We start from the raw sequence: 57,049 nt of genomic DNA on the forward strand, positions 1-57,049 counted from the left end.
CCGCCGAGCGCAACGAGACCGATCCGGCGACGGGCAGGAAGACCAAGGTCGAGGTCGAGCTGTGCACGGACGCGGGCCAGCTGATCGTGCCGAGCCGGGCGGGCGTCGAGTTCGTCCGGCTGCTGGGCCGGTCCATGCGGTTCCGCCGCACCGCCGAGGACGACCCGGACACCCCGTATCCGGCCCCGGCCCGGGTGCCGCTGCTCGGCCGCTGGCTGACGCACTACGGGGAGCGGGCCCGGGTGCCCGGCTCCTCGCTGCTGCTGGCCGCCACGGATCTGCTGAACCGGCACTGGGCGACCGGGCAGAGCAGTCTGGAGGACCAGCACCTGGGCGCGCTGCTGTCCTGGATCGACCCGCCGGCCGGTTCCTCGGGGGCCGAGGCCGCGCTGCGGGCGGAGCTGGCCCGGGACGCGGAGGGCCAGCTGCTCTGTCCCCCGGCCGGTCCGGCGACCGACCCGGACTTCGACAACCGGCTCCTCGCCCCGGCGATCGAGCGGTACGACCGGGCGCGCACCGCCCTCGCGTCCGCCGAGGACGGGCTCGCCGCGGACGCCCGCCTGGGTGAGCTGAGCGGCGCCGAGCGGGAGATCCGTTCGCTGCTGGCGCGGGTCATGCTGCCGACCTGGGATGCGGTCTGGCGCGGTCTCGACCTGCTGCGGGAGCTGCCCGAGGGGTCCCGGGCCGAGGACCGCTGGACCCGGGACCGCTGGTCGTTCACCGCGCACCGCGACCGGGTGCGCTCGGGCGAGCCGCCGCAGCCGCGCCGCGACGACGCGGTGACGGCAGCACAGAAGCTGGCCTCCCGGGAGACCGCCCAGGCCCAGCTGGAGGCGCAGGAGGCGCTGGACGATCCGCTGGTGCTGGCGGGGCGGCGGCTCGCGGGCGAGGCGTTCGTCGCGACGGTGACGGATGTGGAGATGACGTACACCGAGTCGAAGCGGCCGTCGCCGCGCCCGCTGGTCACCGTCCGCACGGACGAGCGGCCGCATCTGGGCGAGCGGACGAAGGTCTACCGCACGCTGGAGGGCAAGCCGCAGACGGCGGAGTTCGTGCGGGCCGAGGAGGAGACGGGCCAGGACGGCGAAAGCCTGCTGGTGCTGCGGATCCTGGACCGGATGGGCCGGGGCAAGGAGCCCGCGCCCGGTTCGGTGCCGGAGCCCGGGGCGCGGATCTCCTGGACCCTGTTCGAGCACGACCAGCGCGGCGGGCCGAAGCTGCCGGATCCGGACGATACGCCGTGGACCCACGGCGGGCCGCCGGGCGCGGACGCCGCGACGCGCGCGGAGCAACCCGACCCCGTGACCCCGGAGGACCTGCTGTGACCACTGCCATCCGGGAGGACCTTCCGTGAGCACCGTCTTCGATCCGGGCGCGGCGGCGGCCCGTGCGACCGGCGCGATCCTCGACGACACCCTGCACGGCGGCAGCCGGGGGGTCGTCGTGGACTCGCCCCCGGGGGCGGGCAAGTCGACGCTGGTGGTCCGGGCGGCCCTGGAGCTGGCCGCCGCCGGCCATCCGCTGATGGTGATCGCGCAGACGAACGCCCAGGTCGACGACCTGGTCGTACGGCTCGCGGAGAAGGACCCGGAGCTGCCGGTGGGGCGGCTGCACAGCAGCGACTCCGACCCGTACGACAAGGTCCTGGACGGCCTCGCCAACGTCACGAAGTCCGCGAAGGCCGCCGATCTGGCCGGGCTCGACGTGGTGATCTCGACGGCCGCCAAGTGGGCGCACGTGAAGAACGTGGAGCCGTGGGGGCACGCCATCGTCGACGAGGCGTACCAGATGCGTTCGGACGCGCTGCTGGCCGTGGCCGGGCTGTTCGAGCGGGCGCTGTTCGTCGGGGACCCGGGACAGCTGGACCCCTTCTCCATCGTGGGCGCGGACCAGTGGGCGGGGCTGAGCTACGACCCCTCCGCGAGCGCGGTGTCCACGCTGCTCGCGCACAATCCGGAGCTGCCGCAGCACCGGCTCCCGGTCTCCTGGCGGCTCCCGGCGTCGGCGGCGCCGCTGGTGTCGGACGCGTTCTACCCGTACACACCGTTCCGCAGCGGTACGGACCACGGGGACCGGAAGCTCTCCTTCGGGGTGGCGTCGGACGGGTCGGGGCCCGACCGGGTGCTGGACGAGGCGGCGGAGTCCGGCTGGGGGCTGCTGGAGCTGCCCGCCCGGCACACCCCGCGCACCGACCCCGAGGCGGTACGGGCGGTGGCGCTGGTGGTCCGGCGGCTGCTGGACCGGGGCGGCGTCGCCACCAGCGAGCGGGCCGAGGAGCCGGTGCCGGTGACGGCGGACCGGGTGGCGGTCGGCACGGCTCACCGGGACCAGGCGGCGGCGGTGCGGGCGGCGCTCGCGGAGCTGGGCGTCACGGGCGTCGCGGTCGACACGGCGAACCGGCTCCAGGGCCGCGAGTTCGACGTCACGGTGGTCCTGCACCCCCTGTCGGGCCGCCCCGACGCCACGGCCTTCCACCTGGAGACGGGCCGCCTGTGCGTGCTGGCGTCCCGGCACCGGCACGCCTGCGTCGTGGTGTGCCGGGAGGGGGTGGCGGACCTGCTGGACGAGCACCCGTCCACGGAGCCGGTCCAGCTGGGCGTCACGGTGAAGTTCCCCGACGGCTGGGAGGCCAACCACGCGGTGCTCGCCCATCTCGCGGAGCACAAGGTGCGCTGGAAGCCGTAAGAGGTGGCCGGCCGGCGAAGCTCGGGCCCCGGGGCCCCCTTGCGGGGGGTTGGACAATGGAGGGTGGCCGTCCTGGCCGTGCGAGGGAGGAACAGCACATGACAGAGTCCGAGCGGAACGAACGGCAGCGGCTGCGCCCCGCGCCGCTGCTCTTCGAGCCGTCTCAGGCCACGGCGGACCCGGAGCACTTCTTCGACCTGGAGTCGCTGGAGGACCCCCGTGAGCTGCTGGCCCGGGCGACCGAGCTGACGCAGGCCTTCCGCGCGGCGACGGACCGGTCGGTGGAGTTCCAGGCGATGGCGGCGGCGCAGCTCGCCGACCCGCGCCGGTTCGACCGGCTGACCGCCGCGGATGTGGCGGAGCGTGCGGAGTGGACCGAGGACTACGCGAAGAAGATGATCGAGTTCGGCCGCTCGCTGCTGGACTCCCCGGGAGCCTGACGCAGGGGACCGGGCCCGACTCCCCCGGAACTGCGCGTGGGCCTTCGGAACCTGTGAGGCCTCCGGGACCTTTGTGGCCCGTGGGGCGGCCGGGGCAGATGCTGCGCCGTCAGGCCGGGGGTCAGGTCCCGTGGCATATTCCGGCGCGCAAGATACCCCTCCCCCTCCTCGCCTGTCCCGGTTTCCGGCAACTCTCGGAATCAGTTCCGTCACTCCCGGTAGACCTTGCTTCATGAGCGCATGGCTGAAAGACACAACGACCCTGCAGGCCGGTGCCGCCGTCGCGCACCACGGCGTCGACATCTTCGCCTTGCTGCGGGACCAGTCCGGATCCCAGGCCGCACAGGTCACGGCGGCCGGCGCCGCCTGGCTGGCCGGGGCGACGCCCTACCCGCGCAGCACGCTCGCCCAGTGGGAGGAGCGCCCCACGGCCCCCGGAGTGCTGCCCTGCGGTTCCGCCTTCGACGTGGTGAACGTACCGGCACTGTTCGGGCGGCGGATGCTGGAGCGGCTCTGGGCGGAGGGTCCCGGCTCCGGTCCGGTCGCCACGCACCGGGGCCGGATGCTGCTGTTCGCGGCCCCGGGAACGGCCCAGCGGCTGCCCTCGCTGCTCGCCTGGGAGGAGTGGGGAACGGGCGGTTCCGAGGATTCCGGAGAGGCCGGGGACGGACGCGGGCCGGTGCCGCCCCTGCTCTGCCACGGCACCGGGGACGCCGTGACCGTACCGCCGCTGACCTGCGCGTCGTCGGACGGCGGGCCGCGCTGGGTGGTCGCCCCCGACACCCGCAACCCCTGGCTGCCGGGTCCCGATGTGCTGCTCTGGGCATGTGTGCGGGTGAGCCGGTCCGCCTCCTCCCGGGCTGCCGCACCGTCGATTTTTCCTCGGACGGATCAGGGTGCTAATGTCTACGACGTCAGCAGGCGCCGTTAGCTCAGTTGGTTAGAGCAGCTGACTCTTAATCAGCGGGTCCGGGGTTCGAGTCCCTGACGGCGCACAGACGGAAGAAGCCCCTCGCGAAAGCGGGGGGCTTCTTCGTGTGCGCGAACGACCGGGGCCGGGCCGGACGCCGGGGGTTCAGACTCCGGCGGTGATCCGGACGGTCCAGGAGCCGGTCGGGGTGCGGTCGGCGACCTCGACGCGGGTGCCGGCGCCCGGGACGGTGAAGGTCTCGCCGACCCCGAGCGGCGCGTCGGCCAGTGGCGGGTAGACCGAGCGTTCCCAGCAGGCCCCGGTCTCCGGATGGGTGTCGACGACCTCGACGGGTCCCCCGCCGGAGGCCGTGCCGCTGCGGACGCGGTAGATCAGGATGCCCTCGGCACAGGTGTCCCGGTCGTTGCCGGTGGCGCTGCGGGCCTCGATGGCCAGGACGCTGTCGGCGCCGGTACGGACGACGGCGAGCCGGGTCCCGATCGACCCGCCGGGCACCGGGGCGGCGGCGACCGGCTCCAGGGTGAGGTCGGCCGAGCCCCGGACGCAGACGACCTGCCGGCCGCCGAGCCAGCCGAGCTTCCACTTGTGCCAGCCGAACAGGTCCGGGGCGAGGCCGAACTGGCTGCCCATGACGTCCCAGTCGCCGACGTACGTGTCCCAGTCGCCCTTGCCGTCGGTGGGCCGGTGGTAGAGGTCGGCGAGGTCGAAGACGTGCCCGGTCTCGTGGGCGAGGACGTTGCGGTCGGGCGGGTGCTGCTCGAAGACCGTCACGACACGCCGGATGTCGTGGTCGTCGGCGCGCAGCGGCCGGTCGAAGTTGACGACCTTCGTGGCGTCGGAGTCGACGCCGGGTGCGTCCGGGTCGGCCACCAGATAGACGACGTCGTACCGGGAGAAGTCCACCTCCGGGTCGGCGGCGGCGACGGCGTCCCGCAGATAGGCGGTGCGCCGCTCGGCGTTCCAGTCGCGCTCTATGGCGTACCAGGTGGAGTCGCGCGGCATCTGCGTCCAGCTCCGCTGCGGGTGCGCGCGCAGGGTGAACCGGCCGTAGCTGGCGCGCTCGAAGAAGCGGGTGGTGGCCGGGAAGTGGTCGGCGGTGAGTTCCTCGGGGGTGAGCACGGGCTCGGAGTCCGGGAAGGACAGGAAGATCATGACCGCGTCGAGACCCCGGTCGGGGCGCGGATAGGCCGCGTTCCAGGTGTTCAGGCCGAGCGAGTGGTGCGCCTCCGTCCGGGGCAGGGCACAGGCGGCGGCGTCCCCCGTGGCGGCCACTGCGGGGCCCGCGGCGAGGGACATGGCGGCGAGCGCCAGGAGGGAGGTCGCGGCGGCGGCCAGACTGCGCAGGGGCGGCCGCCGATCTCCCCCGGGTCCGCGACGGCACGGCACATCGACCTCCGGGTGGGGAAACACGGTCCATCCCGTCCACCCTGTGCCGCCTCACCACGCCACGCCCTGTTGTGCTGCCCCACACGGGTCAGCGGTCAAAATCACCACCCACACCTTCACGGAACGTCACCGTCGGTCAGTCCGGTCGACCGATGCAACAGATCCGCGCAGAAATGACCAGGTCCGGGCAAAGCGGAATGCCGGCTCCCGATCACTTCCGGCCGCGCGCGGTGGCCCGGACCGGACGGCGAGCTGGAACGGCCGACGCGCCACCCTCTATGCTTCACCACGCTTTCCCGCGTGGAACGGGCCCCTTCACGGGGCCACCACCCGGTGGCCAGTCCGACCCCACCAGTTCACATCGACCTTCACAGCGGGAGCGAGCGGTGAGCGGAACCTCCGAAGGGCCGAGGGCCTCGGCAGGCACGGCCCCGGGCACGCCCGCAGCGCCGGTCACGGAGCGTCATACGGCAGTCCCGGCCGAGAACGGTCCCATCCGGCCCGATTCCGCCCGGACCGATTCCGCCCGGACCGGTCCCGGCGGTGGCGACGCCGGTTTCACCGCTTCCGAGCTGCGCGACTACCGGGCGGCGTTCAACGCCGCCACGCTCCCCATGGGCGTCGTCGACGGCCGGGGCCATGTCGTGCGGGCCAACGAGGCGCTCGGCGGACTGCTGGGGGCCCCGGCGGCGGTCCTCGCCGGGCGGCAGGCGTGCGAACTGCTCGACCTCGCCACCGACGACCGCACGTGGCACGCGTACCGCGAGGTCCTCCTCGGCCGCCGCTCCCGGTTCCGCTGCACGCGCCGCCTCAAGCACCCCGACGGGCGCTCCCTGTGGGCCGAGATCACCGTCGTACCGATGACGGGGGCCTCGGCGGCGGAGTCCGCCCGGGTGCTCCTGACGGTCGCGGACGTCAGCGACCGGCGGGAGCTCCAGGAGCGGCTGCGCCATCTCCAGATGCACGACCCGGTGACCCGGCTCCCCAACCGGACGCTGTTCTTCGAGCGCCTCGCCTCGACCCTGGAGACCCCGCCGTACCAGGACGACTCCCTGCCGCCCCGGCAGCACGCCCGGATCGGCCTCTGCTACCTGGACCTGGACGGCTTCAAGGCGATCAACGACACCCTGGGCCACCGCACCGGGGACCGGCTGCTGGCGGCCGTCGCCGCGCGGCTCACCGACTGCGCCGAGAACGACGCCTCCCGCAACGCCGGGGGCAGCCGGCTGGTGGCGCGCCTGGGCGGCGACGAGTTCGCGATCCTGGTCGAGGACTCGGCCGGCACCCAGGAGCTGACCGACCTGGCCCGCTCCGTCCTCGCCGCGCTCCAGCAGCCGTTCGACCTGGCAGGCCAGCGGCTCTCGGTCTCCGCGTCGATCGGCGTGGTCGAGCGGACCGCCGCGGGCACCTCGCCCACCGGTCTGATGCAGGCCGCCGACACCACGCTGTACTGGGCGAAGGCGGACGGCCGGGCCCGCTGGACCCTGTTCGACCCCGAGCGCAACGCCCACCGTATGACCCGCCAATCCCTCTCCTCGACGCTCCGGCCCGCCGTGGAGCGCGGCGAGTTCACGCTGGAGTACCAGCCGCTGGTCGGGATGGCCGACGGGGTGCTGCGCGGGGTCGAGGCGCTGGTGCGCTGGAACCACCCGCAGTTCGGCGTGCTGCCGCCGAATCGGTTCGTCCAGATCGCCGAGGAGGACGGTTCGATCGTCCAGCTCGGCCGGTGGGTGCTGCGCACCGCGTGCCGGCAGGCGCGGCGCTGGCAGCTGGACCATCCGGACGAGCCGCCGCTGTTCATCAGCGTCAACGTCGCCGTACGGCAGGTCTGGGACTCCGACCTGGTGGCCGACGTGGCGCAGATCCTGGCCGAGACCGGGCTCGCCCCCGGGCTGCTCCAGCTGGAGCTGACCGAGTCGGCGGTGATGGGCTCGGGCGGTCGCCCGCTGAGAGCCCTCCAGGCGCTGAGCGACATGGGTGTCCGGATCGCCATCGACGATTTCGGGACGGGTTATTCGAACCTCGCCTACCTCAGCCGGCTGCCCGTCTCCGTGCTGAAGCTGGACGGGGCGTTCGTGAAGGGCTTCCGGTACGAGGACGGTACGCATCCGAGTCCGGCCGACGAAACGATCGTGGAGGCCATGGTGCAGCTGGCGCACCGCCTGGGCCTGACCGTCACCGCGGAGTGCGTGGAGACGGCCGGGCAGGCGGAGCGGCTGCGGCGGATCGGCTGCGACACCGGTCAGGGCTGGCTGTACTCGCGGGCCGTGGCACCGGAGCAGATCGCGGGGCTGATCGGATCCCGGCCGCTGGAGGGCTGACCGGGACCCCGCACGGTCCACGGAGCGGCCGACAGGCCCCTACGAGCCTGCGGGCAGCCCGTACGCGTCCGCGATCAGGCCGTAGCTGCGCAGCCGCGCGTCCCCGCCGTGCGCGTTGGCGGTGATCATCAGCTCGTCGGCGCCGGTGCGCTTGGCCAGGTCGTCCAGGCCGGTGCGGACCTCGTCGGCGGTGCCGTGGATGACGTTGGCGAGCCAGCCGTCGACGAACTCCCGCTCCATCGGGGAGAAGTCGTGCGCCGCCGCCTCCTCCGGGCTCGGGATCAGCCCGGGGCGGCCGGTGCGCAGCCGGACCATGGACAGGGCCCCGGTGAGCACCTGGCGGCGGGCCTCGCGCTCGTCGTCGGCGGCCAGCGCCGAGACCCCGATCAGGGCGTACGGGGCGTCCAGCACGGCGGAGGGCCGGAAGGACTCGCGGTACAGGTCGAGCGCAGGGATGGTGTTCTGCGCCGAGAAGTGGTGCGCGAAAGCGAAGGGCAGCCCGAGCGTCCCGGCCAGCCGCGCGCTGAAGCCGGAGGAGCCCAGCAGCCAGACGGGCGGCCGGTGCGCGGACTGGACCCCGCCGGGGGACGTCGCCTGGACCGGGCCCGGCACGGCGTGGATCCGGGCGTACGGGTGTCCGTCCGGGAAGTCGTCGTCCAGGAAGCGGATCAGCTCCATGAGCTGCTGCGGAAAGTCATCGGCCCCGTCGTTGAGCCGGTCCGTGCGGCGCAGCGCCGCCGCCGTCGCGCCGTCCGTGCCCGGGGCCCGGCCGAGCCCGAGGTCGATCCGGCCCGGGGCCATCGCCTCCAGGGTGCCGAACTGCTCGGCGATCACCAGCGGGGCGTGGTTGGGCAGCATCACCCCGCCGGAGCCGAGGCGGATGCGCTCGGTGTGGGCGGCGATGTGCGCGAGGATCACGGCCGGGGACGACGAGGCGACCCCGGGCATGGAGTGGTGCTCGGCGACCCAGAAGCGGTGGAAACCGCGGCTCTCGGTGAGCTTCGCGATCTCCACGCTCGTGCGCAGGGCCTGGGTCGCGGTGCGGCCCTGCCCCACGGTGACCAGGTCGAGGACGGACAGCGGAACGGAGGCCGTCCCGGCTGCCGCGCCCCGGATCCCGTCGCCGTCGGCCGCCCGGCCGCTCGCGTCGCCGCTGGTCTCGTCGCGTCGGATGTCGTCCACGTGTCGGCCTCTCCCGGTGCTGCTGTCGTCCGTACGTCTGCGTATCGGAGGAGTACAACAGGAGGCTGGCTCCGCTTTATTCCCGAAGGGCGCGGGCTCGCGCGGGGCACGTTCCCGAAGGGCGCGGGCTCGCACGGGGCACGTTCCCGGCGGGCCCGGGGCCGACGCGGCGCGCTACTCCCGTACCTCGATGCCCTTCGGCTCCAGCTGCCGCAGCACCGGCTCACGGGTGGCGAACAGGGTGCCGAGCATGGGCGCCCAGGTCCGGCGGTCGGTGAGGCGCAGCCCCTCCCAGACGGTGACCTGGTTGGCGGTGAGCACGGGCTTGCCGACCAGTTCCTCCAGCTCGGGGAGGTACGCGGTGGTGTGCAGGGAGGTGTCCGGGACCAGCACCACCTCGGCGTCCGGGTGGTCCGCCTCGCGCACCAGCCGCTTCACCTCGTCCGGGCCCCAGGATCCGGCCTCGGCCGCCGAACCGGCCCCGCCGGACGCTGCGGCCACCACCTCGATGCCCGCCGACGCCAGGAACGCGGCGAAGAGCCCGGTGACGTCGTCCGGGTAGGGCGCGGCGACGGCGACCCGGCGGGCGCCCAGCTCCCGTACCGCGTGGCCGAAGCCGATGGAGGTGCTGGAGGCGGGCAGCCCGGCCGCCCGGGCGAGCGTGGCGATCTGCTCGTGCGCGCCTTCCCAGCCCTGCCCGAAGCTCCCGCCGCTGGAGGCCCAGATCAACGCCTCGGCCCCGGCCAGGCGCAGCTCCTCGACGCCCTCGGCGATCCGGTCGGGGTCGCCCTGCTCGCGCAGGGCGTCGGCGCGGTAGACGTCCTCGCCGGTCTCGGTGGAGAACAGCGGCAGCCGGATGTCGGTGTCGAGCAGGATCTCGGTCCGTGGGAAGTCGTCCTCGGCGGCGTGGCCCGGGTAGAGAAGTCCTACGGTCGTCATGTCCACCCTTTCCTGTGCGTCGACGGCTCGCCGCGCGGCGGGCGGGTCCCCTCGCCGGGTCGCGGCGGGCGGGCCCCTCTCGGAATCCCGGCCGGGGCCCGTCACGGGGCGGCCCCGGGGCCGCCGCGGCCCTCCGGACGCTCCGGCGGCCGTGACCGCGCGACCGGTCACTCTTGCCCCGACTTGTTCCCAGTATTCCCCCGGGCGGCCGCCGGGGCGCGCGGCCGGGCGTCGTTGACGCGGCGGTGAGCTGCTGCGAGCGTGGGCGGTCGATCTTGTCCGTTCCGTCTTGTCCGTTCCGCCGCGGAGGGCCGACCACCCATGCCGGATCCCGTCCTGCTCGTCCTCGACGCCGACCCCTCCCCGCGGCTCGGCCGGCTGACCGGCCGGGTGGATGTGCGCCACGCGGACGCCGCCACGCTCGCCGAGCGGCTGCCGGCCGCCGATGTGCTGCTGGTGTGGGACTTCGCGTCGGACGCCGTACGGAACGCCTGGCCGGGTCCGGGGCGCCGGCCGCGCTGGGTGCACACGGCGAGCGCGGGCGTGGACCGGCTGCTCTGCCCGGAGCTGGTCGCCTCCGACACCGTGCTGACCAACGCGCGGGGGATCTTCGAGCGGCCGGTCGCGGAGTACGTGGCGGGGCTGGTGCTGGCGATGGCCAAGGACCTCCCCGGCACCCTGGAGCTGCAACGGGAGCGGCACTGGCACCACCGCGAGGGGCAGCGGGTGGCCGGTTCCCGGGCGGTGGTCGTCGGCGCGGGCCCCATCGGCCGGGAGATCACCCGGCTGCTGCACGGCCTCGGGGTCACCGTGGCCCTGGTGGGGCGGACCGCCCGGCGCACCATCCACGGGGCGGCGGATCTGGACCGGCTGGCGGCGCGGGCGGACTGGGTGATCGCGGCGGCCCCGCTGACCGCGACGACGCGCGGGATGTTCGACGCCCGCTTCTTCGGGCTGCTCCAGCCGTCGGCGCGCTTCATCAACGTGGGGCGCGGGGCGAGCGTGGTCCAGGCCGACCTGGTGGACGCGTTGAACCGCCGCTGGTTCGCGGGCGCGGCGCTCGATGTGTTCGAGGACGAACCGCTGGGCCCGGACAGCCCGTTGTGGGACGTACCGGGGCTGCTGGTCTCACCGCACCTGAGCGGGGACACGGTGGGGTGGCGCGACCGGCTGGGCGAGCAGTTCGTCGCGCTGTACGAACGCTGGGCGCGCGGCGAGCCGTTGCCCAACGTCGTCGACAAGGAACGCGGTTACGTCCCCTCCGCCGACCTCTCCCCCGGCCTCGCCGGACTCAACGGGCCCGGTGAACCCGGCGACCGGGTCACCGGGTGAGCGGCGCGGCCCGGACGACGAACGCCTCGATGGACTCCCTGGCCGCGGCGTCCAACGCGTCGTGCTCGGCCTGGTCCTGGGCGGTCGAGACGTCCCGCGTGCGCCGGTAGGCCTCCTCCGCGGCGCCGACCACCTCCGGGTCGTCGGTGAGCAGTTTGACCCGGTAGAGCACCTGCCGGGTGGCGGTGCGCAGCCGGTGGGCCTCGTCGCGCGCCTCGGTGAACTCCTCGGCCGCCCGGCCCCGCGCCATGCGGTACCAGCGGCCCGCCTGCCCGTGCCGGTACTCCTCCGCCGCGGCGGCGAACGCGCTGTAGGTGGCCGTGCGTTCCTGCCGGAGCGCCTCGGACCGGGAGAACCTCTCCGTGCGCGCGGCGGTGAGGCGTTGGAAGAGGTGCGTGACCGCGGCTCCCAGGAGCGTTCCCCCGACCGCGACGACGCTTGTCCATATGGCGACCATGGCACCAGCTGATCACAGAAGTGGCGGACGCGGAGTCATGAATCCTCCGCCGCGGGGAACACGCCCCGCGCATCTCCGGTCGCACTCCGCCTTCTCCGGGCACGGGAAGGTCTCCTTCCGGCCACTGTTGGGTTACATGCATCCGGCTACCCGCATAGACGTACGGGAGCGGGCAGGCGCTCACCCTGTCCGGACTGTTCGACCTCCAGGAGATTGCGAACCATGGCTGAATTCCCGAACCTGTCCCGCCGGGGTTTCCTCAACGGAACGGCGGCCGTGGGCGGCCTCCTGGTCGTTCCCGGCCTCCTCACCGCGTGCAGCAAGACCGACTCCGGCTCCGCGACCGGCGAGGGCGCCCTGGAGAAGCTCCGTAAGCAGGGCTTCGTGCGGGTGGCGTACGCCAACGAGGCCCCGTACGGCTACCTGGAGGGCGAGGAGCTCAAGGGCGAGGCCCCGACGCTGCACCGGGAGATCTTCCAGGCCCTCGGGGTGGACGAGCTCAAGCCGACGCTCTCCGAGTGGGACGGGCTGATCCCGGGGCTCCAGGCCGGGAAGTACGACGTGGTCAGCGCGGGCATGGCCATCACCCCGGAGCGCTGCGGCAACGCGATCTTCTCCGAGCCGGAGTTCATCTCGCCGACCGCGCTGATGGTGCGGAAGGGCAACCCGAAGAAGCTCACCGACCTGGACTCCGCGAAGGAGGCGGGGGTCACCATCGGTGTGATGTCGGGTGCGGTGGAGGGCAGTTACGCCAAGGGCGCTGGCATCCCCGAGGGCAAGATCAAGACGCTGCAGAAGCCGCAGGACGGGGCCGACGCGGTCAAGGGCGGCCGGATCGACGCCTTCCTGCTCACCGGCATCTCGCTGCGCTGGCTGGCGAAGACCAACCCGGACACCGAGGTCACCGAGGCGTTCGTGCCGAAGCTGGACGGCAAGGAGCAGTTCTCCCCCGGCGGCGCGGTGTTCCGCAAGGGCAACGAGGACCTGCGGGACTCCTTCAACCGCGAACTGAAGAAGATCGTCTCCGACCGCTCGCGCTATGTGCAGCTGCTGGAGCCGTACGGGTTCGGGGAGACGGAGATCCCGCCCGCGGACCTGAGGACGGCGGACCTGTGCAAGGGCTGACGGGGCGGGCGGGGGCGCACGCATGAATGACTTCTTCTCCCTCCTCGTCGAGGAACTCCCCCGCGTCCGGTCCGGTCTGTGGGTGACGCTCCAGGCCACGGTCCTGGGCGCGCTGCTGGCCGGAGTGCTGGCGTTCGCGCTCGGGCTGATGGCGGGCAGCAGGCTGCTCCTGGCCCGCGGGTTCTCCCGGGTGGTCGTGGAGTTCTTCCGGGGCACCTCCCTCTACGTCCAGCTGTTCTGGTTCTACTACGCGATGCCGATGCTGACCGGCTACGAAATGGAGCCACTGGCCTGCGGGGTGGTCGCGTTCGGCCTCAACTTCGGTGCGTACGGCGCCGAAGTGGTGCGGGGCGCCGTCAACTCCGTACCGCGTGGTCAGTACGAGGCGGCGATCGCCCTCAACCTGAGCCCGACCAGACGGCTGTGGAAGGTGATCCTGCCCCAGGCATGGGTGCAGATGATCCCGAGCTTCACCAACCTGCTGATCCAGTTGCTGAAGGCGACCCCGCTGCTGTGGCTGCTCTCGGCCGCCGATCTGATGACGGTGGTGCAGCAGCTGCGCGACCGTACCGGTGAGACGGTGACCGCCTATCTGACCCTGCTGGCCGTCTACTTCGTACTGGCGTACGCCCTGACGATGCTGATGAATCTGCTGGAGCGGAGCGCCAAGCGGCGGCTCGGCCTGGACACCGGCGCGAAGAGCCTGTTCAAGAGCCGCAGCGCGTCCAGGACCGCCGTGGGAGGTGCCCGGTGAACGGCTTCGACTGGAACGCCGTCGGGGAGTCCCTGCCCGCCCTGCTGAACGGGTTCAAGATCACCCTGCTCGCGACCGTGCTGGGCACACTGGTGGCGGCCGTGCTGGGGCTCGCCGTCGCGATGGCCGGACGCGCTCCCAGCAGGTTCGTGACGGTCCCGGTGCGCGCCGTCACGGAGTTCGTCCGCTCCACCCCGCTGCTCGTGCAACTGGTCGGTGCGGCGGCCCTGTTCAACACGGTGGAGCCGTTGTACATCGGCATCGCGGTGCTGGGCGTCCACTACTCCGCGTACACCTCCGAGGTCTACCGCGCCGGGATCGACGGCGTACCGAAGGGCCAGTGGGAGGCGTGCCGCGCGCTGTCGCTGTCGCCCCGGCGCACGTGGCAGGCCGTGATCCTGCCGCAGGCGGTGCGCAATGTGCTGCCCGCGCTCGGGAACTACGCGATCTCGATGTTCAAGGAGACGCCGTTCCTCGCCGTGATCACGGTGCAGGAGATGGTCTTCGAGGCCCGGAAGTACGGGGCCGACCACTTCGCGTACACCGAGGTGTTCACCCTCGCCGGCCTGATCTTCCTGGTCGCGAGCTACCCCACGTCGCTGTTGATGAGAAAGCTGGAGAAGCGCCTTGGCCACTGATCCCCTCCCCTTGAAGAAGACGGAGTCGCCCGGGCCGGCCGCAGTTCCCGAGGACGCCGTCCCGGCCGCGGCCCGCACCGGTGAGCCGCTGGTGCGGTTCGACAAGGTGGTCAAGCGCTACGGCGACCATGTGGTCCTGGACGAGCTGGACTTCACCGTCGACCGCGGCGAGCACGTCACCCTGATCGGGCCCAGCGGCTCGGGCAAGACCACGATCCTTCGGCTGCTGATGACGCTGGAGAAGGTCAGCGGCGGGGTGATCTGGGTCGACGGCTCCCCGCTGACCCACCTGCGCACCCCGGACGGTTCGCTGAAGCCCGCGGGCGAGAAGCAGTTGCGCGAGTCCCGGAAGAAGATCGGGATGGTCTTCCAGCAGTTCAACCTCTTCCCGAACATGAAGGTGATCGAGAACATCACCGAGGCCCCGGTCAGCGTGCTCGGCAAGAGCCGCGAGGAGGCGGAGGTCCGGGCCCGGGAGCTGCTGGACCTGGTCGGGCTCTCGGCGAAGGTCGACGCCCACCCCTCCCAGCTCTCCGGCGGCCAGCAGCAGCGGGTGGCGATCGCGCGGGCGCTGGCGATGGAGCCGGAGATCCTGCTGCTGGACGAGGTGACCTCCGCGCTCGACCCGGAGCTGGTGGCGGGGGTGCTGGAGCTGCTCGGCGACATCGCCCGCAACACCGACATCACCATGCTCTGCGTGACCCACGAGATGAACTTCGCCCGGGACGTCTCGGAGAAGGTCCTGATGTTCGACGCGGGACGGGTCGTGGAGTCCGGATCCCCGGAGAAAATCTTCTCCGACCCGTCACACGAACGTACGCGCGAGTTCCTCAACGCGGTCCTGTGACCTCGGAGTTGATACGCCGCTCATGACGGTGGCATATGCCAGGCGGGTGCGCCCCAGATGACAGCTCCGGGGCGCCCCTACCGACTCGTCAACTGCCGTCCCGCCGGGCCCTTCCGGGGGCTATCGTGGGGCGAAAGCTTGCGGTCACAACCTGGTAGGGGGACACCGTGGCGTTGAAGCCCGAGCCGACGGCGCCGTTCCATTCGGTGCAGTACGCCCTGCGCGTGCTCGAATCGGTCTCCAAGCACGGCAACGGTGTGACCGATGCCCAGATCTCCCGTGAGACGGGGCTGCCGACCGGCCACCTCGCCTCCCTCCTGCTCACGCTGCGCCGCGAGGGCTATGTGGAGCAGGTCAGCGACGGTGCGTACGTCATCGGCGCGTCCCTGCTGCTGCTCGGCTCCGGGGCGACCCGCCGCCGGGCCCTGGAGGACCGCCTCCAGCTCACCCTTTCCGAGCTGCGCGACTCCGTCGGCGCGGCCGTCTACCTCAGCCGGTATGTGGACGGCGAGGTCAGTGTGACCCAGGTCGCGGACGGGCCGCTCACCCCCGCGGTCAACGAGTGGGTGGACTTCCGCGCCTCGGCGCACGCCAGCGCGGTCGGCAAGTGCCTGCTGGCCCAGCTCGACCACGACGGGCGGCGCGACCACATCTCCCGGCACCGGACGGCCCGGCTCACCTCGCGGACGATCACCGACGAGAAGATCCTCTTCTCCCAGCTGGACGCCCAGGCCGCCACGGTCCCGGTGCTGGACCTCCAGGAGTACGCGGTGGGCACCGTCTGCGCGGCCGTGCCGCTGACGGCCGGCTCCGCCGCGGGCTGCCTCGCCCTGTCGCTGCCGATCGAGGACGCGCACCGGCTGCGGTCGGCGGCCGAGACGCTGAGCCGCCGGGCGGCGCCGGTCCTGCTGTCGCTGGCGCTGTAGCGGCCGGGCACCGGACGGCGCAGGCAGTAGCCTCACCGTCATGTACGCACCGGTACCCGCGCTGAACCTCCTGAAGGAGTTCGAGGACAGCGTCGACGACTACTTCGCTCCCGGCTTCGAGCTGATCCCCTTCGGCGAGGACGACGGCGGCTATCCGCGGCTCTCCGACCGCATCCGGCCCTTCGCGCAGGCCACCGGCTCCGGCTCGACCTACGCCATCTGGCTGCGGGACGAGCGCACCGACCTCGCCACGCTGCCGGTGCTCCTCCTCGGCGACGAGGGGGGCGTCCATGTCGTGGCCCGCGATCTGCCCGAGCTGCTGCGCATCCTCGCCTCCGGCTGGGAGCCGATGTGCGGCTGGGACCACCTGGACTACTTCGACGAGCGCGAGGAGGAGGACGGCGACGACGGGAACGGCCGCTGTCCGGAGAACCCCGCGTTCCGGGCCTGGCTGCGCGACCGCTTCGGCCTGGAGGCCGCCGAGGATCCGAACGAGATCGCCCGGTCGGCGGGCGAGGAGCTGCGGGAGCCGTTCGCCGCCTGGATCAGGCCGCTGGTCCCGGACGCGGTGGGCGGGCACGGAACGGCTTAGGCGGGGCTCCGGGGGGCCCCGGACGGAGGGTGTCATCAGCACCCCTCGGGACCAGGTATTATTTTCGAGTCAGCAGGCGCCGTTAGCTCAGTTGGTTAGAGCAGCTGACTCTTAATCAGCGGGTCCGGGGTTCGAGTCCCTGACGGCGCACGACACACAGTGGGCGGTCTCCTTCGCGGAGACCGCCCACTGTGCTTCCCTCGCTCACAACGCTCCGCCCTCATCCTGGTCAGGTACGGCGTTGGCGAGCAGTACGCCGAGGTGCGGTACGCCGCCGCGTGGCAGCAGATCCGCGAGGAGCGCCGCCCGTGCGGCGGCGCCCTCGACCACCTGGTGATGAGTGAGCACGGTGGGGCCGTGCATCAGGGCGGGCCGGTGGTCACCCCGTTGACGTCGTACGAGCTCCGCGACGGTGCCGGTACTCCTCATGACACCGCACGACGAAACGTCAGAACTTGACGTCGGAGCAGGCGTAGAACGCGTTGGTGGTGTCCGCGACGTTCCACACGGCGAGGATGATGTGCTTGCCGGTCTTCTGGGTGGGGATCGTGCCCTGGTGGGTCAGGGTGGCCGGCGGCTGCTGGCTGCCGTAGGGCACGGTCATGAAGGGCTGCGATTCGAGCGCGGCCCGGGTGAGCGGCTTGGTGGAGTCCCAGCCGTTCTTGGTGATGTAGTAGCGGAAGTCGCTGGTCCGGTGGCGGGCGGTGAACTGCCAGCGGAAGCTGTAGCCCTGTCCGCCGGTGACCTGCGTGGCGGGCCAGTTGCCGCCCCGGGGGTCGTCGAGCTGGGCGAACTGCCCGTTGCCGCCGGAGCAGATCTTGCCGTCCGCCGGTCCTGCCGCCGGGAAGCCCTTGGGGCCCTCGACGCTCTGCGGCTCCCACTGGATGTTGCCGCAGCCGGTCACCGTGCCGTTGGCACAGAGCTTCTGACGGCTGATCGGGGAGTCCGTGTAGCCGTGGCCGCTGGCGCTGGTGGTCGCGAGCACCGAGACGCCCGCTATCGCCAGGCCGATCACGGCCGCGCTTGCCTTTTTCCGCATGGGCTGTCGCTCCTCTAGAACGTGGGGGAGGTTCCATGAGCATTGCTCGACTGCTGCGCGCTTGGTACGGAGTGCTGTGCGTGACGCGGATGCTGCGGTCTAGACCAAGTCTTAGATTATTGACGCGGCGTGAACATGTCCAGACCAATGAGCGTCATATTCCGGCGGCCCTCCGAGCCGTCCCGGACCCTTGCCGGAACCTCCCCGGGCCCTCAGGCCCCGTCCCCTCCCCCGCTGCGGCCGGTGTAGAAGGCAACCGTCAAGTCCTTGACGAGCGCCTTGCGTTCGTAGTCGTCGAGCTCGACGATGCCGCGGGTGGTGAGCCGGTTGACGGTGTCGTCGACCGCGTCCACCACGGAGGTGAGCACGCTGTCGCGGTGCCGGGAGTCGATCGCGGCGATCCGGCGGCGCTGCATGGCCGCCGCGACCTCGGGGGCGTACTCGATACCGGTCGGCTGCGCGGAGTACACCTCGACGCCGACCGGTTCGCAGTCCGCCTTCAGCATCCGGGTCAGCGCGTCGCCGACCGCCTCCGCGTCGCGCAGGGTCGGGGCGTCCTCGTGGAACGCGTCGGCGGGCAGCTGCGAGAGGACCCGGGCCATCGCGGCCTCGACCTGGGCGCTCAGATACGCCTCGTGGTCCTCGATGCCGAGGACGGCCCGGACGGTGTCCTTGATCCGCCACACCACGAGGACGACCACGCGCAGGGCGGTGCCGTTCGCGTCGACGGCGGGCAGCGGTTCGCTGCGCCAGTGACGCAGCCGTACGTCGACGCGGCGGCGCAGCAGGAGAGGTGAGACCCAGACGAGGCCGGTGCGGCGGACGCTGCCCCGGTAGTCGCCGAAGAGCGTCAGCACCCAGGCGTAGCCGACCCGGCCGCGGCCGAGGCCACCGAACGCGAGGAGCACCGCGGTGGCGAGGAGGGCGAGCGCGGCCCAGGCGCCGATGCCGATGCCGAGATCGGGCCGGGGGGTGAGGCCGACGGCGCTCTGCCAGCCGGCGGGCAGCGCACCGCGCCACCACAGGACGGCCAGCGCACCCGCGGTCCCGGCCGCACCGGCGAGGAGGGCGGCGTAGCCGGACAGGGCGGGCCCGGGCCGCTCGGCGAGGCGGGGATCAGCGACCGGGGCGGGACGGGTGGAGGGCCGCACCCGCGTCTGCGGCGAACGCGGCACGGGGGGCCGCCGGGTGGCGGGCGCGCGGTCCCCGGCGGGCTGGTGGACGACGGCCCCGGGCCCGGGCAGCGCCGCCGCACCGTCGGCCGGCTTTTGGTCGTCCCGGAAGAGGAGGTGTACGGGGATGGAGGCCGTGGTCTCGTTGGCGATGACGGAGTGGCGGCGGCCGGGGTTGGCGGACGCGGTGGTGGTCGCGGTCGCCGGGGCGGCGGCGGCCGGTGCGGGCACGGAGAAGGTGGCCGAGGCGGCACGGTCGCCGGGGGCCAGGTCCAGGACGAGGTCCAGCTCGGTGTCGGGCCCGGGGCCGGCCCCCTTGGCGGACGTGCCCCCGGCCTGACGCTTCGGGCTTTCGGGCTCGGCCCCGTAGGAGGGATGCGGGGTCCACTCCGCCGAGGGTTCCGTCCTCAGTCGCCGGACGGGCTTGAGATGCAGGTTCCCGTCGAGGGGGGCGGGGCGGGCACCCTCAGCTGCGGGGCGGGCGGGGGCGGGGGCCGGGCGGTCGGCGGGCGGGCCCTTCGGGGCGAGGGAGGCAGGAGCGGGGCGGTCTCGGGCCGGCCCCGGGTGCAGGCTCACGTCCAGGGACTCCGAGGACTCCGAAGGCTTCGAGGACTCCGGGGGCTCCAAGGACTCCGAAGGCTCCGAGGGCTCCGGGGCGGCGGTCCGGGGCGGGGCGGGCGGGTGCTTGCCGCCCCCAGAGGGCGCGACCTTGCCACCCCCCGGTACCCGGCCAGGATGGCCCTCCGGCCCGCGCCCAGGCTTCTGCTCCGGCCCCCACGCGGGCTCGGGTTCCGGCGGCAAGGTCCGGTCGGCCACCGGACGGAACAACGGCGGCGGCGCGCTGCCCGCGCCACCCCTCTCCGGCGGCTCGGGCACACGCTCGGCCTCCGGCGGCGGGGTCCCGTCACCCACCGGACGGAACAACGGCGGCGGCGCGCTGCCCGCGCCACCCTTCTCCGGCGGCTCGGGCACACGCTCGGCCTCCGGCGGTGCGGGCGCGGGCTCCGGGGCCCGCTGTGGGGTCTTCTCCGCGATCGGGCCGAACAGCGGCGGCGGGGCCCCCCTGCCCGGTGGGGCGAAGAGGGACGGGGGGAGCTGGCCGTCCAGGTTGTCCGGGCTGTGGGGGGTCTGGTCGTCGTTGGTCACCGGTTCCCTGTTCCTTTCCGTCACGTCGTGCGCGTCCGTCACGCGAAGAGCCGGCGCCAGGTCTCCGGCCCCGGATAACCGTCGGCCGCACCGCCGCGCCAGCCCTGGGCCCGCTGGAACGCCTCGACGTTGCGGCGGTCGGCCTCGGTCCAGAGCGGGCTGGGGCCCGACACGTAGTGCTTGCCGTATCCCTTCTTCACCAACTGTTTGCCGAGCCGGTCGACATGGCTGTTGGACTGACCCGGCTGGAAATAGCCGCGCCCGGGGAACGCGACCGCCGTACTCGGGCTGCCGCCCGCGCCGGCGGCCGGAATGTTCCGTCCGCCGCCTGAGGTCAGCAGCCGCCAGGTGTGCGGGCCGGGGATGCCGTCGGCCTCCTTGCCCTTCCAGCCCTGGGCCTGCTGGAACGCCTGGGTCGCGCGCTTGTCCGCCGTTCCCCACTCGGGCCCGGGGCCGACCGCGTAGAACCGCTTGCCGCCCCGCTGCACCAGCATCTGGCCGAGCTGGGTGACGTACTTGTTGTCGGCGCCGGGACCGAACCGCTCGGCCCCGGGGAAGGCGGTCGAGGAGCCGGAGCCGGGCGATCCGCCCGTGACCCCCTTGTAGCGGTAGGCGACGTAGCGGTCGGAGTTGTTCCAGTACGCCAGGGGCGTCGACTGCTTCCGGGTCCGCGGGCGCGCCTGCTCGTAGGCGACGTAGTGGGTGCGCGCGCTGGAGGTCCAGCCGCCGAAGATCGTGACGTGCGAGCCCTTGGCCGGGTCGGCCGGGTTGTGGAAGAGGAGGATGTCACCGGGCTGGAGGTCGGCCCGGGCGATCCGGGTGCCGTACGCGGCGAGGCTGCCGGTCCACTCGTTGGCGCCGAGGTTCCAGGCCATCGACACATAGCCGGAGCAGTCCTGGCGGTAGCCGTCGGACCAGTACTTCTCCATGCTGTACGGAACCTTCGCGTCCACCCACCGCTGCGCCCGGTCGATGATGGCCGCCCGGGTGGTCTTGGGCGCCGCCGCTCCGGCCGACGGCGGGCCCGAGGCCCCGGTGCCCCGCAGCGGCCCCTTCTCGCCCTGCGGGTTGGCGGGGGCCGGCTCCGGGTCGGCGTCCCCGTCGGCGCGCGGGGCCCAGGGGGCGTGGCCCGCGGCGGCCGCCGCGCCGGCGGCCCCGCAGGAGAGGACCACCCCGGCGGCCGTGGCCAGCACCAGGGCGCGTCGCGCGCCGTGCGCGGCGGGATGGCCGCCGCGCCGCACCGGCAGGGCCCGCGCGGCGGAGCGCCGCCGCTCCGCGCACCCCGCGCAGGCGCAGTCGATGGCGGGTTCGTACTCCTCGAAGACCGGAACAGACATGCGATTCCCCTCCGCACTCGTCATTCGTCAAGATCTTTGGGCGCAGCCGCAACGGACGTCGGCGTTTTAACTCTCCTGACATATCGCATTTTGACGGAACAAAGGAAAAAAACGACTATCTGATGGGGCGTGGCGGCCGGTAAATGGTTCGGAGCACCCCGGCGCGTCGGGTAGAGTTCTCCAGGTCAGCAGGCGCCGTTAGCTCAGTTGGTTAGAGCAGCTGACTCTTAATCAGCGGGTCCGGGGTTCGAGTCCCTGACGGCGCACGCACAGTCAAGGCCCTCTCACGTTCCGTGAGGGGGCCTTGATCATTCCCTGTCTGACATGCGACGACACCCAGGGGCGCGAGCGCGTCTACGCACTTCGTCACACCCCCTCCACAACCTGGGACCAAATCGTGCGTATGACCGGTAAACGGTCTGTTTCACCCTTGCGATCCCGTTCGGTGTCGGACAATCTGTCTGGGTGCCCGAACGGGCGCCAAGGGGGCTGCTGATCCGTACAGTTGGCACAGCAGAGCGTGACGTTCCGGTTGTCCGTGCCGCGGGGTGGGGGTCCCGCTCGGAGGCGGACACCGAGGGGGCATCATGCAACCGGAAGGCCGCCGAACCATGTCTGTGGGAACGGTGGCCTGCCACCGTGTGCGTGCCCGGTGAAGAACGGGGACCCACCGCGCACGACGAGAGAGACCGAGCAGTCACGCACCAGCATGCGTGCGGGGGGATGTACCCATGACGTCGACGCCGCCAGGCGACCGGCAGGAGAACGACGCTTCCCGGACGACGCAGCTCCGGATACCGGCACAACTGCGGGCCGGCGCGGCGCGGCGGCGTGCCAAGAAAGAGCTGCCCCGCTACGACTACGAGCACTACAGCCGGCTCGCCGGACCGCTGACGCAGCCCCCGCGGGCAAGCCGTACAAGGTCCAGTACCGCTCGCTCATATCGCAGGAGCCGCACCGCGTGCGCGCGGCGCTCCTGCTCGGCGCGGCTCCCCTCGTCTCCCTCGGTCTCTTCGCCTGGCTGATGCAGCCGAGCCACTGGACCGACCGCGATCCGAACCTCGACAACGACCTGCTGCTCGTTCTCGACGTGATCATGCTCGTCTCGATCGGCCTGATCGAGCTGTTCCGCACGATGAACGTCCTCTCCAACGCGCACGCCACCCTCGTCGCCCGCGACCCGGTCCCCGTGGTCCCGGAGTCCGGCACCCGGGTCGCCTTCCTCACCTCCTTCGTCCCCGGCAAGGAGCCGCTGGAGATGGTGACGAAGACCCTGGAGGCGGCCGTCAGGATCCGCCACCGCGGTCTGATGCACGTCTGGCTGCTGGACGAGGGCGACGACCCGGCGGTCAAGGAGGTCTGCGCCCGGCTCGGCGTGCACCACTTCTCCCGCAAGGGCGTCGCCCACTGGAACCAGGCCAAGGGCCCGCACCGCGCCAAGACCAAGCACGGCAACTACAACGCCTGGCTGGACGCGCACGGCGGCGACTACGACTTCTTCGCCTCGGTCGACACCGACCACATCCCGCTGCCGAACTACCTGGAGCGGATGCTCGGCTACTTCCGCGACCCGGACGTCGGCTTCGTCATCGGCCCGCAGGTCTACGGCAACTACGACACGTTCGTCACCAAGGCCGCCGAGTCGCAGCAGTTCCTCTTCCACGCGCTCATCCAGCGCGCGGGCAACCGCTACGGCGCGCCCATGTTCGTCGGCACCAGCAACGCGGTCCGTATCTCGGCGCTGAAGCAGATCGGCGGTCTGTACGACTCGATCACCGAGGACATGGCCACCGGCTTCGAGATCCACCGCCACCGCAACCCCGCCACGGGCAGGAAGTGGCGCTCGGTCTACACCCCGGACGTGCTGGCCGTCGGCGAGGGCCCGACCGCGTGGACGGACTTCTTCACCCAGCAGCTGCGCTGGTCGCGGGGGACGTACGAGACGATCATCGGGCAGTTCTGGAAGGGCTTCGGGACCATGCCGCCCGGCAAGCTCTTCAACTACACGATGATGATCATCTTCTACCCGATGTCGGCGCTCAACTGGATCCTCGCGGCCCTCAGCTGCGCGCTCTTCCTCGGCATGGGCGCCTCCGGCGTCCAGATCGACCCGACGATCTGGATGATGCTGTACGGCAACGCCTCCGCGCTCCAGATCGGCCTGTACATCTGGAACCGCCGCCACAACGTCTCGCCGCACGAGCCCGAGGGCTCCGGCGGTCTGGCCGGCATGGTGATGTCCGCGCTCTCCGCGCCGATCTACGCCCGCTCGCTGATGGACGCGGTGCTGCGCCGCAAGAGCTCGTTCGTGGTGACCCCCAAGGGCGACTCGTCCAGCCCGGACACCCTCTTCGGCACCTTCCGCATCCATCTGTTCTTCATCGTCGTCTTCGGCGCCTCGATGATCTCCTCCTTCTTCCTCGGCCACAGCCACCCCGCGATGGTCACCTGGGCCACGCTGGCGCTGCTGATCACCGCCGCGCCGATCATCGGCTGGCGGTACACGATCCGCGCCGAGAAGAGGAAACGCCGGTCGGGCGGAGGATCGCACCGCAGCGGCGGGCCGGCCCCCGAGCCGAGGCCCCAGCCCCTGCCCGGTGCGCCGGGCAACGACCAGACCATGCAGATCGCTCAGATCGCCCTTGGGGGACGTAAGAAATGAAGTACCGTCCGAGCCGCCGTACCCGCCGCCTGGCGATCAGTACGGCGGTGGTTCTCGCGCTCGCGGGGGCGAACGGGCCGTGGCTGTACCGCTTCAGCACCGAGCGCTATCACGAGTACAAGATCAACCAGCCGGAGTACAAGGCGGCCAACGGCCACTGGGACTTCCTGGACGTCCCCTCCGAGCACCGGATCAACACGATCCACGCGGCGCTGCTGCACACCGGCAAGGTGCTGCTCGTCGCGGGCTCCGGCAACAACCAGAAGAACTTCGACGCGAAGAGCTTCCGCTCGGTGCTGTGGGACCCGAAGACGAACGTCTTCAAGGACATCCCCACCCCCAAGGACATGTTCTGCGCCGGGCACACGCAGTTGCCCGACGGCAAGCTCCTCATAGCCGGCGGCACCAAGCGGTACGAGAAGCTCCAGGGCGATGTCACCAAGGCCGGCGGCCTGATGATCGTCCACAACGAGGACCCGGACAAGCCGATCACCCTGCCCGCCGGCACCCGGTTCACCGGCAAGAAGAACGGCAAGACGTATCTCTCGAAGGACCCGATCCTCGTCGAGAAGGCCACCAAGGTCTTCGACAAGGAGACCGGCGCGTTCCTGCGCAACGACCCCGGGCTCGGCCGGATCTACGTCGAGGCGCAGAAGACCGGCAAGCAGTACGAGACCGGTACCGAGGACAACTACCGGGTCGCGGGCCTGTCCGGCTCGGACACCCGCAACGTCTACGGCATCGCGCAGAAGCTGGCGCTGGACAAGAAGGACTTCCAGGGGATCAAGGAGGCCTTCGAGTTCGACCCGGTCGCGGAGAAGTACATACCCGTCGACCCCATGAACGAGGCCCGCTGGTACCCGACCCTGACGACGCTGGAGGACGGCAAGGTCCTCGCCCTGTCGGGGCTGGACGAGATCGGGCAGATCGTCCCCGGCAAGGACGAGATCTACGACCCGGCGACCAAGGAGTGGGAGTACACCGGCATCGTCCGGAAGTTCCCCACCTATCCGGCGGTCTTCCTGCTGAACGACGGCAAGCTGTTCTACTCCGGCTCCAACGCCGGATACGGCCCGGCGGACGTGGGCCGCGACCCGGGCGTCTGGGACCTCTCGACCAACAAGTTCAAGAAGATCCCCGGGCTCAGCGACCCGGACCAGATGGAGACCTCGGCCACCGTGCGGCTGCCCCCGGCCCAGGACGAGAAGTTCATGGTGATCGGCGGCGGCGGCGTCGGCGAGTCGGAGAAGTCCAGCGAGAAGTCCCGGCTGGTCGACCTCCAGCAGAAGAACCCGAAGTTCACCGACGGTGCGTCCCTCTCCGAGGGCACCCGCTACCCCAGCGCCTCCCTGCTGCCCGACGACTCGCTGCTGGTCACCGGCGGCTCCAGCGACTACCGGGGCCGCAGCGGCTCCGACGTGCTCCAGGCCCGGCTGTACGACGCGAAGACCGACACGTACAAGAGGGTCGCGGACCCGGCGGTCGGCCGGAACTACCACTCGGGTTCGGTACTGCTGCCGGACGGGCGGGTCATGATCTTCGGTTCGGACTCGCTGTTCTCGGACAAGGCCAACACCCGGCCCGGCGTCTTCGAGCAGCGCATCGAGATCTACACCCCGCCCTACCTCTACCGGGACTCCCGGCCGGAGCTGACGGCCGGGCCGAAGAAGATCGAGCGCGGCTCCACGGGGCTCTTCACCACCCAGCACGCCTCGAAGATCACCTCGGCGAAGCTGATGCGGCCCTCGGCGGTCACCCATGTCACCGACACCGACCAGCGCACCATCGCGCTGGAGATGGAGAAGTCGGAGGACGGGGTCACCGTCACCGTGCCGGACAACCCGGCACTGGTCCCGGCCGGCTGGTACATGCTGTTCGTCACCGACGAGCAGGGCACCCCGTCCGAGGGCATGTGGGTGGAGGTGCCCGAGTAGGGCTTACGCACGGCGAAGGCCGCACACCGGGAGATCGGGTCTCCGGTGTGCGGCCTTCGGTCGTTCCCGCTACTTCGTGGCGCCGGCCAGACCCAGGGCGTACTCCGGCCACCAGTCGCCGGCCTTCGGGCCGCCCTTGCAGTCGCCGTCGGACTCGCCGGGGCGCTTGATCCACAGGTAGGCGTCGACCAGCTCGTCGCCGGTCTGCGTGGTCGGGACCTCGCCCAGGGCGCGGCCCGGGGGGTTGCACCAGCTCTCGGCGGGGTCACCGCCGGTGTAGGGGCCGTTGCCGTTGCGGCTGGTGTCGATGACGAAGGGCTTGTTGCCGATCTTCTCCGACAGCTTCTTGCCGAACTCCGTGGAGACGGCCGTCGTCTGGAAGTTGGAGACGTTGAGCGAGAAGCCGTCGGCCTCGGCGATCCCGGCCCGCTGGAGCGGCTGGAACAGGGCGTCGGGCGACTGCCAGCCGGCGTTGCCCGCGTCCAGGTAGACCTTGGTGGCGGGCTGCTGCTTCAGCCGCTGGATGGCGCCCTTGAGGAGGTCGTACCGCTCCTCGTGGAACTCCTGGGGCGTGCAGCCGTCGACCAGGTGGAGCAGGGCGTCCGGCTCCAGGATCACGGTGGCGCTGCGGTCCCCGATGCCCTTGGCGACGCCGTCCAGCCAGGAGCGGTAGGTGTTGCCGTCGGCGGCGCCGCCCTTGGAGAACTGTCCGCAGTCGCGGTGCGGGATGTTGTAGAGGACGAGCAGGGCGTCCCGGTCGGCAGCGGCGGCGGCCTCGGTGATGCCCCGCACCTGGGACTCCGGGTTGTCCGGGGTGACCCACTCGCCGACCGGCTGCTGGGCGATCTTCCGGATCAGCGCCGCCTTCTCGTCGTCGCCGTCCTCGGTGTACGCGGCGACCTGGCGGGCGGCGTTGCCGTCGGGGTTGACCCAGTACGGGTCCTTGTCCTTGGGCTGCTGTTCGACGGTCGGCGCGCCCTGCTTGCCGCCGCCGTCCCCGTCACCGGAGCAGCCCGCCAGCAGCAGGGCCGCCCCGAGCGCCGCCGCCGTACCGGTCGTCCGCAGGCCCGCCACGCGCCTGCGCGTCCGGGACCGGCCGGTGTAACTGCCGTACATCCACTCCCCCTTGGGTGCACTGCCTGCACTGTTCGTCATTGGTTGCACCGATGTGCTGCCGGTCCGATCCATCCTGGCACAGCGGCCGGGCCTCCACGCTCGCACCCGTACAACGCGCACGCCCGGGCACCGGTTCCGGACATCCTGTTCGAAAGCCGGTCATCCGCCCGGCCGGCCCCCCTACAGTGGCGAGGACCGGAGCCCTTCCCACCGCACCGACCTCCCGTACCGCGCCGGGCGACTCCCGCGGCCGGGCGCACGCGGTCGAGGACCGGCCCGGCGGGCGCGCCCCGTGAGAGGCGGCCCGCCGGGCCGGGTTGGACGTGTTCCGTCGTGGTGCGGCGGTCAGCCGCGGCCGTGGGCCACCGCTTGGGCGCGCTCCCCGCCGTCCCCGGTCGCCGCGCCCCGTGCGCCGGTGAGGTAGGCGGAGACGACCACGTTCGCCGAGTAGGAGCGGGTCTTGTGGTCGTACGTCCCGCCGCAGGTGATCAGCCGCAGTTCGGCCCGGCCATCCTCGCGGGGCCCGTACGCCTTCTGCGCGTCGAAGCGTGTCCGGGTGACGAGCTGGACGTCGTCCACGGTGAACTCCGCGACACTGCCGTCGGTCCGGGTGACCTCGATGCGGGCGCCCGGCTTCACCGCGCTGAGCCCGTAGAAGACGGCGGGCTTGGTGTCGGTGTCGACATGGCCGACGAACAGGGCCGTGCCCTTGGCCCCGGGCCGGGTGCCGTCGCCGTACCAGCCGGCGGTCCTCGGCATTCCGTACGGGGGCGGGTCGATGGCCCCGTCGCCGTCGAGGCCGCGCGCGATGACGGGGGCCTCGATCCCGACGGAGGGGACCTCGACGCGCTCGGGGGCGGCCCCGTCGAGCGGCTCGTGGGCCGGGGGCAGCGAGGCCCCGAAGGGGCGGCCGACCGCGGCCACGTCGCCGGTGGTGGGGCCCGACAGACCGCCGAGCCCGCCCCCGGCCTCCTTGCCCCAGAGCCACAGGCCGAGCAGCAGCACGGCCCAGGTCACTCCGGTGAGCAGTCGCCCGTTGCCTGCCGGGCGGTCCGGGGCTCCCATGTCAGCCGCCGGCCGCTTCGCGGCGCCGGCGCGAGCTGCGCAGGGCGACGGCGACGGCCGCGACGGCGGCGAGCACCAGGCCGATCACCGCGTGCCGGGTGCCGGGGCCCTGGGCCTCGGCGGACCGTTCGGCGAGGGTGGCGGTGCCTCCGCCGCCCGCCTTGACGGGTGCGGCGGGCGAGGGCCGGTTGTGGTGGATGACGGTGAGGGTGCCGGTGGCCTTGCCGCCACTGTCCTCGCACGTCACCCAGACGTCGTAGGAGCGGGGTTCGGCGTCGGACCGGATCCGGGCCTCCGCGAAGAGCCCTTTGTCGTCGGCCGGGCGGAAGTGGGCGACCGAGGTGAAGGCGTCGGAGTTGCCCTTGGCCCGGCGGCCCTTGCCGCAGACGTCGACCCACAGTTCCACCTGCCCGCCCGGGGCGATCGTGGACGGGGTGATCGAGACGGTGCGGGTGCGCCGGTCGTCGTCCCCGGCCGGGGCGGCCGGGACGGCCAGCGCGGCGGGGGCGGGCACGGCTATGAGCGCGGCCGCCGCCGCTGCACAGAACGTGAGGGGTATGGAACGCATCGTGAACCTCCTACGGGAAGGTTCACGGCTGTGGTGGCGGCCCGCATCCGCAGTCCTCCATTCGGGCGACGCCGAGGACGACGCCCGGGCGGCTGCGGATGCGGTCCGCGCGGGTCAGCCGCGTTCGGCGGGGGCGGGCTTCTCCGCCTGGTCGGCCTGGTCCGGCAGGTCGATGAGGTCGACCAGGTCGGCGATGGACTCGACGACGTGGGACGGGCCGAACGGGTAGCGGTCGATGTCGGCGACGGTGGTGAGCCCGGTGAGGACCAGGAAGGTCTGCATGCCCGCTTCCAGGCCCGCCAGGACGTCGGTGTCCATCCGGTCGCCGATCATGGCGCTGGTCTCGGAGTGCGCGCCGATGGCGTTCAGCCCGGTCCGCATCATCAGGGGGTTGGGCTTGCCCGCGAAGTAGGGGTCCTTGCCGGTGGCCTTGGTGATGAGGGCGGCGACGGAGCCGGTGGCGGGCAGCGGGCCCTCGGCGGACGGGCCGGTCTCGTCGGGGTTGGTGCAGATGAACCGGGCGCCCGCGTTGATCAGCCGGATCGCCTTGGTGAGCGCCTCGAAGCTGTACGTACGGGTCTCGCCGAGCACCACGTAGTCCGGGTCGTGGTCGGTGAGGACGTACCCGATGTCGTGCAGGGCGGTGGTGAGGCCGGCCTCACCGATGACGTACGCCGTACCGCCGGGGCGCTGGTCGTCGAGGAACTGGGCGGTGGCGAGCGCGGAGGTCCAGATGTTCTCCACGGGCACGTCCAGGCCCATGCGCTTCAGCCGGGCGTGCAGGTCTCGCGCGGTGTAGATGGAGTTGTTGGTGAGGACGAGGAAGGGCAGCCCGGAATCCCGCAGCCGCTTGATGAAGGCATCGGCGCCGGGGATGGGGATGCCCTCGTGGATGAGGACGCCGTCCATGTCGGTGAGCCAGGAAGTGATGGGCTTGCGCTCTGCCATGTGTCGGGACTCCTGCCGTACGCACTGCGTGCTGGGGGTGCCCGGACCACGCCGTCCCGGCACCCCCAGCATAATTACGAGGTGGTGACCTTGACCCCGTCGATCACCCAGTACCAGTTGTTGCTGCCGGTGTAGTGGAACCGGAAGCTCACGTTGGCGGCCCCGGACGGGACGTTCAGGGTCAGCGACTGGGGCTGCGAGATCACATCTGAGGTGTAGCGCTTCACCTCGACGGGCGTTCCACCGTTCCAGGAGGCGAGGATCCGGGCGCTCTGGCTGCCCTCCTGCCGGTAGAGGGTGGTGAGGCCGAGCGTGACGGTGGACTTGCCCGCGACGGCGTACGCCGGGGTGACGAGCGTCGAGTCGTACGGTCCGGAGGACGCCTTGTCGTCCCACTCGTCGGAGTCGGCGACCGCGAAGACGCCGCGCGAGCGGACGTTGAGCTCGCGGGACTGGTCGCGTTGGCTGCGGCTCCAGAACTCGTCGGTGGCGAAGGACCAGCCGCGCCACTCGGTCACGCCCCCGGTGCCCATCGCGGAGTTCACGACGGACCAGCCGCTGGGCGCGGTGTGGGTCCAGCCGAGGACGCCCGCCGGGATGCCGGTCTCGTCGGCGCGGCCGGACAGGGCGGGGTAGAGGGCCTCGAACGGGTCGGTGGAGCGCTCCTGGATCGGCTTGCCGTCCAGACCCCAGGCCGGATCGGGTGTGATGCCGAGCTGCTGGAAGACGGTGGCGGCGACGTCCACGAGCCGGGTGTCGGCGGGGCGGGCGCCGGCCGCGATGCCCGGGCCCTGGGCGAGGACGAAGGTGCGCCGCTCCTCGATCGCGCTGCCGCCGTGGCCACCGGAGTCGGTGTGGCCGTGGTCGGTGGTGACGATGACGGTCCAGCGCTCCTCGGCGTACGAGGGACGGGCCCGGATCGCGGTGAGGAGGCGGCCGAGGTGGCCGTCCTGGACGGCGATGGCCCGGCGGTAGGCGGCGCTGGCGGCACCGGAGTTGTGGCCGGCGATGTCGGTCTGGCCGAAGTAGACGAAGAGCACGTCCGGGTTCTGGTTCCGGAGGATCGACTCGGTCTCGGCGGCGATGGTGGCGTCGTGCCCGGTGTAGCCGTCGCGGTCGCCGTCGAGGACGAGCTTGGCGTCGGCGCCCGGGGTGACGGTGCCCTGGGTGTCCAGGGGCTTCCAGTCGACGGCGGCGTAGGTGGAGAGCTGGGGGCGGACCTGGGCGAGGCGGGCGAGGAAGCCGGGGTAGCGCGCGTAGTTCTTCCCGGCGAAGGAGTTCTCCTTGACGCCGTGCTTGTCGGGCCAGACGCCGGTGGAGATCGTCGACCAGCCGGGGCCGGACGAGGTGGCGGCCATCGGGTTGGCGTACAGCAGGGAGGTGCCGTACGTCCCGTTCGCCATCATCGACGTGAGGTGCGGGGCGTCGGCGGTGGCGATGACGTCGTGGCGCAGCCCGTCCATGCCGACGACGAGCACCTTGTCCTTGCTGGTGCCGTTCGGGAGCGTGGGCGCGGCGTACGCGGCGGTGGCGGTGGCGGTGGCGAGCGGGGCGACGGCGGCGGCCGTGGCCGCGGCGGCGGTGGTGGCGAGCACGGAGCGCCGGGACAGGGGTGACGAGAGGGACCGGGACACGTGATCCTCCAGGGAGAGGGCGGGCCGAACGGGGATGGGACGCGAACTGCCTTCCGGACCAGACCCGTTACTCTTACGAGATATTCGGGCCGGGTCCAGACGTTCGCAGGAATCCGTGGCCGGGAGGTGGCCGGTCAGCTTCCGGTGGCCGACTTCCAGGCGTCGATGTACGTGTCCAGGTTGGCGCCGATGTCCGCCCAGTCGGGCTCGAAGATCTCCACGCCCTCCATCAGCCCGGCCAGTTCGACGGCGTTGGCGTCGGTGGCCTTGATGTCCTTGCGGGCGGCGAAGCCCCCGCCGACCGCGCTGACGTCGCGCTGGGCCCGCTCCAAGAGCATGAAGTCGAGGAGCTTCTTGCCGTTCTCGCTGTGCGGGGCCTTCGCGACGAGACCGGCCGCGTACGGCAGGGCGAAGCTGGTGGGCTTTCCGTCGCCCCGGGCGGGGAACCAGATCGAGAGGTTGGGCATGTCCTTGGACTGGGCGAAGTTCATCTGGACGTCCCCGTTGGCGACGAGGAGTTCACCCTTGTCGACCTTGGGGGCGAGCTTGCCGGTGGAGGCGGACGGGCCGACGTTGTTGGACTGGAGCTTCTTCAGGTAGGCCATGGCCGGTTCCTGCCCGCCGAAGTCGTGCATGGCCTTGATGAGGACGGCGGTGCCGTCGCCCGCGACGCCGGGCGTGGAGTACTGGACCTTCTCCTTGTACGCGGGGTCGAGCAGCTCCTCCCAGGTGCGCGGCGGGTTCTTCAGCTCCTTCTTGTTGTGGATGAAGCCGAAGTAGTTGTTCACCACGGAGGTCCACGTGCCGTCGGCCGCCCGGCCGGCGCCGTCGACCTGGTCGGCGCCCTCGGGCTCGTACGCGGTCAACAGCCCCTTCTCGTCCGCCTGCTGGATGAAGGGCGGGAGGGTGACGAGGACGTCGGCCTGGGTGTTGGACTTCTCGCGGGCGGCGCGCTGCACCATCTCGCCGGAGCCGCCCTCGACGTACTTCACGGTGATGCCCGTCTGCTTCTCGAAGTCCTTGAAGACTTTGTCGTACCAGCCGTCGCCGTTCTCGCCCCTGAGGCCGTCGGCGCTGTAGACGGTGACCGACTTCTCGTCGGACGCGGCCGAGGAGCCACCGCAGGCGGTGAGGGTGAGGGCAACGAGGCCGGCCAGGGGGAGGGCGAGGCCGCGGGCGGGGATGCGGGCGGGGTTGCGCATGGGGGTTCTCCGGGAGGTGGTGGGGATCAGCGGTAGGAGGCGCGGGTCCGGATGCGGGAGACGGCGGCCAGGACGAGGAGCGTCGACGTCATCAGGACCACGGCGAGGGCGGCGCCGGTGAAGAGCGAGCCCCGGTCGGTGGCGGCGAAGATCTGCACCGGCAGCGGGGTCCAGTCCGGCGGGTAGAGCATCATCGTGGCGCTCAACTCCCCCATCGACAGGGCGAAACAGAGCCCGACGGCCGAGGTGAGCGAGGGCAGCAGGAGCGGCAGCTTCACCCGCCACAGAACGCGTGCGGGGCTCGCGCCGAGGCCGGCGGCGGCCTGCTCGTACATCGGGTCCAGACGGCGTACGGCGGCGGCGACCGACTGGTAGGCGAAGGCGGTGACCAGGACGGTGTGGGCGAGGATCACGATCCACCGCGTCCCGTTGAGCAGCACGGGCGGCTGACTGTAGGCCACCAGCACCGCGAGCCCGACGACCACCGAGGGCACGGCGACCGGCAGGATGAACAGGGCGTCCAGGAGCCGCTTCCCGCGCGTACGGAGAGAGGCGGCGGCGAGCGCGGCCCACCCGCCGAGGGTGAGGGCCAGCACGCTCGCGACGACGGCCGTGACCAGGCTGGTGGTCAGCGCCTGGAGAGCGTCACCGCTGGTCGCGGCGGTGTAGCGCTCGACGGTGGGCCCGGAGGGGAAAGCGCCGGACCAGTTCGTGGCGAGGGACGCGGCGAGGATGACGAGCAGCGGCACCGCGAACAGCGGGACGAAGAGAAGCAGGAAGACGGCCCAGGTGGCCCACTTCCCGGTCCGGCTATGCACCAGCACGGCGGCTCACCCCCCGGTAGAGGACGTAAAGGCCTACGGAGATCGCGATGTTGACGACGGCGACGACGCAGGCGGCCGGGTAGTCCGACTCGAGGATCGCCTTGCTGTAGACGAGCATCGGCAGCGTGGTGACGTCCTTCGCCCCGGTGAACAGGACGATCCCGAACTCGTTGAGGCACATCACCAGCACGAGGCTGCCACCCGCCGCGAGCGCCGGGAGCGCCTCGGGCAGGATCACCTGCCGGATGATCCGGACGGGCCCTGCCCCGAGCGAGGAGGCCACCTCCAGCTGCCCGGTGTCGAGTTGGGAGAAGGCGGCGAGCAGCGGACGCATCACGAACGGTGTGAAGTAGGTGATCTCGGCGAGCAGGACGCCCCCGGGTGTGGTCAGGAAGTGGAAGGGCCCGTCGGCCGCCCCGGTGACGTCGGTCCACAGGCCGTTGGCCATGCCGACCGAGCCGTAGATGAAGAGCAGGGCGAGCGTGATGAGGAAGGACGGGAAGGAGAGGAAGACATCGACGAACCGGGCGACCGCCCTGCCGCCGGGGAACGGGACGAACGCGATGACGAGCGCGAGGACGAACCCGAGGACCAGACAGCCCACGGTCGATCCGACGGCGAGCCACACGGTGGTGGTGAGCGCGTCGCGGAAGATCTCGGAGGCGAAGACGTCGGCGTACGGGTCGAGGGAGACGCCACCGCCGTCGTCCGGGGTGACGGACTGCTGGACGACGAGGACCAGCGGGTAGAGGAACGCGAGGGCCAGGACGGCGACGGGCGGCAGCGCCCAGACCACGGCGGGGACGGTACGGGACCGGGCGGGGCCGGGCGTGGGGCCGGGTGCTGCGGGGGCCGGGTCGCCGGGGGCACGGGGCACGGCGGCGGTGGCAGTGCCGGTGGCGGCGGCGGTCATGGGCCGACCCCCGCCGTGTCGTTCGCCCTCGCCGGGTCTTCCGCGCCCGCGGGGAGCAGCACCGCGTCCTCGGTGGCGAAGTGCAGGGTGACGGGGTCGCCGATGGCCGGGGGCTCGCGCAGTTCGCGGAGGTCCGCCAGGACGCGGTGGCCGTCGACGTCGGCGTGGACGCGGTGGGTGGAGCCGCGCCACTGGACCTCCGTGACGCTGCCGGTGAGCGCGTTGGGTCCGTCGCCGAGGCCGACCAGGTGCGGCCGGACGCAGAGGGTGGCGGAGGCGCCGGGTGCGGCGGTGTCGGTGGGGACGGCGAGGGGACGGCCGTCGAGGTCCACCGTGCCGTCGCCCGTGACGGTGACCGGGAGGAGGTTGGCGTTGCCGACGAACGAGGCGGTGAACTCCGTACGGGGCCGGCGGTAGAGCTCCTCGGGGGTGCCGCAGTCCTGGAGGCGGGAGCGGTCCATGACGGCGATCCGGTCGGCGAGGGTCAGCGCCTCGACCTGGTCGTGGGTGACGTACAGGATGGAGACGTCCGGCAACTCGCGGTGGAGCAGCGCCAGTTCGGCGAGCATCCCGGAGCGGAGGCGGGCGTCGAGGGCGGAGAGCGGTTCGTCCAGGAGCAGCACCCCGGGCCGAATGGCGAGGGCGCGGGCGATCGCGACACGCTGCTGCTGGCCGCCGGAGAGTTCGCGGGGGTGCCGGTCGGCGTACGCGGCCATGCCGACGAGTTCCAGGGCCTCGGTGACCCGGCCGGGGATCTCGGCCTTCGGCGTGCGGTGGGCCTTGAGGCCGAAGGCCACGTTGTCCTTGACCTTGAGATGCGGGAAGAGGGCGTAGCTCTGGACGACCATGCCGATACCGCGCCGGTGCGGGGGCAGGTCGGTGACGTCCCGGCCGCCGAGGAACACCCGCCCGGCGGCGGGCCGGACGAACCCGGCGACGGCGCGCAGGGCGGTGGTCTTGCCCGAGCCGGAGGGCCCGAGGAGGGCCATGACCTCGCCGGGTTCGACGGTGAGGTCGAGCCGGTCGAGGACGACGGTGCCGCCGTACGCGACGGTGACGCCGTCGAAGCGGATGCCGCTGGGGGCGGCGGCTTCGCCGGGGGCGGAGGCGCTCACGCTTCGGCCCGTGCGATGAGGTCGGGCAGTTCGGCGACGGACCCGAGGACGTGGGTCGCGCCGCGCCGGGCCAGCTGGTCCCGGTCGTGGGCGCCGGTGAGGACACCGACGACGATCCCGGCGCCGGAGCGTACGCCACTGAGCATGTCGTACGAGGTGTCGCCCGCCACCACGGTCCGGCGGACGTCGTCCACGGCCCCGGTGCGCAGGAAGGCGGCCAGCACCATGTCCGGGAAGGGCCGGCCCCGGCCGCCCGCGTCGGCGGGGCAGAGGGTGAGCGGGACGAGGTCCTGCCAGCCGAGGGCGGCGAGGATGGCGTCCTGGGTGGTGCGGGCGAAGCCGGTGGTCAGGGCGACGGTACGGCCTTCGGCAGCGAGGCGTTCCACGGCCTCGCGGGCGCCGGGGAGCGGGGCGATGCGGCCGCCGTCGACGAGCTCTCCGTACGCCTCCTCGAACGCGGTGTTGGCGTACTGCGCCCGGCCCTCGTCACCGAACAGATACCGGAAGACGGAGATCTTGGACTCGCCCATGGTGGCGCGCACGTATGCCAGTTGGCGGGTGTGCTCGTCGGATCCGGGTTGTACGCCGAGGCGTTGGGCGGCGGCGGAGAAGGCCTGTTCGACGAGGCCGCCGTCGGCGACGGTGGTGCCGGCCATGTCGAGGACGACGAGGTTGTAGGGGTCGCGCTTGATGTCGGTCGGGGAAGTCATGTGGTTCACCAGCCCAGTTGGTCGGCGGTTGTTTCGGCGATGGCGGGCGAGCACGTCATGCCGCGCCCGCCGGGTCCGGTGACGAGCCAGACCCGGTCGCGCACCTGTTGCCGGTGGACGACGCGTGTGGTGTCGGTGCACTGGGCGTAGACGCCCGCCCAGCGGTGACGGATACGCGGCAGCGGGCGGCCGAGGAAGGCCTCGACGACCCGGGTGAGGTGCTCGTACGGCTCCTCGACGGTGTCGAAGGCGAAGGGGTGCTCGTACTCGTGGGTGTCGCCGATGGTCAGCCCGCCGTCGCGGCGCTGGACCATGAGGAGCTGCATGCGGTGCTCGGCGGCGACGGGGTCCTGGGCCTGTCCGGCGTTGAGGGCGTCGAGCGCCTCGCCCCGGTAGGCGGGGTAGTAACGGAAGCTGTCGGCGTCGGCGACGGAGGTGGTGAGGGGTTCGCCGAGCGGGTCGGTCTGCATCATCTGGAGGCGGACGCGGCGCACGGGCAGCTCGGGCCCCGCGAGTTCGCGGACGAGCCCGCCGAGCCAGGCGCCGGTGGCGAGGATGACGGCGTCGCCGGTGTGGACGTCCCCGTGGTCGTCGCGCACCGAAGCGGTCCCGACGACCTCGCGGACCTCACGGCCACCGAGGTAGGTGTACCGCCCGGAGGCCAGCAACTGCCGCTTGAGGGCGAGTTGGGCGGTGCGGGGCTCGACGGCCGCGTCCCGCTCGCACCACAGGGCGGCGGTGAACGCCCCGCGCAGGGCCGGGTTGACCGCCCGCGCCTCGTCGGCGGTGAGCAGCTTGTAGCCGCGCGCCGCCGCGTCGGGCCGGGCGACGGCGGCCTCGGCGACGGCCACCTCGCGTGCGGTCCGCAGCGGGGTGAGCGAACCGCAGGCCCGGAAGCCGAGCCCCGGCACCCGCTCGCCGATGCCCTCCCACAACTCACGGGCGCGCAGGGCGGTTTCCAGCTCCTCGCCCCCGGCCCGGCCGCTGATCCATATCTGCCCGAAATTGCGGAGCGATGCCCCGCGCGCCTCGCTCTCACGCTCGATCTGTACGACCTCGTGGCCGCGGCTGACTGCGTGCCAGGCGTGCATGGTTCCCACCACGCCGGCTCCTACGACGATGACTCTCACGGCGGCCACGCTCCTGGGGACGGATGTCCCGGACACGTCCGGCCATCGACGGGACGGTGAACGACCCCGCAAGCTTGGACCAGACCCGTTATGTTTTCGTGATTAAAGGCGATGGTGGACAGCAGGGACGGGCAGAGGGGCGAGAGGAGCGGGGAGCGGCCGATCCGGCCGCCCTCTCAGCCCTGCCCCTCGCCCCGCAGATGCGCGGAGAAGGAGAAGCGGTCCCCCCGGAACAGCGTCCGCACGCGCTCCAGCGGCCGGCCGTCGGTGTCCCGGGAGAGGCGGTGGATCAGAAGCATCGGCAAGGCCGGCGGGGTCCCGATGAGCAGGGCTTCACGGGGGTCGCGAGCACGGTCTCGATCCGTTCGTCGGCGTCGCCGAAGGCGATCCCGAGGGCGTCGCGGAGGTAGGCGTAGAAGGAGGAATCCGGGTCGAACGCCGTGTCCAGGTCCGGGACGCGGGCGACGCCGACGTACGTGCTCTCCAGGCCGACGCGCTCGTCGTCGGCGAGCAGCACCCGCTCCAGGTGCCAGACGGGCTCGCCCCGCTCGACGCCGACCTCGGCGGCGAGCGCCTCGGGGCAGGGGAAGCGGTCCAGGCCGATGAGGGTGCGCCCGGGCCGCCGGCCCTGGCCGCGGACGCCCTCGGTGTAGCTGGCGAGCGAGAGCGGCTGCTCCAGTTTGGGCCCGGCGACGACGGTGCCGCGCCCCTGCCGGCGCAGCCGCCCCTCCAGGAGGAGTTCGCGCAGTGCCTGGCGGACGGTCTCGCGCGAGACCTCGTGCAGCTGGGCGAGTTCCCGCTCGGTGGGCAGGAGTCCGCCCTCGCCCAACTCGTCCAGCAGAACCGCGATACGGGCCTTGACCGCGTAGTACTTCGGGATGCGGCCGTGCTCGGGGATGCCGGAGCGGATCGGTGCGCCAGGTGCCTGGTCGTTCGGGTAGTCCACCGCCCGATGGTGGCAGACGCGGGTGAACACACCGGTACGGGCACCGGTACGGGCACCGGTACGGGCACCGGTACGGGCACCGGTACGGGCACCGGTACGGGCACGGGCCGCGCCCCCGTGCCCGTACCGTCAGGCGTTGCGGCGGGCCGCGGCCCCCGGGCCCTCCGGCTCAGTCCCCCGCGCGGCGGGCCCGGCGGGCGTGCCGCAGCAGGGCGGCCCCGGCCAGCAGGAACGCCCCGGCGGCGGCCCCGGTCCAGGCCGTCGACGCCGGTCCGGTGCGGGCGAGTTCGGGGAGCGGGCGGCCCAGTCCGTCGCGGGCCGGCAGCCCGGGGCTCTCCTCGCCCTGGTCACTCCCGTCCGGGCGGGTCGGCGGGCGTGGGCTGGAGTCGCCGTCCGGCACCGGGGCCCGGCCCGTGCCGGGGTCGGTGCCCGTGTCCTTACGGCGGCCGTCCGGATCGCCGGGCCGTTCGGTGCGGGTGCCGGCGCCGGTGCGCTCCGGGTCGGGGCGCTCGGTGCGGGGGCCGTCCGGCTCGCGGATGCCGCCCGTGGCGCCGTCGACGATCACGAAGGGGTACTCCTCCGACTCCCCCACCCACTCACCGTCCTCGCGCCCGCCGCCCTTCCCCTTGTCCTGGTGGCGGCGCTGGACGACGGCCGCGTGCGCGGTGACCGGGCCGGGGGCGGCGTCGGAGGTGAAGGCCATCCGGACGCGGACGGAGACGGTCTCCCCGGCGGGAACGGTGAACCCGGAAAACAGGTCGCCGAAGACGCCGATCTGCTCGTCGCGATCGGTGGTCTCCCAGGTGACCCGGTACTCCTTCTCCGGGCTGCCGGGTTCGGAGAACTCCACCTGGATCTGGTCCGACGTCAGCCTGCGGTCGCGGTCGGCGAGCACCAGGACCGGGTGCAGGGCCCGGCAGGACGTGTCGGTGGTGTTGGTGAGGTCGAGGAACCAGGTCCCGTAACCGCCACCGGAGGCGTACCGGTCCGGGGCGTCCTTGATCCGGGTCTCGACGGGGAAGTCCTTGGCCTTCGGGTCACCGCACACGGGCTGCTCGTCGTCCGCGTTCACAACAGGGGCGCCTGCCTCCGCGGCTGCGGCTAAGGAGGCGGGGGCGGAAACGGGTTGCAGGGCGGCGGCCTGCGGGCCGCCCAGGAGCGCAGCGGGAACCGTGATCCCGGCGGCCAGCCCGAGGGCGGCCAGCGCACGGGCATCGCGCAGCCGTGCGGAGGAGATGGGGGGCATGGGGAGGGTCATCCTTCGCTGCTCGCGGACGACCGGGGCCCGGGCGGGGCCGCCGGTGGTGACCTCCGACGTCATCACGCGCGCGCGAACTCAGAGAGTCGACATGCCGACATGATTAATAGGATCACCCGACTACACCTCTCCGGACCGACAAGAGCGGCAGGACCGACAAGAGCGGCAGGACCGACAGGAGCAGCAACTGAAGCGACAGCCCGCGAGGCACTACCCCCGCTCCCCCTTCTCCTCCCCCACCCGTCCGAACACCGGCGCGAGCACCAGTTGCGCGGCACCCTCCGCGACCGGGCGGTCCCCGCCCCCGGCGACCGCGACGGTCACGCCCGCGCCCGCGCCGCCCCGGGCGGCCCGTTCCTCGATCACGGCCCGGACGCCCCGTACGTACGCGTCCTCGTCGGCGGCCACCGTCCGGCCGCCCAGGACCACCCGGTCGATGTCGAGCAGGGCGACGAGGTTCGCCGCGCCCATGCCCAGCACCCGGGCCGCCTCACCCCGGTCGCCGCGCGCCTCCGCGGCCAGGCAGAGGGCTTCGATGCAGCCGCGCCCGCCGCAGCCGCACAGCGGGCCGTCGAGCTGGAGGGTCTGGTGGCCGAACTCCCCGGCCCCCGTCCGCACCCCCCGGTGCACCTCGCCGCCGAGGACCAGGCCCGCGCCCAGCCCCGTACCGAGGTGGAGGTAGGCGAAGTCACCGCCGCCCGCGCCGCCGAGGGCGAGGGCCAGGGCGGCGGCGTTGGTGTCCTTGTCCAGGACCACCGGCAGCCCGGTCCGCTCGGCCAGCGCGGCGCGCAGCGGGTACCCGTTCCACCGCGGGAAGCCGGTGACCCGGTGCAGCACGCCGTCCCGGTGGTCGAGCGGTCCGGGCACCGCGACGCCCACCCCGAGGACCGGCTTGTGCGGTTCGGCCGCGCTCAGGTCCCGTACGGCGTCGGCCGCGTCCGCGAGGACCCGCTCCGCCGGAGCGCCGAGGTCGAGGGGTGCGGTGGTGACCGCGACCGGCCGGCCCGCGAGGTCGACCAGGACGGCGGTGAGTCCGTCGCGGTCCAGGTGCAGGCCGATGGCGAACTGGGCGTCGGGGACCAGCCGCAGCACCGTGCGCGGCTTGCCTCCGGTCGAGGGGCGCAGGCCCGCGCCGACGGCGAGCCCGTCCTCCCGCAGCCGGGCGGTGATCTTGCTGACGGCCTGCGGGGTGAGGCCGGTGCCCTCGGCGAGCTCCAGCCGGCTGATGCCCTCCGCCCCGGCGGCCCGCAGCAGGTCCAGCACCAGCGCGGCGTTGTGGTGGCGCAGCGCCGGAAGGTTCACCCCCGCCGGGGCCTTCGTCCTGCTCCTGTTCACCGCTCACTCCCCTTCACCTCCCCATTGTGCCGGTCGCTTGCACTTTGGCAACAGCGTTGCTTAAGTGGATCGCATGACCCCCAACGCCTCCGGCGCCCCTCTCCGCGTCGCCCTCGTCGGCTACGGCCTGGCCGGCTCCGTCTTCCACGCCCCGCTGGTCTCCGCGACCGACGGCCTGGTCCTCGACACGGTCGTCACGTCGAACGAGGAGCGCCGGGCGGAGGCCCGTGCCGCATGCGGCGACGTGCGGTTCGCCGCCTCGCCGGACGAGCTGTGGGGGCGCGCGGACGAGCTGGACCTGGTCGTGATCGCCTCCCCGAACAAGACGCACGTCCCGCTCGCGACGGCCGCGCTGAAGGCCGGGCTGCCCGTGGTCGTGGACAAGCCGATCGCCGGGACCGCCGCCGAGGCGCGCGAGCTGGCCGCTCTCGCCGAGGAGCGCGGGCTGCTGCTCTCGGTCTTCCAGAACCGCCGCTGGGACAACGACTTCCGCACCCTGGCCGCGCTGATCGCCGACGGCGAGCTGGGTGAGGTGCAGCGCTTCGAGTCCCGCTTCGAGCGCTGGCGGCCGCAGCTGAAGGGCGGCTGGCGCGAGTCGGGCGACCCGGACGAGATCGGCGGTCTGCTGTACGACCTGGGCAGCCATGTCGTCGACCAGGCGCTGGTGCTGTTCGGGGCGGCCGTGCAGGTGTACGCGGAGTCCGACGTACGGCGTCCCGGTGCGGCGGCGGACGACGACACGTTCATCGCGATCACGCATGCGAACGGGGTCCGCTCGCATCTGTACGTCAGCGCCACCACGGCCCAGCTCGGCCCGCGCTTCCGGGTGCTCGGCTCGGCGGCGGGCTATGTGAAGTACGGCCTGGACCCGCAGGAGGCGGCCCTGCGCGAGGGGCTGCGCCCGACGGCCGGCCAACCGTGGGGCGAGGAGGTGGAGGAGCTGTGGGGCCGCATCGGCTCCGGTGACTCCCCGCTGACCGGGGGCGGCGCCCCGGTCCGTACGCTGCCCGGCGACTATCCCGCGTACTACGCCGCCGTCGCCGCCGCGATCCGCGGAACCGGCGCCAATCCGGTCACCGCGCTCCAGGCGGCCGCGGCCCTGGACGTCCTGGAGGCCGCCCGCCGATCGGCGCGCGAAGGCTGCACCGTGACCCTGCCCGGAAACCTTCCCCACGAGGAGCAGTCCGCCTCATGACCACCACCTCCCCCACCGTCTCCGAGCTGATCGCCCAGGAGCGCCGGCTCACCCTCCCGCGTTTCTCCTACGACGACGCGTTGGCGCTGGGCAGCCTGCTGGTCGAGCTGGCCAGGGAGCGGAACGCGCCGGTCGCGATCGACATCCGGCGCGGGGCGCAGCAGCTGTTCCACGCGGCGCTGCCCGGTTCGAGTGCGGACAACGACGCGTGGATCGACCGCAAGCGCAAGGTGGTCGAGCGGTACGGCGAGAGCTCGTACCTGGTCGGCACCCGGTTCCGCGCGAAGGGCACGACGTTCGAGGAGTCCTCGCGTCTGGACCCGGACACGTACGCCGCGCACGGTGGTTCGTTCCCGATCGCGGTGGAGGGCGCGGGCGTGATCGGCACGGTCACGGTGTCCGGCCTGCCGCAGGCCGAGGACCACGCGATGGTGGTCGAGGCGCTGGAGCGGTTCGCGTCGACGCCGGGGGTGTGAGGGAGCCCGTACGCGAGGGGGCGCCGCCACCGCCGTACGCCTGGTGACAGCGCCCCCTCCCCCCGCCTTACGCGCCCTTCCCTTCGCCCGACGCGCCCCCCTTCGCCCTACGCGTCCTTCAGCTCCTGCCGCTGCCGGCCGAGCCCTTCCACCTCCAGCTCCACCACGTCGCCGGCCTTCAGGTACGGCTTGGGCTCGGGCTGCCCCATGGCGACCCCGGCGGGCGTACCGGTGTTGATGATGTCGCCCGGGTAGAGGGTCATGAAGTGGCTGAGGTAGCGGACGACCTCGCCGACCGGGAAGATCTGCTCGGCCGTGGTGCCGTTCTGTTTCAGCTCTCCGTTCACCCAGAGCCGCAGCGGCAGGGCCTGCGGGTCGGTCACCTCGTCGGCGGTGACGAGCCAGGGGCCCAGCGGGTTGAACGTCTCGCAGTTCTTGCCCTTGTCCCAGGTGCCGCCGCGCTCGATCTGGAACTCGCGCTCGGAGACGTCGTGGGCGGTGGCGTACCCGGCGACATGGGCGAGCCCCTCCGCGGCGGAGCCCAGGTAGCGGGCGGTGCGCCCGATGACGACGGCGAGCTCGACCTCCCAGTCGGTCTTGCGGCTGCCGCGCGGCACGAGGACCGTGTCGTCGGGCCCGACCACGGTGTCGGGGGCCTTGAAGAACAGGATCGGCTCGGCCGGGATCGCCGCACCCGTCTCGGCGGCGTGGTCGTGGTAGTTCAGCCCGATGCACACGATCTTGCCGATGCGCCCCAGCGGCGGCCCGATCCGCAGCCCGGTCGCGTCCAGGGCGGGCAGCACACCGGGGGTCTCGGCGGCCGCCCGTACGCGGGCGAGCGCGGAGGCGTCGGCGAGCAGTTCGCCGTCGATGTCGGGGACGATTCCCGACAGATCACGCAGAGTCCCGTCGCGGTCGAGAAGTGCGGGGCGCTCGGCGCCCGCCGTACCGACTCGAAGCAGCTTCAACGGTCCAACTCCTCTTGATCGAGGTGGAGAGCCCGTCGGCGGGGTGCGGCCGCCGAAGGGCTTGGCTGATCGTCCAAGAGATCGGATCACTCCGCAAGACCTCGTTCACACACTGGACCGGCGCGTCGGCCGCGCCGATTACGCCGCGGTGGCCATGGCGCCACCGGCGACCGGCATGTCGCGGTAGAGCCAGGCCCGCTCGACGGCGGTCCAGGTGGTCGTGGTGACGACGTACAGGGCGGCGGCCAGCGGAACGACCGCCACGGTGATCAAGGTGAAGAAGGACAGCAGCGGCATGAGCCTGGTCATCGCGCCCATACCGGGCACGGGCTGTCCGTCCGGGCCGGCGGCGGGTGTCATCGGATGGGCGGCCATCTGCCGCTTGGTGCGTCCGTGGTTGAACGTGGCGACGGCGGCGACGATCACGAAGAGCCCCAGGTAGACGAGCCCGTGCCCACCGAACAGGCCGCCGTGCGCGAGCGCGTCGTGCCAGCGCCCGCCGAGCGGCGCGCCGAGCAGGTCGTGGCTGAGCAGCGCGTTGGGCTCGCCGCCGATCGAGCCGCTGGAGAACAGGTGGTAGAGCAGGAAGAACGCGGGCATCTGGAGGAGGCTCGGCAGGCAGCCGGAGAGCGGCGACACCTTCTCGGCGGCGTGCAGCTCCATGATCGCCTTCTGCATCCGCTCGGGATTCCTGCCGTGCTTCTTACGGATCTCGGCGATCTGCGGCTGAAGCCGGCCGCGAGCCTTCTGCCCGCGCGCGGCGGCCCGGGAGAGCGGGTGGACGGCGAGTCGGACGAGCGCGGTGAACAGGACGATCGCGGCGGCGGTGGACGCGGTGTGCAAGAGCGGTTCGAGCAGATCGGCGAGGGAGCCGACCAGGTTCGCGAAAGCGGACATGAACGCGGACATGGGTGAGCCCTCCGGGGGTCTCGTCGTGCCGGGAGGTACCTGCGCAGAAGGCGACGAGGTACGGGGTGATTGCTCGACGGCAGGACGACCGGCGCGGGGGCGCACCGCACGTGACCACACGTACGGAAGATCACGTACGGAAGTTCACCCGCGGGGGTTCACGTGCGGAAGATTCCGCACGAAAGGCGCTGCGGAGGCGGAGACGCGCTAGGCGGCGGCCGTCAGGAGGGCGTACCCGGGCGCCCGGGGCCTGGTGCGCCCCCGGGCGTCGGGGTCGCGTTGCGGAAGGAAGGCGGTGCGCCGCTCCCGGTCCCTGATGGCGGTACGGACCCGGGTGCGGGGCACCGGGGGCGCGCAGCGGGCGCTGATGACGGCGCAGGCGAGGAGGGCGGACCCGGCCGCGGCGGTGGCGGCGAGCGCGACGGCGGCGGAGAGGCTGCCGCCCTCGGCGAGGAGGACCTCGGTGAGGAAGAGGAGGAGGAGTCCGGCGGGCCGGAGCAGCCGGGCGAAGGCGCGGCGCAGGGGGTTGGCGTCCCGCACGCTGTACACCTCCGCTTCCTCGCACTGCTTACTCGTCCGCGTACCGCTCCGAGGTGCCGCCCATCGGAGTGAACGGCACTCTTTCGTTATACACGACGCGCCGGAGCGGCCTTCGGGTTCCCAGGGCCGTCAGCGGGCGGTCCGGGCGAGGCGTTTGCCGACGGTGTACGTGGAGACGGCGTCGCGGGTCTCGACGGTGATCCGGTCACCGCCGCGGAGCCGGTCGATGCGCCGGAAGGGCTCACCGTGGGTGTTGCGGTGCCCGGCGAGCGCGAAGTTCCCGGCCTGCCCGGCCTGCGCGGTACGGGTGTAGTGCCCGACGTACCCCCGGTCGAGCACCCCGCCCTTGCCGGTGCCCTCGGCGACGGGGGCGGTGAGCCCGATCCGGGGGATGCGCAGAACGGCGTACGCCTGGTCCCAGCGGGGGGGCGGTACGGGGCCGGGCGGCCGGGGCGGGCGCGGGCCTCGCGGTTGGTCCACCAGAGCTGAGGACGACGAGGAGGAGCAGGACGACACCGAGGGACACGACGACTTCGGCGGACACCCAGAGCCCACGAGCAAGAAGATACGAAGCGCCACGGCCACGCACTCCGGACAACACCCCGCCGCCAGGGCCACGGCCCCTGCCACGCACTCCGGACAACACCCCACGGCCTCGCCCGGCTCCCCGCCTCCGTATCGACGTCACCGTCACCCTCCCGCGCCGCAGGACTCGGGGCGCACGACCGCACACCGTTGAAGACTCGGAGCGCACGGTAGGGGCAAACCTCACAACTCTCCAGACTTCCCCCGCTTCTCCTCCCCCGCCCTCTCCTCCCCGCCGTCACCGTCCGGCAGTACCGTGTGGTCCATGCGCCCCGACACGCCTGCCGACCACACCACCGAAGCCGAGCGTCTGCTCCGCACCGCGGCGCAGTACCCCGAGGACCGCGAACCGCTGATCCTCCAGGCCGCGGCCCACCTGGAACTCGCGGGCGACCGCGCCCGCGCGAGCACGCTCTACGACGACCTGCTCGCCGCCCCCGAGCCGACCGTCGACAACCCCCACCTGATCAAGGCCCTGAAAGCGGCCAACCTCTGGGAGTACGGGCACGAGGCCGAAGCCCGGGCGATCATCGACGGGATCCGTACGGCGGGCCCGCTGAACGCCGCGCCGTGGCAGGTGGCCGCGGAGACCCTGGAGGCGCACGACGAGCTGGAGTCGGCGCACGACTTCTTCTCGACCGCGCTGACCCTGCTGCTGGCCCCCGGCGAGGAGGTCCCGTACGCCACGCAGTCCCTGCTGACCGGTCGCCACCGGGTGCGCCGGCTGATGGGCCTGGAGCACGACGCCTGGGACGAGTTGGCGGGCGAGCTGCACACGGCCCCGGTGCCCCTGGACGAGCTGCACGACCCGAAGCGCCTGTGGTCGCTGGGCTCCTCGGACCCGGTGGAGCTGAAGGCCGAGATCGCCCGCCTGCGCGCGGAGCTGGGCACGTACCGCACGGCGCTGTCCCGCCCGTTCCCGGTGGCGGTACTGCACTGGCCGGAACAGGAGCTCCGCGAACTGCTCACGGCGTACCCGGAGTTGACCGGGGAGTACGTGGACCGCACGACCCACCTGGCCCGCCTGGAGGCATCCCTGCGCGACCTCCACGCGACGGGCACCCCGAACCTGGGCATCGTGACGGGCACGGTCCCCTCGTACGAGGCGTTCGCCGCCTCGGAGGCCGCGTCCCCGTCCGACCCGGGCCTGCTCCCCCAGTACGCCACCACCCTCGCCGCCCGGGGCCGCGCCATCCCGTGGCCGCCTTCGCGCACGGCTGCTTGCTGGTGCGGGTCGGGGGAGGCGTACGGGGGGTGCCACGGGGTCTGAAGACCTCTGCCCGACGACCGGCGGCCCGGAACCGCGCGCACCAGGTGCGGGGTTCCGGGCCGCGGTCGTGCGGGTGCCCGCGAGCGGCCGGGGCAGTTCACACAACGTTCCCCGGACGTCGGACCTTTCCCATACGATCACATTTCAACAACCGTCTCAGGGCCGACGTCCCCCCACGGGCCTTGTTCCAGTGTGCGAGGAAGTCGTCATGTCCCCCTATCAGCCCTCTGCGGACTGGCAGTACGAGATCCCGACGTCGGGGAGCAAGCGCCTGCCGCCCGCCGCCCGCTACGTCGAGTCGCTGACGCATCAGGGGTACGGCTTCGAGGCGGCCGTCGCCGACCTCGTCGACAACTCCATCGACGCGGGCGCCCGTAACGTCGTGGTCAGCTTCCTCCGCGACGACGAGCGGCTCGTGGGGCTGCTCGTGGTGGACGACGGCTCCGGCATGAACGACGAGGCGCTCGACACCGCCATGACGGTCGGCGGACGCCAGGAGTACGGGGACAGCGCGCTCGGTCACTTCGGCGCGGGCCTCAAGGCCGCCTCGCTCTCGCACGCCGACTCCCTGACCGTGATCAGCCGCACCAAGCGCAGCCCGTCGACCGGCCGCCGCTGGCTGACCGCCAGCGCCCGGGCCGACTTCACCTGCGACATCGTGGACCCCCGCTACTGCCAGGCGCTCGTGGACCGCTACGACGGCCTGATCGAGTGGCACGGCACGATCGTCCGCTGGGACCGGGTCCGGGCCTTCGAAACGATCACCGCAGGACAGGCCGACCGTTTCCTGAACGACGCCATCGAGAAGCTGGAGACACACCTCGGTCTCCACCTCCACCGCTTCCTGGCCCGTGACGGCTTCAACGTCGACATCGTCGTCGAGGACGTGACGACCCGGGAGGAGCTCGACCACCGGGGCGTGGAGCCGATCGACCCGTTCGGCTACCGGATCTCCGGCCGCCCCGGCTACCCGCGCACCTACACGGCTCCGGTGGAAGGTGTCGGCGATGTCGGGCTGACCGCCCACATCTGGCAGCCGAAGTCCCCGCTCGTGAGTTTCCGGGGCATCGGCCCGCTCGCCGAGCGCCAGGGGTTCTACATCTACCGCAACGACCGTCTCGTCCAGGCGGGCGGCTGGAACAACACCCGCAGCCCCGAGAGCCACCTCGCCCTCGCCCGTATCGCGGTGGATCTGCCCGCCGAGCGGAACGACGTCTTCAGCCTCACGGTCAAGAAGGACGGAGTGACCGTCACCCCGGCCTTCGCCCGTGGCCTGGAACAGGCGACCGACGGCGCCGGGAACGACTTCGCGTCCTACGTCCAGGAGGCGGTGGCGACATACCGGGAGGCCGCGAAGCGCGCGACCGAGCCCCAACGCAAGTCGGTTCTGCCGGCGGGCAAGGGCCTGGACCCCCGGCTGAAGCGGACCCTGCGCGACGAACTGCCCGAGCTGGAGGGCGAGGACCCGATCACGTTCCGCTGGGACAGCCTGGCCTCCGACGTGTTCTTCGAACTCGACCGCGAGGAACGGGTGGTGAAGCTCAACAAGGAGTACCGGCAGGTCTTCAACGGTGGGCGCCGGGGCGGTCTGAACGATGCCCCGGTGGTGAAGAGCATGCTCTACCTCATGGTCAACGAGATCTTCCAGAAGGAACGGGTCCGGGCCACCCATCTCGACAACATCGCCCTGTGGAACAGCGTCCTGGTGACGGCCGCGCGCTGCGAACTCGCGCGCTGACGGCTTCCGTCCAAGTCGCCCCGTCCCCACCGAGGAAGAGACCCTCCATGACCGACCCGCTGCTCCAGCTCCACGGAGACGTCCTCGCCGCGATGCGCCGGGGGCCCAGGAACTTCGCCAAGCTCGCCTTCGCCCTCGCCGATGACGAGGAGCCGGCCGACACGGACCAGGGCGACTTCCGGGACCGTGTCGCGGCCGCGGGCGCGGGCGACGGGCTGACCGCGCTGTGGCACCGTACGCTCACCGGCTGGGACCTGGCGGAGCAGGCGGACTGGTCGACGTCCCCGCCCCGTACGGACGAGCGGCGCGCGGACGCGTACGACCGCCTGGGCTTCGACACGACGCTGCGCAAGGTCCTCGACCACGCCGTCCCGGTCTTCAAGGAGCCGGGCCCCACGATCATCAGCACCACGCCGACCTGGTGGTACTCCCGCGACACAGCCGCGGTCCGGTCGTTCTACTGGAGCGCGTACGAACAGCTCCTGCGCCGCAAGGGCTGGTCGGACGCCGCCGTGGCCGGCCTCGACGAGGCGAGCCACGCCGTGGTCGAGCGGCTCGCGGACCCGACGCGCCCTGATGCCTACGGCGCCCGGGGCCTGGTCGTGGGCTACGTCCAGTCCGGCAAGACCGCCAACTTCACGGGCGTCACGGCCAAGGCCATCGACGCGGGCTACCGCCTCGTCATCGTCCTCGGCGGCACTCTGAACCTGTTGCGCGGGCAGACCCAGCGCCGCCTGGACATGGAGCTGATCGGCCAGGAGAACATCCTGCGCGGCGCGGACCCCGCCGATCCGGAGGCCCTGATCGGCGTTGACTACCAGGACGACGAGGACTGGCCGGAGAAGTTCGTCAGCCACCGGGACCGCCCCTCGGTGCTCGGCGCCTTCGACATCGAGCGCCTCACCACCCGGGACGACGACTACAAGAGCCTCGCCACCGGGATCCGCGCTCTCGAATTCGACAAGCAGATCCGCACCCAGCCGCTGTACGCGCCGGACAACCTCCACCGGGCCGCGGCCCGCGTGATGGTGGTGAAGAAGAACAAGTCCGTCCTGAGCAAGCTCATCAAGGACCTCAAGAAGATCGGCGGCCCGCTGCTCTCCGAGATCCCGACGCTGATCATCGACGACGAGTCGGACCAGGCGTCCGTCAACACGACGGACCCGAAGAAGTGGGAGGAGGGCAAGGTCACCCGTACGGCGATCAACGGCCAGATCTCCCAGTTGCTCGGGCTCCTGCCCCGCGCCCAGTACGTCGGATACACCGCCACGCCCTTCGCCAACGTCTTCGTCGACCCGGGCGACGGCGACGACATCTTCCCGCGCGACTTCCTGATCTCTCTGCCGCGCCCGACCGGGTACATGGGCGTCCAGGACTTCCACGACCTGGACCGGACCGACGAGTCGGCCGCCGGGAGCGCCGAGCGGGCACATGTGCGCGGCATCTACGACGACGCCCACGGCGACCGGCTCGCGGAGGCCCTCGACGCCTTCATCCTCACCGGCGCCCTGAAGCTGTACCGCGCGTCCCACGACCCTTCCCTGGAGGGCCACTTCCGGCACCACACGATGCTCGTCCACGAGTCCGTGCGGATGGCCGAGCACGCGGACCTCGCCCTGCGGATCAGCTCCATGTGGCACCAGGCCGGCTACACGAGCCAGGAGGGCCATTCCCGTCTGGAGGCCCTCTTCACCTCCGATTTCCTGCCCTTCGCCGACGACGGCCTGCGAACTCCCGCGTCGTACGAGGAACTGCGGCCCCACGTCGCCCGCGCCCGCCAGCTGATCAACTCGGGCGGAACGCCGGTGCTCGTCGTCAACGGCGACACCGAACGTGACTACGACCAGCCCGACCTGGACTTCGACCGCACCCCGAACGTGTGGAAGATCCTCGTCGGCGGTACGAAGCTGTCGCGCGGCTTCACCGTCGAGGGCCTGACGGTGACGTACTACCGCCGCAGGACCCAGCAGGCCGACACCTTGATGCAGATGGGCCGCTGGTTCGGCTTCCGCCCCGGCTACCGGGACCTGGTCCGCCTCTACATCGGCCGCGCGGAACCGGCGGGCAAGACCAGAACGGTCGACCTGTACGAGGCGTTCGAGGCGATCTGCCGCGACGAGGAGACGTTCCGCGCCCAGCTCACCCGCTACGCCACCCTGGTCGACGGCAAGCCCCAGGTGACCCCGGCACAGATCCCGCCCCTGGTCTCCCAGCACCTCTCCTGGCTGAAGCCGTCCGCCCGCAACAAGATGTTCAACGCGGAGCTGGTCGAGATCCGCTCCCCCGGCGAATGGGTCGAACCGACGGCCTACCCGACGGCCCCGGCGGACCTGCGCCACAACGCGGAGGTGTGGCGGCCGGTGCTGGCGTCACTGGACCCCGAACCCCGAGTGTTCGTCACCCTGTCCGAGGGAGACCAGGGCAGCTACATCCGCTACCCGGCCAGGACCGCGGTGCTCAGCCACAGCCGTCTGCTCGGAATCATGCGGGACCTGGCCTGGGGCAGACCTGATCTGCTTGCCCCGCACCTGGAGTACCTGAGCGATTCCAGCGACACCGGCTGCGCGACGGACGACTGGGTCCTGATCCTTCCCCAGACCTCCGGTGTCACCAGTGTCCGGGCGGAGATGCCGGGCACTGAGCCGCTCACTCTTGTACAGCGCCAGCGCAATGCGCTGGGAGTGTTCAACCGCATCTCCGGTGTCTCTCACCGTCAGTCCGCTGAACGGATCGCCGGCCGTCGGCCGCTCTGTGACGACGACCCGTTCGCTACCCAGTTCCACCAGCCGCGGCGAGGAGCGCTGCTTCTCTACCCAACGGTGGACCCCTCGCTCGGAGCCCCGGCGAACCTGATCACGCAGGGGGCCATCGATCCGGCCAAGGTGGTGTTGGCAGCCGCGTTCATCCCCGCTGCTGGATCCCCGGGCAATCAGGGGTCCGGGGTCCGGTTCCGGGCCATCGACTCATCCCGCGAGGGTGAGGCTGTCATCAGCACCGTGAGATAACAGTCCAGGCGCCAAGGAGTTACCCAGCACAGCAGGAGCGGCAGCATGGCAAAAATCATCCTTCCAGATCTGGGAGAAAACTGCACAAACCCGAAGAAGGCCCTGCACCCGCTTGTCTCGCCCCAGGAGGACCCAGAGCTCCAGTCGGTGCTGGGCTGGTTCCGCGGTCATCCCGTCGCCGAGCTGTACACGGAGGCGATCAGGAACGCGATTGACTACGTACTCGACGGCGGACGCACAGGTCGCTTCGATCTGATGCTGCCAACAGTCCATCCCGGCGAGCGCGCTTCCGTCGGCGCGAAGCTTGAGTACGAAGTCCTGCGGGTCTTCGGTCTGCCCAAGGTCAAGCCGCTGGACACGATGGTCAACGACGTCCCGGTGGACATCAAGGCCACCATCACGAGCAACTGGACCATCCCCTCGGAAGCCCACTGCCAATTGTGCCTCTGCACGCAGATACAGCTGCCGAAGAACCGGCACCGGACCCTGCTGGTCCGCACACACACCTCTTGGCTTCAGCACGGGGAGAACAAGGACGGAAAGCGAGGCCTGGCGGCCCAGGCACGCGACCAGTGGAGTGTCCCGGTATATGACTGGACGCCCCTGCCGGTTAATCCGCTCCGCCATCTCACGGAGGAGCAGGCTGCCGAGGTCCTTGCCGAACGACCCGGGCAGGTAAGACGTCTGGTCAAGATGTTTCAGTATCTTGAAGGTCACGTCATTCCGCGTAACGTTATTTTGACCGTCGGGGCGGGCAAGCACGACCCGATGCGACGCGCGAGACAAGCCCGTGATTCTGCCAGGAAAGCCGGCCTGGATCTCCTCTGTGGCGATTCAGTGGAATGGCGCGACGCGGCGGCGGCTCGTGGCTACACGATCCGTCCGGGAGAGTGGGTCGCGTTGCGGCGAGAGGAGCAGATCCAGGATCAGCGTTCCGCTTCAGCGACCCCCGATGCCGCCTCCAACGAAGCCGAGGAGGGATGACCCCTATTGTCTACGCCAGATGAATGGACGCCCCCAGAGGGTTCATGGGCGTCGTCGGCCGTACGACGGCGGAACATGCAGGCGATCCGAAGCAGGGACACGAAGCCGGAACGTTTGATCCGCAGGCTTGTTCATGCGAACGGTCTGCGCTACCGGGTGGCGGCAAGGCCCTTGCCGGACCTTCGCCGGACCGCTGACATGGTCTTCCGTCCGGCGAAGGTGGCCGTATTCATCGACGGCTGCTACTGGCATGGCTGCCCAGAGCACTACGTTTCCCCGAAGACCAACCCGGGTTACTGGTCAGAGAAGGTAGCCAGGAACGTCGCCCGCGACCGGGATACCGACGAGCGGCTCTCCGCTGCCGGCTGGCTCGTCCTGCGGTTCTGGGAGCACCAGAGCTCAGACGCCTGCGCCTTGTCGATCATCAGCGCCGTCCGCGAGCGCCGGGACGATCTGCTCGGGTAGCACCTTCTGCTGGGGTGCCCCCTCCCTGGCGTCTCGCTCGTAGGCTGCCCGCAGCACATCCGCGATGGCCTGGCCTACCGCGGCGGCGACGGGGGGCGGGAACGCGTTTCCCACCTGGCGGTACTGAGCGGTCTTCCCTCCTGTGAATTCCCATTCCTCTGGGAATCCCTGGATAATTGCCGCTTGGTCCACAGTCAGCATGGGCCCCTTAGGCCCGAACAGGTCGCGCCCCTGACTTTTCTTCTTTTCGCCTAGCTCGTGATTGTTCGCTACGCCCATACCGGAAACACCGAGGGTACCCCAGGCAGTTTTGGCCCTGCTGGGGCCAAGGTCGGCGCCGCCGTGCTTCTTCGATCCCCCGACCAGAGTCGGTGCGATGCCGCCATCCCTCTTCTTCATGGCAGCATCAGACGCCACCTTCAGCCAGCGGTCGAGCGAATCACGGGCAATTTCCCCGATCGTTCCGCCCGCCGCAATATATGGCTGATAACGCTCCCTCATGCTCGTCTCCAGAGCATCAAAAACGCTGCGCACACCACCCACAGGAGTGGGCCAAACGAACTTGATATCACCGAGCACGTCCTTGCGGATAGCCACCAGGACTGCCCGCGGACGCAATTGAGGGACTCCGAAGTCGCTAGCCTCCAGGACTTCCCATTCGCAGATTTCGTAACCCATGCCTCCGAAATCTTCCTCAAGCCCCGTTTCCGGCCTCTTTGCCCGGCCGCCCGCAAGACGCGCTTGAATATAAGTCCGGTAGTCGATGAATTTCGCGTCCTTGATGCCACGGACGTTCTCAATCATTACCGCTTTAGGGTGCAGCTCGTCAACAAGTTCCAGCATCCGAGGGAAGAGGTCTCTCTCGTCATCCTTCCCCAGCTGCTTTCCAGCGTGCGAGAAGGGCGGGCAGGGCACACCCCCCGCGAGGAGATCTAGGTCGCCGCGCCGCAGCTGCCCCCCGAGGAATTTGACCGGCTTACTCAGGCCAGATTCTGGATACTTTTCCGACGGGATAGGGCGGAAATTATTGACGTCATCAGAAATGACATCACAGTACTGTCGTTCCCAGCTCCAGTTCGGCAGGCTCTTGATGTTCTGCTTAAGCGTCTCCACTGCATACTTGTCGATCTCCACGAGCGCGAGATGCTTGAAGCCTGCCTGATGGAGACCGATGGCTTGCCCGCCGGCCCCTGCGCAGATCTCAATGGAGGTCAGCAGCGGACGATCGTTAGGGGCCACGGGCTCCTCCTGGTGTGACTGATTCAGACACGCAAGTGTCGCATCTGCCAGAGACACACCAGGAGCCCCTGCGGGCAAGCCCCGCCCCTTCGAACCCGATCAGCTCTCCGTCAGACCCCGCAGGTCGTTCTTCATCTCGTCCCTGAGCACGGCCGGCAGCTGCCTGTACATACCCCAGGCGCGGTCCACCGGCCGCAGGGGCCGGGCATCGGCATCCATCCACGTCAGCAGTTCGCGCTTCTGCGCGAGGGGCAGAGCCTTGATCCGAACCCACACCTGGCCCGCGTCCATCTGGACGCCGGTGAGGTTCTTGACCAGCTCGTTACACCGTGCGCACTCCGTGAGAAGATCCTCGGCTCCTGCGGAGCTGCCCGCCGCATGCGGATTCACATGCCCGAGCGTGAGCCGGGCGGCGGAACCCGGCTCGCCCGGATAGGCCTCGGCAGCGCCGACCCCGCAGCGCCGGCACCGGTGCAGATCCCGCTCCAGCACGAACCTCCTCGTCTTCGCGCTGATCTGCCGCAGGCCAGCCGCCCGGTGCTCCTTCTCCCAGACCGGCGCCCCGATCGCCTCAAGAAGGAGCTGATCAGGCTGAAGGCTGGGCTTGTCGAGATTCGTCTTGATCACCCAGCCCGCAGGCCGGAGATCACGCATCCTGCGGTCGACCTGCTCGGCACCGGTGATCGCGGCACGAAGCGCCGCTTTCGAGAAGGTGTTCCCGACGCCGACCTCGTCTCGCAGCCAGAGCGCCACCCGGACTCTTGCGCCAAGTGCTCCATCGCGCCAGTCCAGACCATCAGATGCCACTAGAAGCCCCACTCGTAGTTCGAACTCAAGAGCTATGCATGACCCTTTCGAGTGACTACATTAGCTTGCCGCCACTTGCCGCGGCAAGTGGCGGCAAGCTCTCACGGAACTTGCTCGTCAGCCACGGATCGGAAACACATGCCCAGAACCCCTGCCCAGAGCCTGCCGCCCGCGACGATGAACTGCATGGAAATCTGCGCCGGGGCAGGGGGCCAAGCTCTGGGCCTGCAGCGTGCGGGTTTCTCACACACAGCCCTCGTCGAGCTGGACCGTGACGCGACGCAGACGCTCCGGCTGAACCGGCCCGGCTGGAACGTCATTCAGTCCGACATCCGCGGAATCCGGGCGGAAGACCTCTCCGGAAACGACCAGGCTGTCGGACTGCTGGCAGCTGGGGTGCCGTGCCCACCCTTCTCTCTCGCCGGCGAGCAGCTGGGGCCCGCGGACGAACGGAATCTGTTCCCCGACCTGCTCAGGCTTGCCGCTGAGCTTCGACCGCGCGCGGTGATGGTGGAGAACGTCAAGGGCATCCTTCAGGCGAAGTTCGCCAGCTATCGCGCGGAAGTGATCAGCGTACTGACGCACCTTGGCTACACGGCCGACTGGCGGCTTCTGCGTGCCTGTGACTACGGCGTTCCGCAGCTGCGCCCCCGGGCGGTCCTGGTGGCCCTGCGGCCGGAGGCATTCCGGCGATTCCGCTGGCCCGCCCCGACCAGCTGCCCCACGACAGCGCCTACGGTGGGCAGCGTCCTCTACGAGTCCATGGCCTCCGCCGACTGGGAACTAGCCCAGCAGTGGGCAGACGGTGCGATGGCCATCGCACCGACACTCTGCGGAGGGTCCCGCAAACATGGCGGCGCTGACCTCGGGCCTTCCCGGGCCAGGAAGGCGTGGTCGCGGCTCGGTGTAAACGGGTCCAGCGTCGCTGATGAACCTCCTGGGCCGGGGGCAGCTCTTCCCGTCCGGCTCACCGTTCGGCAAATGGCCTTACTGCAGGGCTTTCCAGCCGACTGGGCTTTCGCCGGGAGCAAGACCTCCGTCTACCGCCAGGTGGGCAACGCCTTCCCCCCGCCTGTGGCGGAAGCGGTGGGCCGAAGCCTGGCGGCGGCTCTTGGTCAGGCAGACACCACTGCGCGCTCAGTCATCCCCCAGACCCCCGGCATGGCACATGATCCACCGGCCAATACGCTCTTCCCGCCTTCCATGATCAGTCCGGGTTTCAGTGCCTCCGCAGGCACGGTCAGCCGGGCTGACTCCCACCTCCCGCGCTGAGAACGGTCCTGCGGTACCACTGAGCGCAGCCACGCCCGGCTCACGGTGGCGACGCTGAGGGCGCCTCCCTCCCTTCCTACAAGGACAGCGCCCATGACCCACCGGGGATCAGCGCCCATCACGTCGCTCTCATGGCGAGTCAGGTGGATGACGAGACGGGTTGGATCCGTCGTCGCCTTCACTTCAAGGTGTATGTGTTCGTCGCACGGCGTCGTTGCGGCGATGTCGTATCCGAAGGCGTCTGATACTGCTGAAACGTGCTCCACTGACGCCATCCCGGCTCGACGAAGGAGCGCAAGCAGGCATCTCTCACCGGCGGTGCCGGTCGCCCTTCTCCTTTCGTCGTCCATGGCACTCCATAAAACGTGGGGGACAGCGGCGCCGTTCAGCGAGAGGCTCTCCCCGACGTCCACGGCCGGCCGGCCCGCTCCGGAAACCAAGTCCGTTCGGCGTAGCCATGCCAGGCCTTCGGCGTACTGCACGGGCGTGAGGTCCGCATAGCGCGGATGGTGAGTGAACAGCGTGCGCACCCGGGAAACGTCGGCGATCCGCAGATAGATCAGCCAGCGCCGCGCCGCCTCGCGGGTGCCGTCACCGGGAGGCGACGGCATCGACATGCCTCAGCAGCGCCCGGACGTCCGCCATGTCCATACCTCCAGCGACCGGGGCCTCCTCCTGGAGATCGGCGAGCTGCTGAACGGATGGATCATCAAGGATTCTGCCCATGAACTCCAGCTTCTCCTCGAGACGCAGAGCGACGACCTCATCCACTGTTCCGCGGGACGCCAGAACCGTGACGTTGGTTTCCGTCCCTGGGGCGAGCCCTAGCCGGTGGATACGGTCCAGGCTCTGCAGGAACCGGCCCGCCATGAAGTCCCGGTCCACGTACACAGCGTCGTGGCAGACGTGGTGAAGGCTGATTCCCTCGCCCAGAGTCGCTGGATTGGACAGCAGGACCGAACAGTCGGGGTCCTCACGAAACCGGCG

Annotated in this window: 47 protein-coding genes, 3 tRNA genes and 5 pseudogenes (2 of these 55 only partly in view); 25 read left to right on the forward strand and 30 right to left on the reverse strand. The window is 71.4% G+C overall.

The features are described 5' to 3' along the window. The 5 genes from CCZ36_RS11020 to CCZ36_RS11040 form a co-directional block, all read left to right on the forward strand. Positions 1–1,325: the 3' portion of a hypothetical protein gene (locus tag CCZ36_RS11020; protein WP_069742631.1), read on the forward strand. The gene continues 292 nt to the left of window position 1, outside the view; 1,325 of the gene's 1,617 nt are visible here — the last part of the coding sequence; its start codon lies beyond the left edge, outside the window; it ends in the stop codon at positions 1,323–1,325. Between the two features lie 25 nt (positions 1,326–1,350). After that, positions 1,351–2,685 (forward strand): AAA domain-containing protein, encoded by a 1,335-nt coding sequence (locus CCZ36_RS11025; protein WP_069738571.1) that lies wholly within the window; start codon positions 1,351–1,353, stop codon positions 2,683–2,685. 98 nt (positions 2,686–2,783) lie between these two features. Continuing rightward, positions 2,784–3,125 (forward strand): hypothetical protein, encoded by a 342-nt coding sequence (locus CCZ36_RS11030; RefSeq protein WP_069738570.1) that lies wholly within the window; start codon positions 2,784–2,786, stop codon positions 3,123–3,125. A gap of 232 nt (positions 3,126–3,357) precedes the next feature. Beyond that, positions 3,358–4,056, forward strand: coding sequence for a bifunctional DNA primase/polymerase (locus tag CCZ36_RS11035; protein WP_069738569.1), 699 nt, complete (start codon positions 3,358–3,360; stop codon positions 4,054–4,056). Next, positions 4,047–4,120 (forward strand) — tRNA-Lys (locus CCZ36_RS11040). The genes CCZ36_RS11035 and CCZ36_RS11040 overlap by 10 nt, the downstream gene beginning before the upstream one ends. Positions 4,121–4,200: 80 nt before the next feature. On the opposite strand, the gene CCZ36_RS11045 is transcribed toward CCZ36_RS11040, so the two are convergent. Then, positions 4,201–5,442 (reverse strand): M6 family metalloprotease domain-containing protein, encoded by a 1,242-nt coding sequence (locus tag CCZ36_RS11045; protein ID WP_069738568.1) that lies wholly within the window; start codon positions 5,440–5,442, stop codon positions 4,201–4,203. A 386-nt stretch (positions 5,443–5,828) separates the two neighbouring features. Here CCZ36_RS11045 and CCZ36_RS11050 point away from each other — a divergent pair, with 386 nt between their 5' ends. Further along, entirely contained in the window at positions 5,829–7,763 is a 1,935-nt protein-coding gene (locus CCZ36_RS11050) for a putative bifunctional diguanylate cyclase/phosphodiesterase (RefSeq protein WP_079134129.1), read from the forward strand. Between the two features lie 39 nt (positions 7,764–7,802). Here the strand turns inward: CCZ36_RS11050 and CCZ36_RS11055 are convergent, their stop codons facing one another. Beyond that, positions 7,803–8,945, reverse strand: a complete 1,143-nt coding sequence (locus CCZ36_RS11055; RefSeq protein WP_069742633.1) for an LLM class flavin-dependent oxidoreductase — start codon at positions 8,943–8,945, stop codon at positions 7,803–7,805. 174 nt (positions 8,946–9,119) lie between these two features. Then, positions 9,120–9,884 carry a maleate cis-trans isomerase family protein gene (locus CCZ36_RS11060; RefSeq protein ID WP_069742634.1) on the reverse strand — a complete coding sequence of 255 codons (765 nt, stop codon included), beginning with the start codon at positions 9,882–9,884 and terminating at the stop codon, positions 9,120–9,122. Positions 9,885–10,205: 321 nt separating this feature from the next. Between CCZ36_RS11060 and CCZ36_RS11065 the strand changes: the two genes are divergently transcribed. Then, a complete protein-coding gene (locus tag CCZ36_RS11065; RefSeq protein WP_128817558.1) occupies positions 10,206–11,216 on the forward strand; it encodes a D-2-hydroxyacid dehydrogenase in 1,011 nt (336 codons plus the stop codon). On the opposite strand, the gene CCZ36_RS11070 is transcribed toward CCZ36_RS11065, so the two are convergent. Then, positions 11,206–11,673: a hypothetical protein gene (locus CCZ36_RS11070; RefSeq protein WP_128817559.1), complete on the reverse strand. Its 468-nt coding sequence runs from the start codon at positions 11,671–11,673 to the stop codon at positions 11,206–11,208. The genes CCZ36_RS11065 and CCZ36_RS11070 overlap by 11 nt on opposite strands. A gap of 222 nt (positions 11,674–11,895) precedes the next feature. Here CCZ36_RS11070 and ehuB point away from each other — a divergent pair, with 222 nt between their 5' ends. The 7 genes from ehuB (at position 11,896) to CCZ36_RS11105 (ending at position 16,705) form a co-directional block, all read left to right on the forward strand. Further along, on the forward strand, positions 11,896–12,798 hold the full coding sequence (ehuB, locus tag CCZ36_RS11075; protein ID WP_069738563.1) for an ectoine/hydroxyectoine ABC transporter substrate-binding protein EhuB: 903 nt from the start codon (positions 11,896–11,898) through the stop codon (positions 12,796–12,798). 22 nt (positions 12,799–12,820) lie between these two features. Further along, positions 12,821–13,552: an ectoine/hydroxyectoine ABC transporter permease subunit EhuC gene (gene ehuC / locus CCZ36_RS11080; protein WP_128817560.1), complete on the forward strand. Its 732-nt coding sequence runs from the start codon at positions 12,821–12,823 to the stop codon at positions 13,550–13,552. Next, the gene (gene ehuD, locus CCZ36_RS11085; RefSeq protein WP_128817561.1) at positions 13,549–14,190 is read left to right on the forward strand and encodes an ectoine/hydroxyectoine ABC transporter permease subunit EhuD; all 642 of its coding nucleotides are present in this window, start codon (positions 13,549–13,551) and stop codon (positions 14,188–14,190) included. The genes ehuC and ehuD overlap by 4 nt, the downstream gene beginning before the upstream one ends. Next, positions 14,180–15,037, forward strand: coding sequence for an ectoine/hydroxyectoine ABC transporter ATP-binding protein EhuA (gene ehuA, locus CCZ36_RS11090; RefSeq protein WP_128817562.1), 858 nt, complete (start codon positions 14,180–14,182; stop codon positions 15,035–15,037). The genes ehuD and ehuA overlap by 11 nt, the downstream gene beginning before the upstream one ends. 167 nt (positions 15,038–15,204) lie before the next feature. Then, entirely contained in the window at positions 15,205–15,963 is a 759-nt protein-coding gene (locus CCZ36_RS11095; protein ID WP_128817563.1) for an IclR family transcriptional regulator, read from the forward strand. 40 nt (positions 15,964–16,003) lie between these two features. Next, a complete protein-coding gene (locus tag CCZ36_RS11100; protein ID WP_069738558.1) occupies positions 16,004–16,555 on the forward strand; it encodes a hypothetical protein in 552 nt (183 codons plus the stop codon). A 76-nt stretch (positions 16,556–16,631) separates the two neighbouring features. Continuing rightward, a tRNA-Lys gene (locus tag CCZ36_RS11105) sits at positions 16,632–16,705 on the forward strand. 90 nt (positions 16,706–16,795) lie between these two features. Here the strand turns inward: CCZ36_RS11105 and CCZ36_RS11110 are convergent. The 4 genes and pseudogenes from CCZ36_RS11110 to CCZ36_RS11125 form a co-directional block, all read right to left on the reverse strand. Next, positions 16,796–16,984 (reverse strand): annotated as a pseudogene (locus CCZ36_RS11110) (acyl-CoA synthetase); the annotation flags it as partial. Positions 16,985–17,003: 19 nt separating this feature from the next. Next, positions 17,004–17,594 (reverse strand): lytic polysaccharide monooxygenase auxiliary activity family 9 protein, encoded by a 591-nt coding sequence (locus CCZ36_RS11115; RefSeq protein ID WP_069738556.1) that lies wholly within the window; start codon positions 17,592–17,594, stop codon positions 17,004–17,006. A gap of 212 nt (positions 17,595–17,806) precedes the next feature. Next, complete coding sequence (locus CCZ36_RS11120) at positions 17,807–19,912, reverse strand: SPFH domain-containing protein (protein WP_237302628.1); 2,106 nt, start codon at positions 19,910–19,912, stop codon at positions 17,807–17,809. Positions 19,913–19,950: 38 nt separating this feature from the next. Beyond that, complete coding sequence (locus tag CCZ36_RS11125; protein WP_069738554.1) at positions 19,951–21,249, reverse strand: peptidoglycan-binding protein; 1,299 nt, start codon at positions 21,247–21,249, stop codon at positions 19,951–19,953. A gap of 192 nt (positions 21,250–21,441) precedes the next feature. Here CCZ36_RS11125 and CCZ36_RS11130 point away from each other — a divergent pair. The 3 genes and pseudogenes from CCZ36_RS11130 (at position 21,442) to CCZ36_RS11140 (ending at position 25,845) form a co-directional block, all read left to right on the forward strand. Continuing rightward, positions 21,442–21,515 (forward strand) — tRNA-Lys (locus CCZ36_RS11130). 465 nt (positions 21,516–21,980) lie between these two features. Beyond that, positions 21,981–23,911: pseudogene (locus CCZ36_RS11135) on the forward strand (glycosyltransferase family 2 protein). Next, positions 23,908–25,845 carry a kelch motif-containing protein gene (locus CCZ36_RS11140; RefSeq protein ID WP_069738552.1) on the forward strand — a complete coding sequence of 646 codons (1,938 nt, stop codon included), beginning with the start codon at positions 23,908–23,910 and terminating at the stop codon, positions 25,843–25,845. The pseudogene CCZ36_RS11135 and the gene CCZ36_RS11140 overlap by 4 nt, the downstream one beginning before the upstream one ends. Before the next feature lie 69 nt (positions 25,846–25,914). Here the strand turns inward: CCZ36_RS11140 and CCZ36_RS11145 are convergent, their stop codons facing one another. The 14 genes and pseudogenes from CCZ36_RS11145 to CCZ36_RS11210 form a co-directional block, all read right to left on the reverse strand. Further along, the gene (locus CCZ36_RS11145) at positions 25,915–26,961 is read right to left on the reverse strand and encodes a glycoside hydrolase family 6 protein (RefSeq protein ID WP_069738551.1); all 1,047 of its coding nucleotides are present in this window, start codon (positions 26,959–26,961) and stop codon (positions 25,915–25,917) included. A gap of 345 nt (positions 26,962–27,306) precedes the next feature. Further along, positions 27,307–28,026: a class F sortase gene (locus CCZ36_RS11150; RefSeq protein WP_069738550.1), complete on the reverse strand. Its 720-nt coding sequence runs from the start codon at positions 28,024–28,026 to the stop codon at positions 27,307–27,309. Position 28,027: 1 nt separating this feature from the next. Then, entirely contained in the window at positions 28,028–28,594 is a 567-nt protein-coding gene (locus CCZ36_RS11155) for a hypothetical protein (RefSeq protein WP_128817565.1), read from the reverse strand. Between the two features lie 114 nt (positions 28,595–28,708). Then, positions 28,709–29,542 (reverse strand): HAD-IIA family hydrolase, encoded by an 834-nt coding sequence (locus CCZ36_RS11160; RefSeq protein WP_069738548.1) that lies wholly within the window; start codon positions 29,540–29,542, stop codon positions 28,709–28,711. A gap of 74 nt (positions 29,543–29,616) precedes the next feature. After that, positions 29,617–31,176 carry an alkaline phosphatase family protein gene (locus tag CCZ36_RS11165; RefSeq protein ID WP_128817566.1) on the reverse strand — a complete coding sequence of 520 codons (1,560 nt, stop codon included), beginning with the start codon at positions 31,174–31,176 and terminating at the stop codon, positions 29,617–29,619. A gap of 134 nt (positions 31,177–31,310) precedes the next feature. Further along, positions 31,311–32,378, reverse strand: a complete 1,068-nt coding sequence (locus CCZ36_RS11170; RefSeq protein ID WP_128817567.1) for a 2-aminoethylphosphonate ABC transporter substrate-binding protein — start codon at positions 32,376–32,378, stop codon at positions 31,311–31,313. Positions 32,379–32,404: 26 nt separating this feature from the next. After that, complete coding sequence (locus CCZ36_RS11175; RefSeq protein ID WP_069738545.1) at positions 32,405–33,202, reverse strand: ABC transporter permease; 798 nt, start codon at positions 33,200–33,202, stop codon at positions 32,405–32,407. Next, positions 33,189–34,115: a 2-aminoethylphosphonate ABC transporter permease subunit gene (locus CCZ36_RS11180; protein ID WP_069738544.1), complete on the reverse strand. Its 927-nt coding sequence runs from the start codon at positions 34,113–34,115 to the stop codon at positions 33,189–33,191. Before CCZ36_RS11180 ends, CCZ36_RS11175 begins: the two co-directional genes overlap by 14 nt. Then, complete coding sequence (locus CCZ36_RS11185) at positions 34,112–35,230, reverse strand: ABC transporter ATP-binding protein (protein WP_128817568.1); 1,119 nt, start codon at positions 35,228–35,230, stop codon at positions 34,112–34,114. Before CCZ36_RS11185 ends, CCZ36_RS11180 begins: the two co-directional genes overlap by 4 nt. Further along, the gene (locus CCZ36_RS11190) at positions 35,227–35,940 is read right to left on the reverse strand and encodes a phosphonatase-like hydrolase (protein WP_128817569.1); all 714 of its coding nucleotides are present in this window, start codon (positions 35,938–35,940) and stop codon (positions 35,227–35,229) included. The genes CCZ36_RS11185 and CCZ36_RS11190 overlap by 4 nt, the downstream gene beginning before the upstream one ends. 5 nt (positions 35,941–35,945) lie before the next feature. Beyond that, on the reverse strand, positions 35,946–37,070 hold the full coding sequence (locus CCZ36_RS11195) for a TIGR03364 family FAD-dependent oxidoreductase (RefSeq protein ID WP_069738542.1): 1,125 nt from the start codon (positions 37,068–37,070) through the stop codon (positions 35,946–35,948). 176 nt (positions 37,071–37,246) lie between these two features. Next, positions 37,247–38,016 (reverse strand): annotated as a pseudogene (locus CCZ36_RS11200) (GntR family transcriptional regulator). A gap of 169 nt (positions 38,017–38,185) precedes the next feature. After that, positions 38,186–39,262: a peptidase gene (locus tag CCZ36_RS11205; protein ID WP_128817570.1), complete on the reverse strand. Its 1,077-nt coding sequence runs from the start codon at positions 39,260–39,262 to the stop codon at positions 38,186–38,188. A 222-nt stretch (positions 39,263–39,484) separates the two neighbouring features. Continuing rightward, positions 39,485–40,609, reverse strand: a complete 1,125-nt coding sequence (locus tag CCZ36_RS11210; protein WP_069738467.1) for an ROK family transcriptional regulator — start codon at positions 40,607–40,609, stop codon at positions 39,485–39,487. Between the two features lie 73 nt (positions 40,610–40,682). On the opposite strand from CCZ36_RS11210, the gene CCZ36_RS11215 reads away from it, so the two are divergent. Beyond that, the gene (locus CCZ36_RS11215) at positions 40,683–41,804 is read left to right on the forward strand and encodes a Gfo/Idh/MocA family oxidoreductase (RefSeq protein ID WP_069738466.1); all 1,122 of its coding nucleotides are present in this window, start codon (positions 40,683–40,685) and stop codon (positions 41,802–41,804) included. After that, entirely contained in the window at positions 41,801–42,280 is a 480-nt protein-coding gene (locus CCZ36_RS11220) for a heme-degrading domain-containing protein (protein ID WP_069742661.1), read from the forward strand. The genes CCZ36_RS11215 and CCZ36_RS11220 overlap by 4 nt, the downstream gene beginning before the upstream one ends. A 107-nt stretch (positions 42,281–42,387) precedes the next feature. Here CCZ36_RS11220 and CCZ36_RS11225 read toward each other — a convergent pair whose 3' ends face one another. The 4 genes and pseudogenes from CCZ36_RS11225 to CCZ36_RS11240 all read right to left on the reverse strand — a co-directional run. Next, entirely contained in the window at positions 42,388–43,248 is an 861-nt protein-coding gene (locus CCZ36_RS11225) for a fumarylacetoacetate hydrolase family protein (protein WP_128817571.1), read from the reverse strand. Positions 43,249–43,386: 138 nt separating this feature from the next. Further along, entirely contained in the window at positions 43,387–44,157 is a 771-nt protein-coding gene (locus tag CCZ36_RS11230; protein ID WP_069742662.1) for a YidC/Oxa1 family membrane protein insertase, read from the reverse strand. Between the two features lie 207 nt (positions 44,158–44,364). Further along, positions 44,365–44,697 (reverse strand): DUF6412 domain-containing protein, encoded by a 333-nt coding sequence (locus CCZ36_RS11235; protein WP_069738476.1) that lies wholly within the window; start codon positions 44,695–44,697, stop codon positions 44,365–44,367. A gap of 135 nt (positions 44,698–44,832) precedes the next feature. After that, a pseudogene (locus tag CCZ36_RS11240) lies at positions 44,833–45,241 on the reverse strand (sortase domain-containing protein); the annotation flags it as partial. A 306-nt stretch (positions 45,242–45,547) separates the two neighbouring features. Here CCZ36_RS11240 and CCZ36_RS11245 point away from each other — a divergent pair. The 5 genes from CCZ36_RS11245 to CCZ36_RS11265 all read left to right on the forward strand — a co-directional run bounded on the left by CCZ36_RS11245 (position 45,548) and on the right by CCZ36_RS11265 (position 52,744). Next, positions 45,548–46,552, forward strand: coding sequence for an SEC-C domain-containing protein (locus CCZ36_RS11245; RefSeq protein WP_069738462.1), 1,005 nt, complete (start codon positions 45,548–45,550; stop codon positions 46,550–46,552). Positions 46,553–46,760: 208 nt separating this feature from the next. Beyond that, on the forward strand, positions 46,761–48,290 hold the full coding sequence (locus CCZ36_RS11250; protein WP_069738461.1) for an ATP-binding protein: 1,530 nt from the start codon (positions 46,761–46,763) through the stop codon (positions 48,288–48,290). A 47-nt stretch (positions 48,291–48,337) separates the two neighbouring features. Next, positions 48,338–51,295, forward strand: coding sequence for a Z1 domain-containing protein (locus tag CCZ36_RS11255; protein WP_128817572.1), 2,958 nt, complete (start codon positions 48,338–48,340; stop codon positions 51,293–51,295). A gap of 45 nt (positions 51,296–51,340) precedes the next feature. Then, on the forward strand, positions 51,341–52,279 hold the full coding sequence (locus CCZ36_RS11260; protein ID WP_128817573.1) for a NaeI family type II restriction endonuclease: 939 nt from the start codon (positions 51,341–51,343) through the stop codon (positions 52,277–52,279). Between the two features lie 6 nt (positions 52,280–52,285). Then, positions 52,286–52,744: a very short patch repair endonuclease gene (locus tag CCZ36_RS11265; protein WP_128817574.1), complete on the forward strand. Its 459-nt coding sequence runs from the start codon at positions 52,286–52,288 to the stop codon at positions 52,742–52,744. Here the strand turns inward: CCZ36_RS11265 and CCZ36_RS11270 are convergent. Then, positions 52,679–53,983, reverse strand: a complete 1,305-nt coding sequence (locus CCZ36_RS11270; RefSeq protein WP_128817575.1) for a DNA cytosine methyltransferase — start codon at positions 53,981–53,983, stop codon at positions 52,679–52,681. The two genes, CCZ36_RS11265 and CCZ36_RS11270, sit on opposite strands and share 66 nt — an antisense overlap. Before the next feature lie 99 nt (positions 53,984–54,082). Next, positions 54,083–54,802 (reverse strand): HNH endonuclease, encoded by a 720-nt coding sequence (locus tag CCZ36_RS11275; RefSeq protein ID WP_237302629.1) that lies wholly within the window; start codon positions 54,800–54,802, stop codon positions 54,083–54,085. A 174-nt stretch (positions 54,803–54,976) separates the two neighbouring features. Between CCZ36_RS11275 and CCZ36_RS11280 the strand changes: the two genes are divergently transcribed. Next, positions 54,977–56,062, forward strand: a complete 1,086-nt coding sequence (locus CCZ36_RS11280) for a DNA cytosine methyltransferase (RefSeq protein ID WP_237302630.1) — start codon at positions 54,977–54,979, stop codon at positions 56,060–56,062. A gap of 128 nt (positions 56,063–56,190) precedes the next feature. On the opposite strand, the pseudogene CCZ36_RS36930 reads toward CCZ36_RS11280, so the two are convergent. Together CCZ36_RS36930 and CCZ36_RS11290 are read right to left on the reverse strand one after the other, a co-directional pair. Beyond that, positions 56,191–56,679: pseudogene (locus CCZ36_RS36930) on the reverse strand (protein NO VEIN domain-containing protein); the annotation flags it as partial. After that, positions 56,654–57,049: the end of a DEAD/DEAH box helicase gene (locus CCZ36_RS11290; RefSeq protein ID WP_164873614.1), read on the reverse strand. It continues 1,437 nt past the right edge of the window; 396 of the gene's 1,833 nt are visible here — the last part of the coding sequence; the start codon falls outside the window, past its right edge — the gene reads right to left on this strand; the stop codon is at positions 56,654–56,656. The gene CCZ36_RS11290 and the pseudogene CCZ36_RS36930, both read right to left, overlap by 26 nt.

This window comes from Streptomyces sp. S063, assembly GCF_002832675.1.
Taxonomy (GTDB): Bacteria; Actinomycetota; Actinomycetes; order Streptomycetales; family Streptomycetaceae; genus Streptomyces; species Streptomyces sindenensis.

Coding starts and splice junctions, on each gene's coding strand:
- CCZ36_RS11115 (WP_069738556.1), bottom strand. CDS start 17,594: ATGCGGAAAAAGGCAAGCGCGGCCGTGATCGGCCTGGCGATAGCGGGC.
- CCZ36_RS11140 (WP_069738552.1), top strand. CDS start 23,908: ATGAAGTACCGTCCGAGCCGCCGTACCCGCCGCCTGGCGATCAGTACG.
- CCZ36_RS11160 (WP_069738548.1), bottom strand. CDS start 29,542: ATGGCAGAGCGCAAGCCCATCACTTCCTGGCTCACCGACATGGACGGC.
- CCZ36_RS11100 (WP_069738558.1), top strand. CDS start 16,004: ATGTACGCACCGGTACCCGCGCTGAACCTCCTGAAGGAGTTCGAGGAC.
- CCZ36_RS11280 (WP_237302630.1), top strand. CDS start 54,977: ATGGAAATCTGCGCCGGGGCAGGGGGCCAAGCTCTGGGCCTGCAGCGT.
- CCZ36_RS11125 (WP_069738554.1), bottom strand. CDS start 21,249: ATGTCTGTTCCGGTCTTCGAGGAGTACGAACCCGCCATCGACTGCGCC.
- CCZ36_RS11205 (WP_128817570.1), bottom strand. CDS start 39,262: ATGCCCCCCATCTCCTCCGCACGGCTGCGCGATGCCCGTGCGCTGGCC.
- CCZ36_RS11230 (WP_069742662.1), bottom strand. CDS start 44,157: ATGTCCGCGTTCATGTCCGCTTTCGCGAACCTGGTCGGCTCCCTCGCC.
- CCZ36_RS11035 (WP_069738569.1), top strand. CDS start 3,358: ATGAGCGCATGGCTGAAAGACACAACGACCCTGCAGGCCGGTGCCGCC.
- CCZ36_RS11220 (WP_069742661.1), top strand. CDS start 41,801: ATGACCACCACCTCCCCCACCGTCTCCGAGCTGATCGCCCAGGAGCGC.
- ehuC (WP_128817560.1), top strand. CDS start 12,821: ATGAATGACTTCTTCTCCCTCCTCGTCGAGGAACTCCCCCGCGTCCGG.
- CCZ36_RS11250 (WP_069738461.1), top strand. CDS start 46,761: ATGTCCCCCTATCAGCCCTCTGCGGACTGGCAGTACGAGATCCCGACG.
- CCZ36_RS11170 (WP_128817567.1), bottom strand. CDS start 32,378: ATGCGCAACCCCGCCCGCATCCCCGCCCGCGGCCTCGCCCTCCCCCTG.
- CCZ36_RS11065 (WP_128817558.1), top strand. CDS start 10,206: ATGCCGGATCCCGTCCTGCTCGTCCTCGACGCCGACCCCTCCCCGCGG.
- CCZ36_RS11060 (WP_069742634.1), bottom strand. CDS start 9,884: ATGACGACCGTAGGACTTCTCTACCCGGGCCACGCCGCCGAGGACGAC.
- CCZ36_RS11260 (WP_128817573.1), top strand. CDS start 51,341: ATGGCAAAAATCATCCTTCCAGATCTGGGAGAAAACTGCACAAACCCG.
- ehuB (WP_069738563.1), top strand. CDS start 11,896: ATGGCTGAATTCCCGAACCTGTCCCGCCGGGGTTTCCTCAACGGAACG.
- CCZ36_RS11145 (WP_069738551.1), bottom strand. CDS start 26,961: ATGTACGGCAGTTACACCGGCCGGTCCCGGACGCGCAGGCGCGTGGCG.
- CCZ36_RS11245 (WP_069738462.1), top strand. CDS start 45,548: ATGCGCCCCGACACGCCTGCCGACCACACCACCGAAGCCGAGCGTCTG.
- CCZ36_RS11215 (WP_069738466.1), top strand. CDS start 40,683: ATGACCCCCAACGCCTCCGGCGCCCCTCTCCGCGTCGCCCTCGTCGGC.
- CCZ36_RS11155 (WP_128817565.1), bottom strand. CDS start 28,594: ATGCGTTCCATACCCCTCACGTTCTGTGCAGCGGCGGCGGCCGCGCTC.
- CCZ36_RS11190 (WP_128817569.1), bottom strand. CDS start 35,940: ATGACTTCCCCGACCGACATCAAGCGCGACCCCTACAACCTCGTCGTC.
- CCZ36_RS11255 (WP_128817572.1), top strand. CDS start 48,338: ATGACCGACCCGCTGCTCCAGCTCCACGGAGACGTCCTCGCCGCGATG.
- CCZ36_RS11030 (WP_069738570.1), top strand. CDS start 2,784: ATGACAGAGTCCGAGCGGAACGAACGGCAGCGGCTGCGCCCCGCGCCG.
- CCZ36_RS11150 (WP_069738550.1), bottom strand. CDS start 28,026: ATGGGAGCCCCGGACCGCCCGGCAGGCAACGGGCGACTGCTCACCGGA.
- CCZ36_RS11180 (WP_069738544.1), bottom strand. CDS start 34,115: ATGACCGCCGCCGCCACCGGCACTGCCACCGCCGCCGTGCCCCGTGCC.
- CCZ36_RS11070 (WP_128817559.1), bottom strand. CDS start 11,673: ATGGTCGCCATATGGACAAGCGTCGTCGCGGTCGGGGGAACGCTCCTG.